Genomic DNA, 57671 nt, shown 5'->3' with positions numbered 1-57671 from the left:
AGCCTACAAACTTCCGATTTCACGATTGACTTCTACTTTGCTTAGGAACATTTAATAACTTAAATACCTCCTAAGCTGTTGCTCATATATATTGTGTATGGCGATTGAAGGGGAGAGGGGGAGAAGGGGAGAGGGGGAGAGAGGGAGAGGATTTGACAATTTTTGATTGTCATCAAAATATACAATTTAAATGCACAACAGATTATAGTTATTTCTCCTATAAGTGGCGAATTAAAAGGAGGCAGAGCCTCCAGATATGCGTTACTTTCGCTTTTCCTGGTAACAAGCAAAGCCGGAGATGCTGCCCTTCACGCTTGAATTCTGCTTTACTTAGCTGGTCTTGAATTTGCCGCCTTTGGCCGGATCTGACCAATCACAAGAAAAGCCTTTTGTTTCGGGGACAAACTGATTCCAAGGAATCGGTGGCACGGCTTCTGGCGTAGCATAAGCAATTTCAAACAAACCGTCTTCTCTCACCTTACCCAACCGCACAAATTTAGCAAGGTGATGGTTGTTTTCTAGGGTCACTTTGCCCTCCGGTGCGTCAAAAGTTTGACCCAAAGCTGCTGCCCGCACTTTGTCCAAATCGTCGGCTGTTCCTGCTTTTTCGACGGCTTGCTTCCACAGGTAAACCATGATGTAAGCTGCTTCCATCGGGTCGTTTGTCACTCTGTCATTGCCGTATTTTGCTTTGAATGCTGCGACAAACTTTGTATTTGCGGGTGTGTCCACAGTCATGAAGTAATTCCAGGCGGCGTAATGGTCTTTGAGATATTCTACGCCGATCGCCTTTACTTCTTCTTCTGCAATACTGACAGACATTGACGGATATTTGTCCGGGCCCAAACCTGCACCCTGCAACTGTTTGAAAAATGCCACATTGCTGTCGCCGTTGAGGGAATTGAAGATGACCCCGCCGTCGGGCAAAGCTGCCTTGATTTTAGTAATAATGGGCGTGACTTCTGTACCGCCAAGAGGTATGTAATCTTCGCCAACTAATTCTCCGCCTTTGGCTGCTAGCTGTGCTTTAATAATGGTGTTTGCGGTGCGGGGAAAAACGTAGTCAGACCCAACTAAGAAGAATTTTTTTCCTTTATTTTCTAGCAGCCAGTCAACTGCTGGTTCGATTTGTTGGTTTGGGGCTGCCCCGGTGTAAAAGATGTTTTTTGAGCACTCTTGACCCTCGTATTGTACGGGATACCAGAGCATATGATTTTTTTCTTCAAAGACTGGCAATACTGCTTTGCGGCTGGCGGATGTCCAGCAGCCGAAGACTGTGACAACTTTATCTTGGTCGATCAATTTTTTGGCTTTTTCGGCAAAAGTCGGCCAGTCTGAGTTGCCATCTTCTACTATTGCTTCGATTTGTTTTCCGAGGACACCGCCAGCTTTGTTGATTTCTTCGATCGCTAATTGTTCGGCATCAACCACGCTTTTTTCGCTGATGGACATTGTGCCGCTCAAGGAATGTAAAATTCCTACTTTGATCGTGTTTCCACCGCCTGCTGCTGGTGCAGTTCCTGTTGCTGTTGGAGAAGCGGCTGGGGTGGCTGTTGGAGTCGGAGTTCTACAAGCTTTGAGGAATAAACTTGTTGTGAGGGTAGCAGAACCGTATAAAAGAAATTTCCGCCGATCGAATCGCTTTGTCATTTTTCCTTGTTACTCTTAAATAGCTCAGTCAGATGATTGAGAATAACATATAGCGACTTGATATTAAGACTAGGTTGAGAATACTTTTGTATCTTTATATACAAAAGTTATTATTAATTTACAAAATGAAGGTTTGGTGAGGATTGATGGCAAATGTGGCAGAAACGGAGTTTAGACACTAAGATATGCACTTTGAGCGATCGGTCTGAAATTAACAACCGGGTTTCTTTAGAGAATTATCTTATTGATACTAGGAGTTAGACCGTAACTGAGTTTGTGGCACACTTGGATCGTGTCCGATCGATTACGATCACAAAAATGGTTCGTAGTGTGGACACCACAATGCAATAATGAGCGGACTGAAGTCCGCACTACGAAGCGAATTCATCTTGCTGCGGTTAATCGATCGCGCGTTCACAGGAAAATATCAAAGCAGATGACGATCGCCCTTTCTACAAATATAGCAACAGCCACATTGGGCGCGGACATAAATAACCTAATGAATACAGCCGATACCCGTCAAGCATAAATGGTTTGATTCCCCTACTCTGCAACTGCTTTCGGAGTCAACTGTCCACTGTCAACTAATTTATGGAGAATAGCGGACTCGAACCGCTGGCCTCTGCGGTGCGATCGCAGCGCTCTACCAACTGAGCTAATTCCCCTGATTGACTTTCAATTTAGCATTTTAAATGCTCGATTGCCGAATCTCAAAGGCTTGCAAATTGCATTTGCTTTCAATTTTACAAACCGTGACCAACATTAGCACGTAAGGGCTAAAAACGTCAAGAGTTTTCCGCCGCCGGCTCGGTGGGGGCGATCGAGCAAAGTTGGGCCACTCTGTCCAACTCTAAATCAGCAAAATAGTCCACCGTCCAATTAGCTTGGCGCTGGATCATGTGAAACGGGTAAGTGTGAGTCACGCCCGCTACCTGCATCCCCGCTTTTTTCGCCGATTCTATCCCCGCAAAAGTATCTTCTAGGGCCAAACACTCGATCGGTTGCAGGTTCAAACCGGGATATTTCTGGTTGAGAAGTTCCACCGCCAACAAATAGCAGTCGGGTTCTGGTTTGCTCGCCGTCAAGTCGTCACCTGCGACAATTAACTCAAAATTTGCAGCCAAACCGGCTCGCTCTAGCACTAATTCTATATCCGATCGCATGGCCCCGCTAACTACGGCCATTTTTAGTCCAGAAACGCGAATTTTGTCAATAAATTCTGCCAAACCGGTATAAATCGGCAATGTTTCCAAACTATTTATTTTTTCTTGATAAGCTTTGGCCTTGCCTAACAGCAAGCGATCGAGGTATGTTTCTGTGAGATATCGTCCTCGGCGCTGCAGCAGTTCGGTAATGCAAGCGCGATCGCTCTTTCCCAAACAAATTTCTCGAAACTCCCCGCGTTTGAGTTGCAGATTTTCATCTAGCATCAGGCGATCGATTAAGTTCTCGTGAATCGACTCGTCATTAATAATAACGCCATTAAAATCAAATAAAACTGCTTTTAGAGTCATTAGTTATTGGTTATTGGTTATTGGTTATTAGTTATTAGTTATTAGTTATTAGTTATTAGTTATTGGTTATTGGTTATTGGTTATTGGTTGTTGGTTGTTGGTTATTGGTTATTAGTTATTAGTTATATCGTTTCCGCTTGTATCGGACTGATTTAACCACAGAGAGCACAGAGTACACAGAGGGAGAGAATATATATCTGAATCATTCCGATGCTACCGGATTTGATATTATTGGTTATTAGTTATCAGTCATTAGTTATCAGTTATTAATCATCTTGCCCGAAGATCGAAGTCAAAGGGTAGTCATTAAGCTGTCGGACATTTAAATTGTATGTTCAGGGCGGGACACCCCACAAGACGGGGAATTGTTTTGTGACATATAATTTATATACAGCCACTGTTAACAGTTAACTGTCAACAGCCAACAGTTAACAGTTAACTGTCAACAGCCAACAGTCAATAAATCAAGCGGGTGCTGGAATGCCCGGTAAATCGCCATCAAAATCAGGAGCGCGATCGCCCAAATTCGACACCTGCGCCTGACGCACCGGCTCGAAATCTTCTCCCAGAAGAGGTTTCACGCCCTGCGTCACCTGATGCACCCACCAGTGTTCCTGAGTTTGCACCGCAGCAAATCCCGCCGCCCCCGCCCAAGCATCCATACTACCAGCCGCGTAAGACTTAATATAAGGCTCTTCAAAGATATCAGTCAGCCACTCTGTCTGTCGCAAAGTTTTTTGATTTCCGTCCAAAATTGCCACTTGTCCCCCAACCTTCAGCAGTCGGAAGCTTTCTCGCAAAATTGCGCGCGAGACAGCAGGCGGCGTTTCGTGAAACAGCAAGGAAGCTGCGACTAAATCGAAGCTGCTGTCAGCAAAACCCACGCTTTCAGCATTTCCGTGCAACCACTCGATATTCAAGCCGGCTTTTTGCGCCTTCATTTCGGCGACTACCAGCATATAAGGAGACAAGTCCAGGCCGACAACTTCCGCTTCGGGAAAGGCTTGTTTGAGCATCAGGGTTGTCGAACCGGTGCCACATCCCAAATCGATAATTCGGCGCGGTTTTACCCGCACAGCGTCAATTAAACCTTGTCTGACGACTGTTTCGTGGGGAGGCAAAACGTATTGCGTGATTGGATCGTAGGAAACGGCGGCACTGGGGTTGAGGTAGCCGCCTTTGATGCCGTGAAAGTTTTGGCTGCTGTAATATTTGGGATAAACTAGGTTGGTTTGTCGGTGGCGATCGCCCGCTTTTTCCCAGTCAGTACCTTCGTAGAGTCGTTTGATTGCTTCTTCGTCGATCGCCAGTCGGATCAGCGGCGATAAAAAGCGCTCGAAAATTGTATCCTTACCAACAGCCATAAAACTCCTTTCACAAAAACTCTTTTAATTTTAGCCAACAGCAGTAAAATTAGCATTAATTAAAGTTATTTGTCTCCTCGAACCTCTATCCATTACCTCCCCTACATTGCTCGTTGCCCAACTTCCCTTTTATTGCTTGCTTCCTGTCGCTTTTCATTAATCGGAATTTTTATTAAAAACTCCGTCCCGCCGCCTGCAGGTTTAGATATTTTGATGCTGCCGCCGTGTCCGTCTACAACAATTTTGTAGCTGATTGCTAACCCCAAACCAGTGCCTTGTCCCACCGGTTTGGTGGTAAAAAATGGGTTAAAAATTTGGTCTTTAACGCTGTCGGGAATGCCGGGGCCGTTGTCGGCGATCGCCACTTTCAGAAATTTTATGCTATGTTCGCGAACTACTCCTGTGGAAATAGTAATAATTTTATCCAGGCGATCGATCTCGTTCAAGGCATCGATCGCATTGCTCAGCAAGTTCATAAACACCTGATTTAGCTGAGACGGATAGCAGTCTACTAAAGGCACTTTTCCGTATCTCTTGACTATATAAATGCCATTTTTGATTTTGTTGGAAAGCAGCAGCAAGGTATTTTCCATGCCTTCGTGAATGTCCGCCTGCTTTTTGTCTGATTCATCGAGGCGAGAAAAGTTGCGTAAAGAAAGAACTATGCTGCGAATGCGATCGGTTCCTATTTTCATAGAATTTAATATATGCGGCAAATCTTCCTCGATAAAATCTAGCTCAATTTCTTCTGTAAAATGGGCGATTTCCGGGGTGACTTCTGGGAATGTTTGTTTGTACAAACTCACTAATTCTAATAAATCTTTAGTATATTTTGTGGTGTGAGGCAAATTAGCCGAAATGAAGTTAACCGGGTTGTTGATTTCGTGCGCTATCCCCGCTACCATTTGACCGAGGGATGACATTTTTTCGCTCTGCACTAAATGGGTTTGAGTCTTTTTCAGTTCGTGCAAGGCATTATTGAGCAGTTTTACTTGGTCTTGGGTTTGAGTGTAAAGGTGAGATTGAGTAATTGCGATCGCCAATTGATCTGCTACAGCTTTTAACAGTTGAATTTCTTCCGCACTCCAAAACCACTGAGCAGCGTGGCTGCACACTAAATAACCCTGTTGCTCGTTTTGAGTCGGGACTGGCACCGCTAAATAGCTATTAGCTTTCAGTTCGAGCGGTTGACTTGCGCCCCGAGTCCAAGTATCGGCACTAAAAATAATTGGATCGGATTGGTCGCTCCCTACTGACAAATTTTCCACCAAGTAAGGCTCAAAGTTTATCGCTTGTCTCGGACAATCAAATTGGGAAGATTCCCACAAAATTTGTAAAGTTTTGTTCTGCGGTTCGTACCAACCAAAAGCTGCTCGTTCTAGATGCAGCAAATTTACTATTTCTTCGACGGTACTTTGCACGATTTTGTCTAATTCTAGAGAAGTGCGAATGCGTCCAGCAATTCGGTTGAGCATGGCTTCTCGCTCGGCTCTGGCGCGATTGTTTTCCGAGGAATAAATTAGCCATATTGCTGCTAGCATTGCCGGGACTAGCAGTCCGACGACGACGGATGTTAGAAAATTTAATGCTTGCAGTTGGGATTCAATATTTTCGCGGGGAATTATTAAGGCCATCGACCAGTTCACTTCCTGGAGGGGAGCGTAGACGGCATACACCCATTTGTTATCTATTTTTACCAGTTCGATGTTCGTCTGGCGATCGATCATGTGCCGCGCAATTGTGGAGAGTGCGGAATCTTGTGACTGTAAAAAGCTTGGGGCGGACCGATCGCTATTGCCGATTAAGTTATTGTTGGGATGAACAATTGGCACTCCTTCGGAATTGAGCGCAAAAGCGTAACTCTCGGAACCGTACTGCAGGCTGTTAACAACATTTGCTACTCTGTCTAATTTAATGCTGCCCGATAGGACTCCAATTACTTGATTAGAAGCCTGTGGCAAAGCCCAAATAGGAACTGAAACGACGATGGTCGAAACTTGTGTACTGCGGCCGATCAGCGGGTCAGAAACATTGATTTGCCCGGCCATTGCTTTTGTAAAGTGTTGGCGGTCTTTGACATTCGTGCGGTTGCCTAGAGTGTTAATTAGTGAGCCGTTGGGTTGAATTAATGCCAGAATGAAATACTCTTTTAGCCTGTATATTTCTGATTGCAACCGGGGTTCGACTAATTCCCAATTGAGAGTGCGAATCTTTGGAGAGTAAGCGATGGTTTCTATTTCTGCTTTGCGGCTGCTGAGCCAGCGATCGATTTCATCGGTGCCTTTTTCTAATTTTAATAGTGCTATTTCCTTTAAATTATCGAGTATTAGTCCGCGCACAAAAAAATAGCTTACGCAAGTAGTTGTGCTAATGGTTAAAGCCGTGGTGCCTAGAATTAGCAGAGTCAGCAAATGGCGGCGCTGCCGTCTGTGTTGCCAAAGACTTTCTAGTTGCTGCCAGCGCGATTGAGCGCTGACGCCGATGTTTTGCCAAAAGTGGCGCAGTTTTGGGTTTTGGTGGGGCGGCGGCGCAGAAACGGGTCGGGCTTGATTTGCTGGTTTTTGCATCATCAAATGTTCTCGTCGAGAGTGAAATTGATCGAACTGCACGGTCATTCGGCAGAATTAATATCATGTCAACAGTCAGGACTTGATTCCTCCTAGGTTTGGCTGATGGGGATGTGGATTTCTGGCTGCGAATAATTTTTATTTCGATCGCAATATCGCATTCTATTTTGACATCAATTTTGTATTTTGACTTTGATTTTACTTTGTTGAGGTTAGTGCTTTACGATATATTTAATATCTATCTCGTTTGTATAACAAATTTTTTGTAAATAACACAGAGAAAATACGGAGTTTTTTAAACTAGCTATGTATTATAATTTACGAGCAAAACCGTATTGACAATTTAACCAATTTGTGCAGTGAGTTTAAGGAGAAATTTTTTCGTCTAAAGCTTTTTTTGCCAAGCGGGCTGCATAAACGGTGAGGGCGATCGTTGCTAGCAAACCAATGCCGTAAAGAGCCCACTCAGCAGCAGTGCGCGATCGCCCTTCGGCTCCGAGTGCCGCCAAACTCCCAGCGAGATAACCGATATAAACATACATCACAGTTCCGGGAATCATGCCGATCCAAGATGCAAAAAAATAGTCTCTGAAAGATACCTGCGTGACTCCAAAAGCATAGTTGAGCAAATTAAATGGGAAAATTGGCGAAAGTCGCGTCAGCAGCACAATTTTCCATCCTTCAGAAGCAACTGCGGAGTCGATCGCCTGAAATTTAGGATTTCCTTCTATCTGTTTGGAAACCCAATCGCGAGTTAAATACCTTCCTATTAAAAAAGCGAAAGTTGCGCCCAAAACCGAGCCGATGGAAACGCAAACCGTGCCGCCAACGACTCCGAACAAAACCCCAGAACCGAGAGTAAGCAAAGAACCGGGAATAAATAAAACCGTAGCGACAATGTAAATTAGAATAAAAGCTGCAGGGCCCCAAGGGCCCAGACTCGCGATCGCCGATAGCGCATTTTTTAGAATTGCTTGAAAGTTAAAAAACTGTGCCGCCACAATCAAAGCTACAGCTAAAGCAATCCCTAAAAACAGTTTCCACCTTTGGGATGGTGGCGGATTTTCTTCATCGGGCGATCGCAAATCATTCATTGATTAAAATCTCCATTCTCAATAATATGGGCATTGGGGCATTGGGGAATTGGGAATTGGGAATTGGGAATTGGGAATTGGCCAAACAGGGCATTGGGCATTGGCATTGGGCATTGGCCAAACAGGGCATTGGGCATTGGCATTGGCCAAACAGGGCATTGGGCATAGTTTCTTCCTTCTTCCGACGGACTTACATCCGTTACATCCATTACATCCCGTACATTGCTCGTTGCCGAACTTCCTTCTTCCTTCTTCCTTCTTAAGTCAAAGTGCCGCCGCAGCTAGAACCTGAACCAGCCGTACAACCGTAACAATAAGCAGCAGTTTGCACCTCTGGAATCACATCTAAACTGCCAGATTCCAGCAATTTAGCAACAGTTATCTGTTCCCCGCTGCGAGTTTTAGCCGGCAGATTTTCCATTTGGTTAAAATCGCAGTCGTAGACATTGCCCAAATAGTCGATCGACAACTCATTGCGGCACATTAAATGCTCCACAGTACCCGGATTAAAATTATCCTCCAAAAAACCCAGATAAGGCTTGTGAAGTTTCTTATGTTCCAAATGAAACTTAGTCCGTCCCACAGGCAAATTAGTAATCGCGAACAAGTGATTAAAACAAATTCCAAAATTTTCAGCTAAATAAACCTGATAATCTCGCTGTAACTTGCCTTGTTCCGCTGTTAGCGAGAACTTATCTGTTGTCGGCACTTGCGGATTGTACACCAAATCCAGAATCAAATTTGGGTTTTTCCCGTATCCCAACTGATTCAGCTTTTGCAGCGCCAGAATCGAACTGTCAAAAACACCGCTACCGCGCATTTTGTCAACATTGTCAGCTTGGTAGCAAGGAAGCGATGCAACTATTCTGAGTTGTTGCTGCGCGCAATATTCAGGAATATCCTCAAAACCTTTTTCAAAGTAAATCGTTAAATTAGAACGAACAATTACCTCTTTACCTGTTGCCCTTGCTGCTTCTGCTAGCGGTTTAAAACCGTAAAGCATTTCGGGAGCACCGCCAGTGAGGTCAACAGTTTGAATTTGAGGAAAACGGCGAATCATTTCAATTAATTGGTCGCAAATTTCCGGGGAAAGTTCTTCTGTTCGTTTCGGGCTAGCTTCTACGTGACAGTGAGTGCAAGCGAGGTTGCAGCGCTTTCCGAGATTAATTTGTAAAACTGTAATCTGCTTTTTAGTTAAAGCTGAGTTTAGTTTGTTTTTGAAAGGCGTGATTGCTGTCTGAATCATGTGCTAAATTTTTCGGTCTGTGCTCGCAACGGATTGAGAGGCGATCGGCCGGAACGCCTCTCATAATTTAGCACTAATTCTTTGGATGCGACAGCGACAGGTTAAAAATCAGTCCGTTGATAATCGATCGCAACCCGCAACCCAAGGGTGATATTTTCGACATTAATCTGGTTTGAGAGAGTTAACTAATTTTGCAACTCGTGCTTTAATTTCATCTCTAACGCGGTGAAAAGTTTCGATGGGTTGTCCGTCGGGATCGTCGAGTTGCCAATCTTCAAAAACTTCTCGCAATACCCACGCTTCGGGTAAATTCACGCCGCAGCCGCACAGAGAAATTACGGCGTCGTAGTCTTCTGCATTGAATTCGTTTAATGGGTTGGATGTTTGATCTGTGATGTCAATGCCGATTTCTGACATGACTTGAATTGCTGTCGGATGAACTCTGCTTGATTCTAAGCCGGAACTGCTGACAGCAATTTTGCCCTCTCCGATGGTTTTAGCGAATCCTTCTGCCATTTGCGATCTACAGGAATTTCTTTTGCAAACGAACATTACTTTTTTCATGATTTTTGTTGGTTGTGAGTTGTTAGTTGGTGGTTGTTAGTTAGATGTTTCAAGGGCGCGATTTGCTAGTGTGATCGCCTCTTTAGCTGCTTGTTCCTTGCGTTCGCTGTAGCGATCGGTCAAATAGTCCGTTTGCTCCCGCAACAGCAAGGTAAACTTGTACAGTTCCTCCATCACGTCGATCGCGCGATCGCGGAAAGGCGAATCCTTCATCGTCCCATCCTCGTTAAACTCCTGATAAGCCTTCGCAACCGAAGACTGATTGGGAATTGTAAACATCCGCATCCAGCGGCCCAAAATTCTCAAAGTATTGACAGCATTAAAAGACTGAGAACCGCCGCTGACTTGCATCACCGCCAAAGTTCGACCTTGGGTGGGTCTGACAGCCCCAATACTTAAAGGAATCCAGTCAATTTGATTTTTCATAATGCCGGTAATATTGCCGTGCATTTCTGGACTAGACCAGACTTTACCCTCCGACCACAAACTCAATTCGCGCAATTCCTGAACCTTGGGATGCGTATCGGGAACGCTACCGTAAATCGGCAATTCCCGAGGATGAAAAAACCTAACTTCGGCCCCGAAACCCTCAATAATTCTCGCCGATTCTTCCGCCAATAAACGGCTGTAAGAACGCTCTCTTAAAGAGCCGTAGAAAAACAAAATTCTCGGTTTGTGCGTAAAATTTGTCATGATACTGTTAATTAAAATCCCGAAATCCGTTAGACAGTTCTCGATAAACTGCGACTGCTAATTGCGCTCCCCAAATCGGAGCAACCCAGTAAACCCAATGGTGTTGCCAAATTCCGCCAACTAAAGCCGGGCCGAGCGATCGAGCCGGATTCATGCTCGCTCCGGTAATCGGCCCCATAAATGCAGCTTCTAAGCCTACAGTTAAGCCAATTGCTATCCCCGCAAAACCGATATGAGCGCGTCTATCTAATCCCGAACCGAGGATAACAAACATTAAGATAAAGGTCAGGACTGTTTCTAAAATTAGAGACTGCAACCAGTTGCCGTTTAGAGGAACTGTTGCACCGAGATTTGCTACTTTTCCTAGGGTAATTAGCAGCACTTGAGAAGCTGCGATCGCCCCCGCACACTGCGCCAAAACATAGGGCAAAACTTTGTATTTTGGGAAAAAACCGCTCGCCCAAAACCCTAAAGTTACGGCTGGGTTAAAGTGCGCGTCGCTGATATGCCCGATCGCGTAAATCATCGCAGCTACAACGGCACCAAACACAAAACTAACGCCCAAATGAGTTAAAGAACCACCGCTAATTTTGTTGACCATCACCGCGCCGGTGCCGGCAAAAACTATAATAAATGTACCGAGGCCTTCCGCAAGTGCTTCTCGCTTGCAATCTCGTTTTTCACCAGAAGCTAACTTCTTTACTATTGCACCCATCGCTATCAACTCATTGGTTTAAATACATTATATCAAAAAAAATTGATGCGTCTACCCTCTTGGTTCGATCGTTCGGAATGTGAGTCCGCATCAAGACAGGAATGAAGTCCTCACTACAAACCAATAGCGGTTACTTTGGGGGACATAATATTACTTATTAAGAAATATTGATCGGTCAACCCACCTCAGAACAAGGGCGGGCCAGCAGCATCTGACTGAAACGGCGATACTGGGCGAGGTACTCTTCCAGCACGAGAAACTGAGCTAAATTGAGACTGTAGTATATCCAGCGGCTTTCTTGGCGGCTGCGAACCAAACCGGCTTCTTTTAGGGTTTTGAGGTGAAAAGAGAGTTTAGATTGAGAGACTCCAAGCCGATCGCACAAATCGCAAACACATAACTCCTGTTCCCGCAACAACTCCAAAATCTGAATCCGCAGGGGGTCAGAAAGCGCGTGAAAGCCAGCCGAAACAAGTTTTTCGGAAATCTGCGGTTGAGAAGTGCCATCGGGCGCAATTTGAGAATTTTTCACCATCAATTGTAGAAGAAGTCATTAGTCATCAGTCATTAGTCATCAGTCATTAGTCATCAGTCATTAGTGCTGTCGCCTCCGAGCTTTCCGTCCAACGTCATCAGGAAGAAGGAAGAAAAGCAACGGTTTGGGGAATGCGAGAACCTCCTCACCATCGGGTACAGTTGCTATATTTTGCAAAAATCTATATAAAACATCATATTTTCTCAAACTTCATCCCCCAAAATAGGTGCATTTAGCACCGACAGAACATTCCCACTAAATATTAGATATAGTCCAGTAAATCAACAGCAATACTGGTAGGAGCGGGTTTCACTCACCATCTGCAATTCACACCGACAATATCTATAAACCCGCCCATCCTAGACGACAAAATTTGATCGCGGGCAATTCAACGGACATGATATTACTTCGGACTCTGTACTCGCGCCGGCACATCAGTCAATCCGGTCTTTTGCATCAACGAAATTACCCCTACAGATAGAATTCCCCCAATAACTACCCCGACAACTACCAGGATGAGAAAGCCTGTTTGCAGAGTTTTTTTAGTAGCTGGGTGGTACTGTCTGGGCAACTCTTGACCTTGCTCGTCAAGTTCTTGTTCCAAGGGATCTAGCGGATTCGATGGATTTGAGTTAAAAGGATTGGGTGCTTGATTCATGGCTGGCTTTGGTTAAAGGATGTCAACAACTATTTTAACTTGCGATTTGCCCGATCGCCTTAGATAATACATTCTGGTTTTACTCAAGACTCTATAAAATTTATTAAGATATCGATAATTTTAGCAACATTTTTGATAAGATATTCGTCTTTATCAATCTCGATCGCAATTCCTTCTAACTTAAAAAAATTTCCAGATACTCCCAGTTGTCAAAACTCCATAAATTGTCTGAATATCATGTTCGCGACGCTGGTTAAATATTTGTGCTGCAATGGTTCCCCCTGTGCACTCTCCTAAGCCGGATTGAATGTTGTCGTTTTTGGCTTCAACCAAGGCGATTACTGGGGATTCTATGACAAGCTGTTCTGGCGATCGGCTAATTAGAAAATCGCAATAACCGCTCAAACCCCTAGCAGCGTCTACATTGAATTCTCGACCTGAAAATAAACTCATCCGTTGCGATAGCCTTTTTTGATTTCAACTAATATTGGCGCGACAATTAGCTCTGAGCGAGCTTTCTCGGAATTAATTTCTAGCGCTAAAGGCAGATTGAATTGCAAAGTTTCTTGCAAAAAAGTGTTCAGTTCTATTTCGGGAATGTCGGCAAACAAGCCAACCGTTCTATTCAAGGTTATGCCAAAATTTGTCTTAATTTGTTCGACGCTAAATTGACTGTAGGGCATTTAACTCCCTCTCTCGAAAAATTAAGTGTTTTTAAGAAGATGAAATTACATCACTTGAGGCGCTAAAATTTTGAAGCAGGGGTATTTATATACTTGGCTGCTTGTCCAATGCTTTCTGTCAAAGATAATTACTATGACGTTACGCGAACTTCAAGACCGAGCACTGAGGTTGTCTGCCGAGGAGCGATGGCAGTTAATTAATGCTTTGATGCGATCGCTCCAGCCGAAACCCCGATCGAAGGTGAAGCCGAAGGGTTTAGCCGCGAGTTTAATTGGCATTGCGAAAACGGACGCGCCACCACCTACAGATGCCGAAGTAAAGGCAATGTTAGATGAGCGGTTAGTGCAAAAGTATCTCTGATGAAAGTTTTATTTGATACCAATGTTTTACTGGATGCAATGCTGGCCCGCGAACCTTTTGTAGCGGATGCTGCTTTTTTACTGAATGCAGTTGAATCGGGGCGAATTGAAGGGTTTATGTCGGCGACAACGGTTACGGATGTGCATTATTTGGTGGGACGACAAACCAAGAGTTCTGAAGCTGCGATAGCTGCTGTAACTCGACTGTTGGCATTAATGGAAATTTGTGCGGTGGATCGAGAGATTCTGGAGCAAGCGATCGGGCTGGGATTGCCTGATTTTGAAGATGCGGTGTAGATAGCGTGTGCGATCGAGTTAGAGTTAGAGGCGATCGTTACTCGGGATGTGAATGGATTCGCAGGGTCGTCGATTTCCGTTTTGTCGCCTCAAGAACTGAGAAATCGGTTTGACCTAGCAGAGGGCTGAATAAATTAGGCGATCGGTGTTTCATCGCCGCCTTAAAAGCGCCCAAATGAAACACTTACAACAAAAGTATCGGTATCTGTTATCCTTCTGCTTTCGACAAACGATCGAGAGAAATTGTTGCCGCTTGAGATACTTGAGAATTGCTGTCTTTTTCTAAGTATTTCAAAGCAGAGACACTTTTAACACTGGGCAAATTCCCCAAAGCTTCAGCCAGCCTCTGCCGGATCAGCCAATCTTCCGATTGAGTAAAATCGAGGATGCGATCGATCGCGCCAATGTCCTTAATTTCCCCCAAAGCCGAAATCGCCGCCTGCTGAATCACTACTTGCTCGCATTCGAGAGCTTTCAGCAGCACGTCGCGAGCTCGGGGATCTTTGAGATTTCCCAGAGAAACAGCAGCACTAAAGCGCACCAGCCATTCAGTATCTTCATAAAAAGCGCGCACCAAAGCCTCAAAAGCTCGGATATCTTCCAGATAGCCCAAAGCACCCGCAGCATCAGCCCGAATGCCGTAATCAGGTTCAGTTTCTAGTAATTTGACTAGAATGGGATAGCACTCAGGAGTCGGTTTGACTCCGAGAGCAAACACAGCCATCGATCGCACTTGCAAACTTCGATCGTTCAACACCTTTTTAATCAAAGGTACAGCCTCTGCTGCAGGGACGTTCCGCAAGTTAGCCAAAGCTACCATGCGATCGGCAGAATTTTCGCTTTCTAACTTGGCTGCAATTTGCTCTAAGCTTAAAGTTGTCATTATCGGTAAATCTTGTAGTAAAACTTTACATTCTGGTTATTTTGATTATAAGTGAGTCTCCGGTTAAAAGCAGGCAGTAAAAACCGCCCCCATTTGAAATTGTAAACCGATCGCACTATCGATCGAAAACTCGGATTAATGGAAATAATCAATTAGAAAGTCTATTATTAAAATCCCAAGCACAGGCTAGGTGTTTCTGGTGTTTCTGGTGTTTCTGTCATTCCCTAACGCTTTGCGGATATTTATACCAGTTTCCCCCAAAATGCAACTCGGTAGCCTGCGCTCCAAACCCTTATACAATCAATCATTTCCCATCCACAATCGAAAATGGTATTAGCCGCCCTCTGACAACCTGCCCCATCAATTATGTCCTTTTACCACCCACCCTTTTACTCCTCAGCATTAGAACAGGCGATCGACCGCTACCCGCTAACCGCCGTACCAGATACTTCCTTAGCAGCGGCGATCGCCCTGATGAGTCAGTTGGAAAATAGTTGTCCCCTAACCAAAACACCTTTACCCTCAGAACCGGGGGCGATGACCGAAGTCTCCCCGCCGGAACAGGTGCGGGCCTGCTGCGTGCTCGTGGTGCAAGACCAGCAGACTATTACCACAGACAACTTATCCAACAACCCCAGCCGCGGGCTGTTACTGGGGATATTAACTCCCGCCGACTTAGTGAGGCCCATCGCTTCTGGCAAAATAGACACTCAGAAAAAAGGAGCCTCGCAGAAAATACCAATTTCCGACATCATGTCTCCGGTGTCGGTTGTCCTCACAGCATCCGAGGATCAAGACGTGTTCGGCGCTTTATCCTTATTTCGCCAGCACAAAATTCGCTATTTGCCGATCGTCAATCAATTTCGCCACTTGGTAGGAGTGCTCACTAGGGAAAGAATTCGCCAAGTATTGCAGCCTTCAAACATTCTGAAATTGCGGCGGGTAGCAGAATTGATGACTACGCCAATTACAGCGCCCCACACCGCGTCGCTGCTGAGCATAGCCGAACTGATGTCAGAGCATCAAGTCAGTTGTGTAGTCATTACAAAAAACAAAGAATTGACAATGGAGAAACCCAAAGATGACTATACCTCCATTTTTCACTATTCCTTTCAGCAACCTCTGGGAATTATTACCGAATACGACATCGTGCAGGCACTGTTTCTCGAAGTAAATTTCGAGCAAACCCTAGCTCAAGAAGTCATGAGAACTCCCCTGCAATTTCTGCAACCTTCCGATTCCCTGTGGACGGCGCACAAACAAATGCAGCAGCAACAAGTGCAGCGGTTGGTGGTGTGCGGAGGGCGCGGAGAACTATTGGGAATTATTACCCAAACTAACTTGCTCCGAGTCCTCGATCCGACAGAAATGTACCGAGTTGTCAAACAGTTGCAGCAGTCGGTTTATCAACTGCAAGCAGAAAAATTGGAACTGCTGCAAAGCCGCAATGCCAAATTGGAACAGCAGGTGCGCGAACGGACTGCCAAACTCCACGAACAGGTGCAGCGCGATCGGCTGCTAACTCAAATTTCCTTGCGGATTCACCAATCCTTAAACCTCGAAGAAATTCTTAACGCCAGCGTCGATGAAGTCCGGCAAGTTCTGCACGCCGACAGAGTAGCCATAGTGCGTTTGGAGTCGAAGGATTTGGGCATTGTCGTGGCAGAATCCGTTGCCTCCAAGTGGTCTTCGATCTTGGGAGAAATCATGCCAGATACAATGTGGCATGAATCTGCATTCGCGATCGAACAGGAAATATACGCCGTCCCCGACATCGAGCAAGCTAATTTGAATGCCGAAACATCTGCACGCTTACAGCAAGCGCAAATCAAAGCTTATTTGATTGTACCAATTTTGCAAGACAGCAATTTGTGGGGCGTGATGTGCGTCCATCAGTGTTCTAAATCGCGGCAGTGGCAACCTTCGGAAGTGGATTTGCTGCTGCAACTGGCAACTCAAATTGCGATCGCCATTCAGCAAGCCCAACTCTACCAGCAAGTACAAAATCTCAACACCGACCTCGAACGCCAAGTCCAAGAACGCACCGCCCAATTGCAGCAAAAAGTGCAGGAGCTCCAGCATTTAAACGTTCTCAAAGATGAATTTCTCAGCACAGTTTCTCACGAATTACGCACGCCTTTAGCTAATATGAAAATGGCTATTCATATGCTGAAAGTTTCTCCCACACCAGACCGACGGCAGATTTATTTAGAAATTTTAGAAACCGAATGTACTAGAGAAACCGATTTGATTAATGCTTTGCTCGATTTGCAGCGCCTCGAAGCAGCAGCTTGCCCGATCGATCTCGAACCAGTAAACTTAGAAATCTGGCTACCTGCGATTATCGAGCCATTTTACACCCGCACCCAGAACCGCCACCAGCATTTGCGATTTGAGTGCGATTCTCACCTCCCCACCATCAGTTCCAACCGCGCTAGTTTGGGACGAATTTTAGCAGAAATCCTCAACAATGCCTGCAAATATACCGCCAATGACGGCGAAATCTCTCTCAGAGTTGAGTGCAAAAATGGATACTGGGAAGAGGTCGGAAGCGGAAAAAATTCTATCCCAGCAACTGATTTGAGTTCCTTCATCCAATTTAAACTCAGCAATCAATCGTCCATTTCTATACAAGAACTGCCCCGAATTTTTGATAAATTTTATCGAGTTCCCAACGCTGACCCCTGGAAACAAGGAGGTACAGGTTTGGGTTTAGCTTTGGTGCAAAAACTGGTCGAACAGTTGCAGGGAAAAATTGACGTAGAAAGCAGCAATGGCTGGACTAATTTTACCGTAACATTTCCTATTGACCCCGATGAAAATTAGTCCGCCACCAGTCGATTTAAGCTTTGAGATTTACTCCACAAATTAATCTGGAAAATTTAACCAGAGTCTGAAAATCTGTAAACGTTCACTTTTTCGGAGTTTAGTCCTCATATCATGTCCGGTAGATTAATAACAAAAACGGTTGGTTCGTAGTGCGGACTAATGTGATATCGGTCAATCGACCGGAGATGATATCATCAATTTCAAGACTAAACTCCAAACGCTCAAACAAATCTGATGATTGTCGTCCTTTTCCGAGATGATATCACTCTTTTTTCGGAGCTAGTTTGCGGATGCCAGACTCTACTGGTATAAAATTTAAATATTCATTTTTATCTTCCAGAGCTAATGATTTAGATGCTTGATACTTCTTACCTTTGGTGGGATTATTGGAAACTGTACCCAAGCAGGGTATGCCAAAATTTTCTAATTGACTGAAAACTTTTTTGACTACAGAAAACTTGGTCTTGCGAAGTGCTACAACCATTAGCATTCCATCTGTGCGCGCCGCTAAATAATTCGCATCTTTACTGTCAACCAGCGGTGGCGTATCGTAGATAACTAAGTCAAATGTTGCGTGAAGTTCATCCATTAAATACTGCATCCCCGATGAAGCAAGCCGTCTAGCAACACCAGGAATAGGAAGACCTGCAGTTAATACAAAAAGATTATCTTCTAGATGCGATCGCTGGATAATTTCATTTGGTTGGTTTTTACTGTCGTCGAGCAAGTTGCTCAATCCCTTTAGATTAGGCAGTTCCAAGAGGAAGTGCAAGCTGGGCGAATGCAAATCGGCATCTACTAACAGCACTCGCTGGCCCGCCAGCGCTGCAACGTGAGCTAAGTTTAAAGCAACGGTAGATTTGCCTTCACCAACTGTAGCCGAACCAACTGCCAAAGATCCAATAGTTCGATTTGAAGAAAGAAAGCGAATATTAGTATAAAGAGAGTCAAAAGCTTCTATAAATTCCGAAGCAACTTTTTTATCCCCCTCTTTCTTTTCAAGATAAGTATAGGAATTAGCAATAGAAGGCGGAAATTTTTTAGCATTTTTATCCCGAGGAACCACTCCCAATAAAGGCGCATCAAACGCATCTTTAACATCATCAGCAGAGTAGAAAATATTGCGGAACTTTTCAATCAGGATAGCCACGGCCACACCCAACACTAGCCCCCCAATAATTGCCATAAAAAATTTGTTGGCATTTTTCGAGGGTACGGGAATATATTTGCCAGTCTTAGGATCTTGCGGTATCCGGGGTTCAGAAATTACTTCCCAAGGTACTTGGCTTTGAGCTGCTTGGACGCGCAGAGTTTCTCGCTGAGTTAAAAGTTGATCGCGGGTGCGCGCTGCTATGTCTAATTGCTGTTGCAGTTCGTTGTAGCGACGAGCTATACTGGGAAATTCTCTTGCTTGTCGGCTTAAATCATTTTTTGTTTGGGTGATCGCCTGACTGCGAGCTTCTAAAACTTGAACTTGGTTAGCAGTATCAACCAATTGTTTGATCAAGCCTATGCGAATCGAATTTTGAAAATTCTGAACTTTAGCATTGGCTTCAGGGCCTACTAAATTTTGCCCCAAAATTCGCTCAGTTTGCTGGTTGAGTAAAGCTACTAAATTTGCCCGCTTGCGCTCTAAAGCTTCCACTATCGGGTTAGCAGATTTAAAACGAGCTGTTTCTACAGCAATCTGACCTTCTACTTCCTTAACCTTGGTCAGCAACTCTTTATATTGAGGTTCTTCGCTTAAAGCTGAAGCGGCAATAGCTTCATTTGGTGTAAAATCTAATTGCTTTTGCAAGTTAGCGTACAGCGTTTTCTGTTCCTGCAGCAGCCTTTGAGTTTCTAACTCTAAAGTTTCTACGGTGCGAACTTGCTCGATCAATTGCGCGCCTTGTTCTTTAGGATCTGTAATTTTTTGCTGCTGCTGTATCACCTGTAAATCCGACTTCAGGTCATTTACGCGCTTGCTAAGTCCCGGAAGCTGGTTTTCAATAAAATTAACACCTTCACCAATGCGACTCTTGCGTTCGTCAAGGCTGTACTTTAAATATTTCTTTTTAACTTGTTGTAAAACAAACTTAATTAATTCAGGTTCCTGGCCCAGGAAACGAACTTCCAAAATTTTAGTTTGCGTCAGCTCATTCTCTCCGACGCGCAAAACGACTAATCCTTTTTTCAGAAGTTCCTCGGTCATTTTTGGATCTTTTTTTTGGACTTGTTTCACAATAGCCGATAGCATCTGAGGACTCTGGAGAATTTGCAGTTGAGTTGCGTAGTCCAAACTAAAAAAATCTCGACTGGGCACTCCGCCACCCTCGCTGCGATTGGCTAGAGCAGCGGGGTCAGCAATTCTTGCCTCCGTTGTCACGGGTTCCACAAGCAGACTAAAATCGCCTTGATATGTTTTCTTGCTTTGCTTGATTTGAAAATAAATTCCACCGCCTGCTAGAGAGACAATCCCAAGGATGACTAGGGCTTTGCGCCCGAGAGTCCTAAACAACGGGTTGAGATTCAATCCTTTTTGAGGCTGCGCGCCTAACTCTTCTCCCTCGTCAACGGAAAATTGCTGCACCTGTCTGCTCTGGTTGCTAATGGGTACGAGATGAGCGTCCTGTTCTTTTTCCATGTTGACCTCTTTCATATTTTTTTGGTAAAATCAGCTTTGTTGTGCGACCCTTCTGGTTGATACTTTCACCATTGACTTCAGGATATCACAGGAGATTATTGGTTGGTCGGTTCTAGTTCCTGCTAATAATTCTCACTACTTTCACATCATATACAAAAATAACTAAATTCCTATGTTTTGCCTGCTGCAAAAGTTTTTTTACTAATTGCTTGAGAGTTGTATCCGACTGTATTGTTGTCTGCTGTGTTGTGCTTATCTTCTGGGTTTCTGGGTGGCTGTACCCACTTTTTAGGATGTCGCTGAGATCGCCTCTAGCGCGATAACTTTACCAAAATTTTACAATTTGCCCTCACACCTCAGCAGCCGATCGCGCTGCTATTGCCTTCTCCTCTATTCTGCCACTTTTCTGTCAGGCATCAACTGTAGCATCTGTTAAATTATACGCTAATTGACCGACTAAAAAGTTGGCCATTTTGCAGATAGATATAATTAGCAGCCTTCAGCAGATTTTTTGAACTGTAACTAATCGAATCAATTTCCGAAAAAAATCTGTCTTTTATTTTAATAATAAACTTTTTGACGAGCTGGATGACTGCTTAAATCGCTCGACTTATTTGTCGGCATAATTATATCACATACTACTCTCAATAGTGCCGTACATACATAAAAATTAATAACTGGCAAGTTCAAAGTCGATCGACATCTCGAAAAGCTCAAACTTGTGGGTGTTTGTATCGGGGCAAAGCGCGATCGAGAATGTGATGTTTTTGCTTAGAAAAATTAGGTTATAGGGCAATACCGTTTACTTAAGTCGGCTCTCCTGATTTTGTGGTGATAAACAAACCGCATATCCTTACTCCGAGGGCATCACAGAATCGCGAACAGTTGTGCTTGATACCATATACACCATAAACCCAGGAGATCCCTTAAGTCAACGTAGGGTGCGTCGCCCTGAACAACTCTCGCCCTGGAGCGCCAGATTAAACGAGCGACGCACCCTACAACTTATAACTGCTTCCCAGGCTCTGCGAAAAGAACCCATATTTAGAGTATCTGCCTCCGCACAAGATTAGGGAGGCAGAGCCTGGTAACGAGTAGAAAACTCCAATTAGTCAGAGCAAAGAAAGAGTTCGCAATTGATGGGAAGATTGCTATAGATATCGCCCAGATTAGCTGTTGGTAGTTGTTACTTTTTGAGTTTACTCATTGCACTTAGCTGAATCTGTGCTTAGCGATCCTGTACTTTTTTTTCTCTAAGCTGCAACAAAATTGCTGCATGAACTTCGCGGGTAATCGGATAAAAATATGTGAGAATCATGCCGCAAATTAAAGCAATTGTGGGCAGGGGACCGATCGCAACTCGAATCGCAAACAGCGCAGAATCCGGCTGTATTGGAGCAGCCTGTCCCTGAACTGTGGCCAGAAATCCAGCTTGTTCTAATGCTTGTCCTACAAACCACAAGCCCAATGCCAAACCAATTTTTTGCAGCAACACCATAAACGAATAGAACACGCCTTCACGTCTTTCTCCTGTTTGGAGTTCGTCGAGTTCAATCACATCCGGTATCATCGACCAAGGTATGAGATAAGCAGTGGAAACTCCAACCCCGGCCATCACTGCTAACAAATACATCTGGACTACTTGTCCCGGTTGCAGGAAAAACAGTCCGGCTTGTGCGATAATCCACAAACTCATGCCCATAAAATAAACAGCTTTTTTGCCGTATCGCTCGCTGACTTTACTCCAAACAAATAACATGGCGAGTGCGGTGCCTTGAACGGCGATCGCAGTTTGGGTAAAAGTTGCAGCCGGCAGTTTCATCCAGTTGATGACAAAATAGGGCAAAATAGAAGCAGTTAATTGCACGCCCAGCCAAGAACAGAGATAAATTCCAATTACGTATAAAAAAGGACGATTGTTAAATGCAATCCGCAACTGTTCTTTCAGCGGCAAGGAAGTTGAACTGTCCTCTACTGGATGTTCTTGCAATTGAGATAAAACGTGTTTGCGGGTTCCCAAAAAGCACCAGTACAAAGGCAACACTGAAATCACTGCACAAAGTGCGCCTAATACTAAGTATTTTTGGATGTCATCTTTAACTATTGCAAAGATAATTTGCGCTATAATTAGCGACAAAATGCTGCCGCCGATCGAGAAAGAAAACCGAAAACTGTTAAGGCTAGTGCGTTCGTTGTAGTCTTGGGTTAATTCTGGAGTGAGGGCGGTGTAAGGCAGGTTGACGGCGGTGTAGGCGGTGTTAAACAAAATGCCGATCGCCACATAGTACCAAAACAGTATCGTAGGATCTTTGCTGGGAACAATCCACTGCAAAAAGAAGAAGATGCCGAAAGGAATTGCGCCGTAAACTATCCAAGGATAGCGGCGGCCCCACCGATGAGATGTGCGATCGCTCAAAACCCCCACAATCGGGTCATTTATGGCATCCCAAACCTTGCCGATTAACAAAATATTGCTAGCAGTACCCGCAGCCAAACCTGCTACGTTAGTAAAGAAAAACAGCAGGAAAAATACCAGAACATTCGCCGTAATTGCGGGCCCTAGGTCGCCGGCACCGTATGCTAATTTTGTTGAGAAACTGAGTTTTTTTGTTTCAGGGTTGTTGGCTGCTGCTTCAGGCGGGGAAGTGTTGCTCATAAACTTTTGTTTCGGGATTTTTGGGCAGTCGCAGTCTTTGCAGTAGGAGTATAACTCACGCTATGCCGCAATACTAAGTTTTTTTGGGCGATCGGGATGATTCTGAATAATGCGTAATTGGTAGTTGATCGACAAATGCTTCCCAAGTATAATCGCTGATTCGTCAATATCTTTTGCATCGAGCAAGTAAAGCATTTTTGCTATGTTGCAAATAGCGTTTATTTGTATTGGCGATGTTGTGCCCAGTTCGCTGACACCCACACCGCACTATTGGAGGCAGATGCCGGAACGGAACAGCTACAGCATTTTTTGTGATTTTTTGTTCGCTGTTTGCCGTTTTGTTGCGAAATGTTTTGGTTGTTACATGAGTTGTTAATCCGATAATATGTATGCTCTTACTACCACATTGGGGTAACATACTCCCTTGATAATGGAACCGCGAAGACGCAAAGAACGCGAATAGAAGAGGAAAGAGAAGAGTCAGAAGATCGAGGGGATGGCAAACTCGGATGTGGTATTAAATCCTCAACCCGGTTTGTAGGCTGAATCAGAGTTTTAGCGATCGACCTACAAAAAAACTGGGTTCGGTCAGGCAAGGGGGCGCAATTTTTGTGCTACAAATTTTGTTGAATCGTGTCGCAACATTCAGCAACTGTTGCTTTTTTTTCCATTGTTTTAACTAGGGCTTCGTAAGCAGATTTATGGTTTTCGAGTAGGTTTTTTGCTCGCAGGGAAGCTAAGTTTTGTTTGAGTTGAATTTCGGAATTGGGACGGCGCAGTTGTGTGAGGATGGCGCGGATTTTTGTGCGGTCTTCTACGCCGCCTTGTGCGCTGCCATAAACTATTTTTTCGGCTACTATTCCGGCCATCCACACTGTACAATATTGGTCTAAAATTTGGGATGAAAGAGTGCCGCTTTGGAGTTGAGATGCTAGTTGTTCGTCTTCAAATCGGACTCCGCCTTGGGCTGTTTGACCTTGTTTGAATGCTTCAAGAGCGCTGAGGGCGTAGCTGCTTACGGGAATTCCTAACAGGTGGGCGACTAGGAAGTGCCCGGCTTCGTGGTGGAGGATGCGATCGCGCTTTTGTTTGGAACTTCCCCCAAGCAAATCTACTAAAATTGTACCGCCTTGACCTTGCCACTGGAAAGTGTCGAGGGTGGCTAGCCCTAATAGGCAAAAAGTGGCGATCGCAGGTACGGCTTCTGGCAAGTTGAATAAAGGGCCCAATATTATGGAAACGGTGATGGCGAAGATCGAAATAGCGATAATATTCAAAGAAGTGTCTTTCATAATTGGGAATTGGTAATGGGGAATTGGTAATGGGTAATTTGTAATAGGAAATTGGCCAAACAGGGCATCGGCCAAACAGGGCATCGGCCAAACAGGGCATCGGCCAAACAGGGCATCGGTTGAATTATTTTTTTTCCTTCTTTCTTCAGAAAGGCGAAAAGTTACATCAGCCCGATCGCTTACCGGCCGGGACTTCCGAAAAAAACATACCATCTTCTAGTTTGACTGAAAATTGCCGATCGTCCGCCACCTCTATTAAAAAGATATTAAAATAAATCAAAGTAAAGTAAAAGTGTTAGTGGAATCCTTCATGTCAGTTTTGGCAGCGATCGCAGTTTTAGGTATCTTGATTGTCGTTCACGAACTCGGCCACTTCTTGGCGGCGAGACTTCAACACATTCACGTCAACCGCTTCTCTATCGGTTTCGGCCCCATCCTCTGGAAGTACCAAGGCCCGGAAACTGAATACGCCCTCCGCGCCTTTCCCCTGGGAGGTTTTGTCGGTTTCCCGGATGACGATCCAGAAAGCAATATCCCCCCCAATGACCCGAATTTGCTGCGAAATCGCCCCGTACTCGATCGGGCGATCGTGATTAGCGCCGGGGTGATTGCCAACTTGATTTTTGCTTACTTCCTGCTGGTGGTGCAATTGACCACTGTCGGCGCAGCATCCATGAACTACCTACCGGGAGTTAAAGTCCCGGAAGTCGCAGCAGAAGTAAGTTCGGCCGCCTTCCAAGCGGGAATTCGATCGGGCGACATTGTTCTGTCCGTTGACGGCAAGGAATTGGGCGCTTCCCGCGAAGCAATCAAATCTCTAGTCTCAGCAATCCAAGATCATCCCAACCAACCCCTAGCGTTAGAAATTCAGCGTGCAGAACAAAAATTTCTGGTGACAGTCACTCCCGAAAAGTCCCCCGACGGTAAAGGCCGCATTGGCGTACAGCTAACTTCTAACGGAACTGTGGTGCGGGATCGGGCGGGAATTCTAGATGCCTTTAGCATGGCGGCTACTGAATTTGAGCGGATTGTAGTGCTGACTGTGGAAGGTTTCGGGCAGTTAGTTACCAATTTCGGTCAAACCGCAAAACAGTTGTCCGGGCCCGTGGCAATTGTGGCGGCCGGTGCAGGGATTGCGCGATCGGATGCAGCGAATTTGTTTCAGTTTGCCGTGTTAATTAGCATCAATTTGGCTGTGATTAATATCTTGCCTTTACCTGCTTTGGATGGCGGTCAGCTAGCTTTTTTGTTAATAGAAGGACTGCGGGGCAAGCCTTTGCCAAACCGCATTCAGGAAAATGTGATGCAGACTGGTTTGATGCTGTTGCTAGGTTTGGGAATTTTCTTGATTGTTCGCGATACTGCTAATTTGGCAGGCATCGATTTGATGCGAAATCTTCGACAGCAGTAGTCATTGGTCGTCAGTCATCAATCATTAGTCAGCAGTCATTAGTCATTACAACGCTGATGACTGTTGAATAATATAAAACAACCAGTAAATTAGGGGAAAACAGCAATGATTAAACAACTGCAATCTCCCGAAAAATCTCAGATTATCTACCCAGATGATAACGGCGAACCAATGTCTGACAATACCGAACAGTTTAGATTAATCGTGTGGATTAAAGAAAATTTAGAACTGTTATTTGCGAGCGTGGTTGATGTTTTTGTAGCGGGAAACTTACTGTGGTATCCAGTAGAAGGAAATAACAAAATTTCTCAAGCGCCAGATGTGATGGTAGCCTTCGGAAGACCGAAAGGTTATCGAGGCTCCTACCAGCAGTGGAACGAAGATCACATTGTGCCGCAAGTCGCCTTTGAAATTTGGTCGCCGGGAAATCGCCTGAGTCCGATGCTGCAAAAATTGAGATTTTATGAACAATACGGCGTAGAAGAATATTATTTGTACGATCCAGCAAATCTGGATTTAACTATATGGGAGCGTCGAGAGGAACGATTAGAACCAATCGAAGAAGTGAACGGCTGGGTAAGTCCCAGAATGGGAGTGCGGTTTCAGCTATCAGAAACTGAACTACAAATATTCAGGCCTGATGGCACACCCTTTGTGAGTTTTGTGGAACTCGCTCAACTTCGAGAGCAAGCAGAATCAAGGGCCGAACAAGAACGGCAAAGGGCCGAACAGGCAGAAACTATGCTGGAACAAGAACGATCGCGCTCGCAAGCTCTAGAAGCGAGACTCCGAGACATGGGAATCGACCTCAATCAGTTGTAAATGACTAATATTAACTTCGATCGATTAACCGCAATCAGTAAGATTTGTAGTTCGTCCTAGTGTCCGCACTACAAACCGTTTTTGATATGAATAACAAATAACAACTAACAAACAACAACTAACGAATAACGAATAACAACTAACAAATAACAAATAACAAATGACTAAAAAGTTAAGTTTAAAACAACGATCGCTCGAAATTTTGATTCGCCTCAAACGCCTGTATCCAGAAGCTCCTTGCACTCTCAACTACGAAACTCCGGTGCAGTTGTTGGTGGCGACGATTCTCTCGGCTCAGTGTACGGATGAGCGAGTAAACCTGGTAACGCCCGCCTTGTTTGAGCGTTTCCCCGATGCGGAGGCTTTGGGAAATGCTGATTTAGATGAATTGGAGCGTCTGGTGCGATCGACTGGTTTTTACCGAAATAAGTCTAAAAATATTAAAGCTGCTTGTTGGGCGATCGTCAACAAATTCAACAATCAAGTACCGCAGCAAATGGAACTGCTGCTAGAATTGCCCGGAGTTGCCCGCAAAACAGCTAATGTCGTTCTCGCTCACGCTTTTGGTATTCATATGGGCGTGACAGTAGACACCCACGTCAAGCGTTTGAGTCAACGATTGGGATTGACCGAACATACCGATCCGATTCGGATCGAGCGGGATTTGATGCTATTGTTGCCGCAGCCGGATTGGGAAAATTGGTCGATTCGGTTAGTTTATCACGGTCGGGCGGTTTGTAATGCAAGAAAGCCGATTTGCAATATTTGCGAACTTGCAGATTTGTGCCCTTCTGCTAATAGTTAGATGTTGCACTATTTTCAGGAACAAGCAAGATGCCTGTGGTTAAAAATATTGTCAACAAAAAAAGTAATTTAAATAAAAGCGATCCGAAATGACCAAAATATAGTAAAATAGTTGATCGTGATTTATCTAAGGATATAAACTGAGTTATGGCTAAAAAGAGCATGATCGAGCGCGAAAGAAAGCGCCAAGCACTCGTAGACAAGTACGCTGACAAGCGCGCTGATCTGAAAGACCAGTTCGACCAAGCTGCGAATCAGATGGACAAAATGGCGATTCACCGGGAACTTCAACAGCTACCCCGCAGCAGTTCGCGGACTCGCTTGCGGAACCGTTGCTGGGCAACAGGACGGCCCAGAGGTTACTATCGCGACTTCGGACTGTCTCGCAACGTGATGCGAGAAATGGCTCACGAAGGTCTTTTGCCCGGTGTTGTGAAGTCTAGCTGGTAGCAGAAAGAAGGAAGTTCGGCAACGGATTTCGTATTTCGTAACGGATTTAATGGATAGAAGAAAGAAGGGTTTAGTTATCGTCGCGAGAGAGGGAAGAAATAAGAAGGAATGAAGAAAAACTTATGAATAATCGGCAAGATTATATTTTAGGGTTAATTTTTGTTTCAGACTTTCTTCCTTCTTCCTTCTTCCTTCTTCCTTCTTCCTTCTTCTTTCTGACTGACATCCGTTACATCCGTTACAAAATCCGTTGCCGAACCTTCTTCCTTCACTGGCCACAGCATTTATCGATGCCGAGACTTTCGAGTAACAAGTCGCTGACGGCATTGGCGATCGCAAATTCGCCGTAAAAGCTTTTAGAAAAATCATAGGCCTGCATTTCGGTGACGATCGCAATTACGAGGCTGCCCACGTCGTTTTCGCCTTCCATACGCTGGCGGACATAGATTTGGGCAGCTCTTTTAGCTATTTGCTGGTTGGCAGCTTCTGGGATAAACTCGGAGTCTAGCCATGCGAGCAGCGTTTGTTGGAGCCACTGACCTTCTTGCTCTGGGTTTTGGGCGGGCGGTAAGGTAATAGGTTCGATGGTTTCAGACATAATTATTCCTAATTGCTAATGTTGACTTTGAAAAGTTAGCGGACAAATGACAACTGATAAATATATGCAATATGATATACCGTCAATTATACAGGGATACGCGCAAGGCTACTTCTTGATGGCAAATGACGGCGAGGAGAGTTTGGGGTGGTATTCGAGCCGTCAGCGGGCGCTGATACCGCTAGATGAAAGATTTACCTATCCGCGATCGCTGAGCCGCGCTATAAATCAAAATCGGTTTTCAGTGGCTGTAAATCGCGATTTTGGGGCGGTGGTTGAGGGTTGTGCCGATCGCGAAACTACCTGGATTTCTAAGGAACTCAAGCAGATTTACTGGGGTTTGTATGAAGCCGGTTGGGCTTACAGCTTCGAGACTTGGTGCGGCGACGAATTGGCGGGTGGTATTCTGGGATTGTCGATCGGCGGTGCGTTTATTGGGGAATCGATGTTTTACCGAATTTCCGAGGGTTCTAAGGTGGCGATGGTAAAGTTGGTGGAGAGATTGCGCGATCGATCTTATCTACTTTTTGACGCTCAAATGAACAATCCCCACTTGGAAAGATTCGGCGCTTATACTGTTAAGGAAAAACTGTACAACACTCTTTTGCAAGCAGCTTTAAAACGCCGCTGCTCGCTATTGTAAATATTCTCCTTTGGCAAATAGCACTGCGGCATTCTAACCCGATATACCTACTTTGAAAAATAGTAGAATCAAGCATATATACTTCTCGGAGACACCACAATGCAAGTCACAACCGAAGAAATCATTTATCCATCCAGCGACGGTCAACCAATGGCAGAAAGTACAATTCAATATAAATTAATTGTCACCATCAAAGAAGGTTGCGAGTCGCTGTTTCAAGACGATCCCAACGTGTTTGTAGCAGCCGATTTACTCTGGTATCCGGTTGAGAGAAGAAATGACATTTCTCAAGCACCAGATACAATGGTAATATTTGGTAGACCAAAGGGCGATCGCCGTTCCTACCTACAATTTGGCGAAGATAATATCCCTCCCCAAGTCGTCTTTGAGATTCGCTCCCACAACGACAGCAATACAAAAATGCACAAAAAACTTTCATTTTACAATCGCTATGGAGTTGAGGAATATTACCTTTACGACCCCGAAATCAATGAGTTGGAAGGTTGGCAAAGAATTGAAGGAAGCTTAGAACCAATTGAACCGATGGAAGGATGGATAAGTCCGAGACTGGGAGTGCGGTTTGAGTTGCCAGAATCAGGGTTAGAAATTTATAAACCTGATGGAGAAAAGTTTCTTTCCCCTTCCGAAATGAATGCAGAGCGACTACTAGAGCGAGAGCGTGCCGAAGAAGCCTCGCAGCGTGCCGAACGTTTAGCCACCAAACTGCGCGAATTGAACATCGACCCAGATAGCATCTAAGCCCAAACAATGAATAGAAACCCGGTTTTTCAAACAAATCGGGTTGCTGCGGATTACAGTTATTTATTCTTTTAGGACTTACCCATCAAGACCAAAGAAACCGGGTTTTTTGCGGTTTTGCTGACTGTAACAAAGTATTATCGTAAAAACCCGGTTTCTGACCGCCCGTGCGTAAGTCTTATTCTTTTAACGGCGAATCAGAAATTTGGTCGATCGCCCCCAGCTCAAATTACATATACTACAATATATAATACAGAGATTGGAGCCAAAATGCTTGGAGCTCAAAAAAATCCTAATCGCAGCCCCTTGAATGTGCCAAAATATTCAAGCAAACATTACTAAATCCTACAGGGAGAAATTGTTGTGGAGTCCAGATACAATCCCCAATCCATAGAAGAAAAATGGCAGCAGATATGGGCTGAGCAAAACTTAGACCAAATGCCAGAAGATACCGAAAAGCCTAAATTTTATGCCTTATCCATGTTCCCCTACCCGTCGGGAAACCTGCACATGGGCCACGTCCGCAACTACACAATCATCGATGTAATTGCCAGACTCAAGCGAATGCAAGGCTATCGCGTACTCAATCCGATGGGATGGGACGCTTTTGGTTTGCCGGCAGAAAATGCAGCCATCGAACGCGGAATTCCCCCCGCAAAATGGACTTATGAAAATATTGCCCAAATGAAAGGCTTATTTCAGCGGCTGGGCATTTCCTTTGATTGGACAAAAGAAGTTACAACCTGTTCTCCCGATTATTATCGGTGGACTCAGTGGCTGTTCTTACAATTTTTAGAAGCAGGATTAGCTTATCAAAAAGAAGCAGCAGTTAATTGGGATCCCATCGACCAAACAGTCTTAGCCAACGAACAAGTAGACAACGAAGGTCGTTCTTGGCGTTCCGGCGCGAAAGTCGAGCGCAAATTATTGCGGCAGTGGTTCCTCAAAATTACCGATTACGCCGAACAGTTATTAAACGACTTAGACAAATTGCCAGATTGGCCCGAAAGAGTCAAATTAATGCAAGCCAACTGGATTGGTAAATCAGTCGGCGCTTACTTGGAATTTCCGATTGTGGGAATGGATGAAAAAATCGCCGTTTTCACCACTCGCCCCGATACAGTTTATGGCGTTAGTTACCTTGTTTTAGCGCCAGAACATCCGTTAACCGCGCGCGTGACCACCGAAGACCAAAAAGCTGCTGCAGACACCTTCATCAAAGAAGTTGCACTGCAAAGCGAGATCGATCGCACCGCCGAAGACAAACCAAAGCGCGGCATCCCCACAGGCGGCAAAGCAATCAACCCTTTCAGCGGCGAAGAAATCCCGATTTGGATTGCCGATTACGTACTGTACGAATACGGCACCGGCGCAGTGATGGGAGTACCAGCCCACGACACGCGAGATTTTAAATTTGCCACTGAATATCAACTGCCAATTAAAATAGTAATTGTGGATGATGATGAAACTCCGCTGAGCGAAGCTTACACCGAACCAGGAATTATGATTAATTCTGAAAGCTTCAACGGCATGGATTCAATTAAAGGTAAATCCGCAATTATTGAAGCTGCCGAAAGTTCTGGTTGTGGCAAAGCGCGAGTGCAATATCGCTTGAGAGATTGGCTAATTTCTCGACAGCGTTATTGGGGTGCTCCGATTCCAGTAATTCACTGTCCCAACTGCGGAACAGTCCCCGTCCCGCAATCGGATTTACCCGTATTGTTGCCGGAAAATGTAGAATTTACTGGCAAAGGTTCGCCCTTGGCAAAAATGGTAGAATGGGTAAACGTTGCGTGTCCGAGTTGCGGCACTCCAGCGCATCGGGAAACGGATACGATGGATACTTTTATGGATTCATCGTGGTATTTTTTGCGCTATCCCGATGCTCAAAATCAAGAGCAAGTCTTTGATTCTGCGAAGACGAATGATTGGATGCCAGTTGACCAATATGTCGGCGGTATCGAACACGCAATCCTGCATTTGCTGTATTCGCGGTTCTTTACGAAGGTTTTGCGCGATCGGGGTTTGATCGATTGCGACGAACCATTTAAACGCTTGTTAACTCAAGGCATGGTGCAAGCAAAAGCCTACAAAAATCCTGTGACTGGCAAATACGTTGCTGCGTCAGATGTAGACCCCGAAAATGCCAAAGATCCGCAAACTGGCGAAGCTTTAGAAGTCTTTTATGAGAAGATGTCAAAATCAAAATACAACGGCGTTGACCCCTTGGAAGTTATGGGGAAATACGGGGTAGATACGGCGCGAATGTTTATTTTATTCAAAGCGCCGCCAGAGAAGGATTTGGAGTGGGACGACGCAGATGTGGAAGGGCAATTCCGCTTTTTAAATCGCGTTTGGCGCTTGGTGACAGAGTTTGCTTCACTGCCCCCAGCCTCCCCTGCTCAAGAGGGAGAGAAAGATGTGTTGAGCAAAGCTGAGAAGGATTTGCGGCGGGCAATTCACACTGCAATTAAGGAAGTGAGCGAAGATTTGGAGGGCGATTATCAGTTCAATACTGCTGTTTCGGAAATGATGAAATTGAACAATGCGCTGGCTGATTATAAATGTAAAAATTCGCCTGTTTATGCAGAGGGAATTAATACTTTAATTTTGCTGTTAGCGCCTTTTTCGCCGCACATTGCTGATGAACTGTGGCATTTGATTGGTAACAGCGAATCGGTGCATACGCAAACTTGGCCGACTGTCGATCCATCTGCTTTAATTACCGATGAAATTACGCTAGTAATTCAAGTTATGGGGAAAACTCGCGGCACAATTCAAGTGCCTTCTGGTGCTGATAAAGCTGCTTTGGAAAATTACGCCCGCGAGTCGGAATTGGCGAAGCGTCACCTGGAAGGTAAGGAGATTAAAAAGGTGATTGTAGTTCCTGGAAAGTTGGTAAATTTCGTGGTAGCTTGATTGTAACTGCTGATAGGTGTCGTACACTTATAGGCTCTATACAAGCATAAGCTAATTCTCAAAATCAAAATTGTTGGCGGAGGGCTATTGTTGACTATCTGAGTAGACAAGTTGCCCCCGTCTAACTAACTTTAAGGGGATTTTAGGATTATTAAGTGCGTCATTTCTGACTCTCAACTTTTCTTCCCATTCTTGAAATTTAGGTTCTAGAAGTTCAGGTGTGAGTTTGTAAATTTGTTTGAGAGTTATCCCTTCATATAATCCAATATACCAAGCTCCAACTTTACGATATTTTTCAAGTATAATTTCATTCAAATGATGGTGAGTAGTGACCCCACCGCTTCTATTAAGAGCAATATTTATTGTTTTAAGTTCGTATTCTTTTCCTTCAGCATCAATAGCATCGTTTCCTTCACGTCCAGGCGATATCCGCAGCCCTAAAAGGATTAATAACTGTAAAGTCTTTCCCCCGTTATCTTGAAAAATATCCGCAATACCATATTCACTAGCCAGATTTTGCAATTCTTGGATGCTTTTCATAGCATTTTCTAGCCGTTTAGCATCTGAAATGCGTTCTGCATCCGTGGTAACAGCCTCTTCAACAGGCTCCACAACTGACGGAGAAACTGGTGCAGCTATTAGGGTGCCAATAATATCTGTACTCTCGCCGCTTTGGCTAAAACTGATTAAATAAGTAGCGGGTACATCGAGTGCTTCAGCGAGAGCGAAAATAACTTCAAAGGAGGGCGATCTTTCGCCGCGTTCCAATAAGCTGATATAGTCAGTAGTCTTGTCTATGAGTTCTGCTAGCTCCTCCTGTGTCATCCTTTTTTCTCTGCGTAACTGACTTACCTTTGCCGCAAATTGTTGTCTGGCTTCTTTGTAATTCATACCCCTCACAATTGGTAAAAACGAACTGAAAGTTCGCTTTTTGAATGGTACGAAGAATTTCTACACAAAACAACGCACTGAAAGTACGGATCCACTAAAACTGACAGTACGGATTCTAATATAATGAGAGCAGGCTGTGTCTGTTGTACCTTAAACTAATCTAAATTACACATGAGTAACATTTGGCCCGCCCCAGTTTACACCACGAAATACGGTCAATCTTATTTGGGAGATTCTCTTCATCTCCTGAATAGTCTTGCTAGCAATTCTGTAGATTTGGTGATTACATCCCCTCCTTTTGCATTGCAACGCAAAAAGAGTTATGGAAATGAAGATCAAGATTTATATGTTGATTGGCTGCTGAGCTTTGCTCCTGAAATTAAAAGAGTTCTCAAGGATACTGGAAGTTTTGTTATAGACCTTGGAGGTGCTTATCAAAAAGGAATACCTGTACGCTCGCTGTACAATTACCGCGTCCTGATTAGGTTATGTGACGAATATGAATTTAAACTTGCTCAAGAATTTTTCTGGTTTAATCCTTCCAAACTTCCATCTCCTATAGAGTGGGTGAATAAAAAGAAAATCCGGGCTAAAGATTCAGTGAATACTGTTTGGTGGCTTTCCAAAACTAATCAGCCTCAAGCGAATATTACTAAAGTCAAAGTAGAGTATTCTGAGAGAATGAAAAAACTTTTAAAAAATGCTGATGAATTTTACACCCCCAAAGAACGTCCTTCCGGTCACAATATTAGCGATCGATTTGCCAAAGATAACGGAGGTGCTATTCCATCTAATTTGCTAGAAATTTCTAATTCGGAAAGTAATTCTCAATACTTGCGTTGGTGCAAAGAGTTTAATGTTAAGGCGCATCCGGCACGTTTTCCCCAAAAATTACCGTCATTTTTTATAAATTTTCTTACTGAAGCGGGAGACTTGGTAGTAGATATTTTTTCGGGTTCTAATACTACGGGTTATGCAGCAGAACAATTATCAAGAAACTGGATAAGCTTTGAAAAAGAAAAACAATATGTTGCTGCATCAATATTTAGATTTTTGCCTCAAGAATCTTTTGGTGAAGCGGATACAATATACAACCAATTGTTAAATGAGGAAGCATCAGGAGTGATTTTACCTCAAAATAGGCTCCTTTTTGAAGTTAATAATTATTGTTGTTAATTTGGCTAAATAGTCAAATTCTTATTCAGATATAAAACAGTTTCTTGAAATCGCTTCTACACAAAAAAATTCCAGCAGACGCGGACTGCAAGAGATGATTTTAATTGTTGGTTTCAAAAAGCAATTGTACGATCGCCCTACAGTCTAATTCTAATACTGATTGAGCGCTGCCGCCGTTAACGGCAATCTCTAGCCAACCGTCAGAACCAGTTATGGCAATTAAATCCCCTGGCTTGCTGTCGCTGTAAGTTTTACCGCTGGGGATGCGAATTGGATCGCAAGTATTGCTAATTATCACTGACCAATTGTTAGATACAATGCAATTATTGGGGATATTAGTAATTAAATTGCCGAAGCGATCGACATATTGAACGCAACCTACCGCACCTGTGGCTGTAACGGCGCAATTTGGTATCTGTAGCTGTACTAAACTTGCAGGGTCGATCGCATCCCCCAACTCTTCCAGCGGCACCCCGTTCGCCAAATGAGCCCCCGCTGCTGCGAAAATATCGCGACCGTGAAACGTGCTGCTGGGTTCGGATGTACGCCAGTATTGCGAATTCGTCAACTCCACAGCGGCGATCCTCTTCGTTGGCGCAGCCCCCGTAGGGGCGGGCTTCGCTAACGCGCTTTCCCGACTCAACACCCCGCTAAACAATCCGTTATCGGGCCCGACAAGAAAACAATTAGCACATTTAACCGCAACCCCCAGTCTCTTGCTTCCCACACCCGGATCGACTACAGCAATATGTACGGTTTCCGCTGGAAAATAAGCAAAAGCAGTCATCAAACAAAACCTCCCGGCTGCAATATTTTGAGAGGGTATTTGATGCGTAATGTCAATGACTTTGAGTTGCGGGTTAATTTGGGCGATCGTACCTTTCATCACTCCCACATAAACATCGCTCAATCCAAAATCCGTCAGTAGAGTTATAATTCTATTTTTAGACATATATCCAAAGGTAAGAATATGGTAGCGCAGTGGGAAAACTTTCTGCAAAACTTAGGAGAATGGCACGGTTCCTTCACCCAGTTATCAACGCGAGGAGAGGTACTTCAAGATATTCCCAGCATTATTTCTCTCGAAGGACTCAACGACAACAAAACAGTGCGGTTAAAACTGCGCCGCTTCTCGCCAAATTCTAGCGGTGTCGGCGAACCGGAAGTCAGCGAACTTGTTCGAGAATATCAAAGTTTGGGACGAGATATCCTGTTTTTTGAGAATGGAAATTTTTGTCAGGGTACTATTCAATTAGCGCCTTATTCTGAGTCTGGTGCAGAGTTTGGTTTTATCTACAATTATCGCAGGTTGCGCTTCGTTCAACTCTACAATATTGACGGCAATTTATCCAAACTTACCTTAATTCGCGAAAAGCAGCTCGATAAAAATATCCCCGAACGTCCGCCTTTAACTGTTGATGCTTTGCTGGGAGAATGGCAGGGCGAGGCCGTGACAATGTATCCAGATTATCGTCATCCTGATTCCTATTCTACCAATTTACAATTGGATTTGCAAAATGGCGATCGGCTCGTGCAGAAAATCACTTTTGGCAACAATGCTAATGTTATCAGTTCTAGCGGCAGCATTGACGGTTCTGCGATCGATTTTAACGAAGGTGCAACGCCAGTGCAAGTTTTGCTGCTTCCAGATGGCGGTTCTTGCACTTGTCCGGTGAAAGTTGAATTCAGAAAACCTATATTTTTTGAGGCCGGTTGGTTGGTAGAACCTGACTTGCGATTTCGGATGATTCGCAGTTACAATGACAAAGGTGAATGGGTCAGTTTGACTTTAGTTACTGAACGCAAAGTTAGTCATTAGTCAGTAGTCATTAGTCATCAGTTAGTAGGGGCGGGTTTAGCGCGTAATCCTCGCATCCGGTATGCAATCTCCGAACAAAACCCGCCCCGCTTTACGACAAACAAAAGTTGATATAGCAGCGAATGTTATTCGCCGGACTTTGTTTCCTGGGTTTGCGATTGAATCACCGCACTCCAATCATCATTGTTAACTGCAGCTTCCAGATGTTCGTGTCGTTCGCCGTCAATTTTGGCTGCTGTTTCTAACTCTTTGGTAAGAGTAGAATCTGCCATTGCTTTGCGTAATTTTAGCTTCTTTTCCTCATAAGCTGTTTGTTCCTCAGCAGACATAGCAGCGCGCGCTGCTTGACCTACCGTACTCGCCCACATTTCGCTCTCTGCGCCGTTTCCCGGCGGAATAGTGCCTAGTTCTGCGATCCAAGCATCCCGCAAACTTTCCATTTCTTCCCGTTTGGGGAATTTGAAAGTTTGGACGCGCACAAAAGCACAATTTTCTGCTCCGTTTTGCGCGATGTGACCGTTGATTGAAAGCAGGATATTTCGCGAATAACCGATATACTGAGTGTTGCGCGCACTGTCCGTGACAGCGTAAACTCCGGCGACTTTTGCGTTAGTTGCTAGGCTTCGCCAGGTATCGATCGACATTACTTGCGTGCCGTCATTTTCTACTTCAGAAACAGTGGCCGCTGCGCTGTGTTCTGAGTCGGAACTGTATAAAAAGTTGTGCAGTCCTTCATGGGCAACAGGTACGTTTTGATGTTCAATTGCTACGTCTCGATCGGCATTCACTTGATTAGATTCCATAAAACGCAATTCCTCAAAAAGTGGCAATTTTACTAATTAAATCTCTGGATTTATAAGCTGTTGCGACATTTAAATATAATTTAAAAAAAATCAACAAATATTCTGGGTGGGCTTTTAGCAGCGCCCCGAATATGCAATTTAAATGCCCAACAGCTTACTTATTTAACTTACTGCAATTTGTTGCAATTCTTCGTCAGTTAATTTAACTTCGATCGCCTTGACGGAGTCCTCAATGCTCGATAATTTTGTCGCAGCGGGAATCGGAACAACGCAGGGCGATTGTGCCATCAACCAAGCTAATACTATACAGTACACTGAAACATTTTTTTCGGCTGCTAAAGAGGCGATCGCGGGCATATCTTGCAAGCTGGTGACGCGGCGGCTTCCCCCCAAAGGACTCCAGGGGAAAAATGTCAAGTTTTCGGCTTCGCAATATTCCAGTACGCCATCAGATTCCGGCTGTCTGTGCCACGGATTGTACTGATTCTGTACCGAGACAATTTCTACTACATCCCGGGCGCGTTTGATCTGCTCTACAGAAAAATTGGAAACTCCGATAAATCGAATCATTCCTGCTTCTACTGCTTCCTTTGCAGGTGCTAGGGCTGCTTCGATTGTATAGGCTGGATCGGGCGAGTGATACTGCCAAAGGTCGATCGGGTGATTGCCGCCCAAAGCTTCAAAACTTTCGCGAATTGTCTTACGTAAATGGTGGGGATTCCCGTTGCGCGTCCAGGCACCTTGAGGCCTCATCAAGCCGCCTTTCGTGGCGACAGTAACCGCCCGAATATCTCCGGTGTACTCTTGCAAAGCTTTGGCAATCAGGTGCTCGTTGTGGTGTTTGTCGGATTGATCTTCGCAATAGGAATCAGCAGTGTCAATCAGGGTGACGCCCAAATCGAGGGCGCGGTGAATTACCGCAATTGCTTGCGATTCTGGCGGCCTGCCGCTTAACGACAACGGCATACCTCCCAGACCGATCGCACTGATGTTAAAATTACTGTTTCCCAGTTTTTTTCTTTTCATTCGTTTGCCCTCGTTTGCGTGGTTGATTGAGAGTTGAGATTTCAAGCATATTTTGAAATTTTACTGTTTTTTTTAGAATATAAGTAGATAGAGGTAAAAATATTTTCTCCGTCGGCTGTACTGTATTTAAACTGTATATGTTCGCTGTATATTTTAATTGGCTCTTTTCCCAGGTTGAATTTTCTCTCCCTCTCCACCTCAAACATAACAGAAAATTTATGGTCGCGCAGCAGCTTACCTATTTACCTAGCTCGAAGCGCTAGTGTAAAAGCGGAGTGCAAATTGCCAGAAGTAGCGCGAAAACAATAACAGCCCGATCGCCAAAATTCCCGCCCCTGCGATCCAAACAATTTCACCTCTGCCCAGCATGGTTTCTGCCGGCACAGTCGTCAAGAAAGCAACCGGAACTATAAAAGTGAAGAAAAATCGATAAGCTGCGGGATAAGCTGCCATTGGAAATCTACCCGCTTCTAACAATCCTTTGAGCACCGAGGTAACGTTGTAAATTTTGACAAACCAAATGCTAGTTGCACCTAACATAAACCAGATACTGTAAAGACTAATAGCTCCGAACAACAGCGGTATTGCTGTTAAAAAATAGTTGCCGATTGCTACTTCCAATTTGTTAGTAGCATATAGCAATAATAGCGCGCCGAAGATTAAATCGGGAACTCCCCAAGGGGAGACTGTGTTTGCAGACAGCCAAAATTGCGAATTGATGGGTTTGAGGAGTACGAAATCGAGAGTACCTTGCTGCACTCGATCGACAATACGGTTGAGGTTAGGGGCGAGAAAGGTTGACGAAAACCCTTGCAAAACCGTAAAAATCCCGAGTACAACCAAAGCTTCTTCCCATGAATAGCCCGAAAAACTGTAGCCAGTACGGTAGAACAAAAACAGTCCGAACCAACTGCCAGCCAGGTTTCCGAGGCTGCTAAGGGCTGCCAGGACAAAGTTGATCCGGTATTCGAGCTCCGCTGCGATCGCCGCAGCCCAGAACAATTTCAGTACCTGCAAATATCGTCCCATGTTTGTCGCCATTTTTTGTCCTTCAAATACTTAAATTCTCTCCTATAGCAATCCTAAATGATTTTCTGTAGGGAGACGGCAGTGCCGTGTTCCTACTCAAAACAAGATGGAGGCAGAGCCGACTGATCTGCGTTACTTTCGCAGAGCCTGGTAACGAGTAAATCCTGCATCAAAGCACTCAAAACAAGATGCAAAACAAGATGGAGGCTGGTGATGAGCGTGCCGATTCGTCGGAAAGTGCAATTGATTGTACAAAGAGACGATCGCGACGTTCAGAGCAGTTGTTATTTTGATATATTTAGACATCTCCCCTCGGTTTGCAACAGGCTTTTCCAGCTTGTTCTTCAGTGTCTTTGTTTGGTATGTCTAATATATCTTCAGAGTGTTGACAAATTTTATTAAATGTGTATTACAGATTAAAAGTTCTATCAAACTAACTATTTACCCGATCGCGCTTGAGTCAGCTATAGTTGTATAATCCAAAATATAATATCAACTTGATATAAATGCTTGAATTATCAGCCCTTGGTCTGCTACAGCGGGAACCGTTGCACGGCTATCGGCTAAAGCAAAAACTAGAGCTGTTCATGAGCAGTTGCATCAGCGTTAACTACGGAGCGATTTACCCGCTGCTCAAGCGTTTGGAACAGCGAGGCCAGATTGCGACAATTGCCGAAGAAGCCGGAGATGCGGGCTGTCCGCGCAAAATTTACGCCATTACAGACAAAGGGCGCGAACTCTGGCGAAAAAAAATGGTCGATCACCCTCAAGAAAGTTGGGTAAACAGTGGTTCCCGTTTCCAAATCAAATTTTTCTTTTTTGGCGACTTAGAACCTGCAGAACGCCTGAAATTGTTGGAACACCGCTTGCGAGTCTGTTACATCCGACAAGACTACATCGAAAGTCTCAAAAGCGAATATCCACTCACCGACGAGTATCAACTCGCCTCTGGCGATCGCTGCAACTCAGTGCTGTCCTTAGAAATACAGTGGTTAACCGAGCAACTAGCTAAGGAGAAAAGCGATCGCGCGACTCTCCAACCCCATCAAAAAAACACTTGGGAGATTCCATCTCGCTTGAGAGGGACGCTAGGAAGCAAAGATTCCGCCAAAGTCTAAGTAAGTCAAATGTTAAAAAAAAATCTAAGTGGTGCTCCATGAGTTATTCTAAATCCCCAGAATCCGTCGTTGAATCTAAATCTCTAGAATCCGCCGTTGAAGTTGAAAACCCAAAAACTGGTACACCAGAACTTCATCTAACCGATGCAGACAACTATCAACCCGAAGATTTTCCCGCCGTTGCCGATCGCCCGCGCCCAGCCAAACCGCGCTCGCGCTGGCTGCTAATCGCCGCCATCGCGATCGTCACAGGTGGCTGCGGCTGGTACCTGTGGCAGTCGAGTCACAGTCGCCCGCCGGAACAAGCAGCAGCAGGTAAACCCAAAGGCATACCAGTCAAAATTGCAGCCCTTGAAACCAGCTCGATCCAAGATACCTCCGAATTTGTCAGCAGCCTAGAGGCAAAACGCTCAGTACAAATCAAACCCCAAACCGAAGGGCTAGTCACGGAGATTTTTGTCAAATCTGGAGACTCGATCGAAAAAGGACAAGCCATCGCCCGGATCAAAAGCGACAGCGCTCAAGCTCAGTTAAGACAATCCCAAGCCAATCTCAGCGCCGCCGAATCGAATTTAGCCGAACTCCAAGCAGGTGCCAGGCCAGAAGAAATCGCCCAAGCCCAAGCCCAAGTCGCCCAAGCTCAAGCCAACCTAGCCCAACTGCGATCGGGCAGTCGGCCCGAAGAAATTGGTCAAGCCCAAGCCCTCGTCTCCCAAGCCGAAGCCAACCTAGCCGATGCCCAAACAGGTAGCCTCCTAGAAGACATCGCCCAAGCAAAAGCCCAAGTAGAAGCAAGCACAGCCGAAGCTAAGCTGGCGGCCCAGCAACTTGTCAGATATCAAACATTAGCCAAAGAAGGCGCAACATCCGCCAATACCCTTCAAGAATACATTCAAAAAGAAAGCACCGCCAAAGCCAATCTCCGAGAAGCTCAAAGGCGGTTGCAGCAGCGACAAAAAAACCGAGAAGCCGAAATCGATCGGCGCACAGCAGCCTTGCAACAGCAGCGGGAAGCTTTGCGGCAATCGCAAAACGGTGCGCGCCCCGAAGAAATAGTCAAAGCCGAAGCAGAAGTCGCCCAAGCCAAAGCCAAATTAGCTCAGTTAGCCAACGGCACCCGCCAAGAACAGGTCGATCGAGCCGAAGCGCAAGTGGCCCAAGCAGCCGCTCAAGTGCGCGGTTTTGAAGTACAACTCCAAGAAACTGCTGTCATCGCGCCCTTCGCCGGAGTCATCGGCGACATACCAGTCAAAGTCGGCGACTACTTAAAAACAGGTGATGCGATCGCCATCTTAACAGAGAACCAACTGCTAGACTTGCGGTTATCAATTCCTTTAGAACGGATGCCCCAATTACGCCTCGGGTTGCCAGTAGAAATGCTCGACACTCAAGGAAAGGCGATCGCCAAAGGTCAAATCAGTTTTATCTCCCCCAACGTCAGCGCCAACTCCCAAACAATCTTAGCTAAAGCCACCTTTCCCAACCCCACTGGCGAACTACTAAACCTCCAATTTGTCAAAGCCAGAGTCATCTGGGATCAGAAGCCAGGAATTTTAGTTCCAGTCACAGCAGTCACTCGCTTGGGCGGGGAAACTTTTGTCTTCACAGCTCAAAAGCCAGAACAGTCAAAACCTGGAATGCCACCTTTAGTAGCGCGACAAAAACCCGTGAAACTGGGAACCATCGAAGGCAATAATTATCAAGTTATCGAAGGCTTGCAAGCCGGAGAAAAAGTTATTGTCGCAGGCATTCTCAACTTGACAGACGGCGCTCCGATCGTGATTCAAGAACCAGGAGAAGCGGAAGGAAAAAAACCACCAGTAGGAGGAAAAAATTAATCCCGGTTCGTAGTGCAGGCGCTGACTGACGCAACATCTAATCAGACTTACAGCAGATTCCAGGTAAGTGAGTTACAAAAAAATTATCTGTAGGGGCGATGCCCCCGTGCTCGCCCTCCGGCTCCCGCTCCGGCTTTTTTGTACTTCATAAACCTGAAATCTTCTGTAAGTCCGCACTACCAACTAATTAAATATATTCGCAGCTTATACAAAAATTCAGGAAATAAACCAACCTTTTTTGGGAGAGCAATAATTTTGATAAATAGTATCAAATCTGAATCAAGATTTAGAGTATTTTCCCAATTAACAGGATTGAATAGAGGATGAATAAAATTAATCACCTTCATCCTTAAATATCTAAATCCCAATTGCAATTACCAATTACCGATTACCCATTACAAAAATAATGTTTGCAGATTTCTTTATTAAACGACCCGTCTTTGCCAGTGTCTGCGCCTTAGTGATCATTCTAGTAGGCGCAATTAGCATTCCCACGCTGCCGATCGAACGCTTCCCCGACATTAGCCCCACCCAAATCACCGTCACAGCCAACTATAGCGGGGCTAGTGCCGAAATTGTCGAAAATGCAGTTACAAACATCCTAGAGAGGCAGATAAACGGCGTTGAAGGACTAAAATATCTAACTTCTAGCAGCAGTAACGATGGCACCAGTAGCATCACAGCCACCTTTGACTCCTCGCGCAACAAAGATATTGCCGCAGTCGATGTTCAAAATCGAGTTGCAGTCGCCCAACCGCAACTACCAGATGCCGTACAGCGCACGGGAGTGAGAGTTACAAAACAATCTAGCAGTCTCTTGCTGGCGATCGGCTTATTTACAGAAGATAAAGAATACGACACCATATTTTTAAGCAATTACGCCGACTTGTATTTAGCAGACGCGCTAAAGCGAGTAAAAGGCGTTGGCGACGTGCGAATTTTTGGAGAACGCCGCTATGCAATGCGCCTGTGGATAGACCCCAATAAATTAGCCGCCCGCAGTTTGACAATGCAAGATATCACCAGGGCACTTAACGAACAAAACATACAAGTTGGCGCCGGGAGAGTTGGCCAAGAACCAGCTCCAGAGGGGCAAATGTATCAAATTGATTTACGGGCAAAAAGCCGCCTCCAAGAACCCGCAGAATTTGAAAACATTGTCTTAAAAACAGAGGCCAATGGCACAGTTGTTAAATTAAAAGACGTTGGTAGAGCCGAATTAGGAGCCGAAAATTACAACTCTTTTCTGAGATTTAGAGGCAATGATGCCGTAGGTTTAGGGATTTACCAACTGCCGGGAAGTAATGCTTTGAATGTTGCCAATGCAGTCAAAGCAGAAATGGAAAGACTAGCTGTTGGTTTCCCTCCCGGCTTGATACATAGAGTAGCGCTGGACACGACTTTATTTGTCCAAGAGTCGATGGCAGAAGTCATAAAAACGCTATTTGAAGCAATTCTGCTAGTGGTGATAGTAATTTTTGTTTTCTTGCAAGACTGGCGGACTACTATTATTCCCACGATCACAATTCCAATTTCTTTGATTGGAACTTTTGCTTTTATCAAAATTTTTGGATTTACGATTAACAGCTTATCTCTGTTTGGTCTAACACTAGCGACGGGGTTGGTGGTTGACGACGCTATTATTGTAGTAGAAAATATCGACCGTTTGATTCGCCAAGGTATGAGTGCCCGCCAAGCAGCTTTCGAGTCAATGCGGGAGCTTTTTAGCGCTGTGATTGCGACTTCCTTAGTGTTGATGGCAGTGTTTATACCAGTGGCATTTTTCCCCGGAACTACCGGAGCACTTTACAAACAATTTGCGCTGACAATTGCTTTTTCTGTACTGCTTTCTACCTTTATGGCTATTACCCTCACGCCCTCGCTGGCAGCTATATTGCTGCGGCGGGGGCAGAAGTATGGTGGGCCGCTGGGTTGGGTGTTCGAGCGTTTTAATAGAATGCTCGATTGGATGCAGCGGCAATATCGGGAATCCTTAATATTTCTCACAAGATTTAAAACTGCTGTCACCCTCGTATTCATCGCTTCTCTGGGATTAACCGCTTGGCTTTATCTATCAGTACCGACAGCATTTATTCCAGAGGAAGACCAGGGATATTTTCTGACAATTATTCAAGGGCCACAAGGTGTTTCGCTGCAATATACTCGGCAAGTGATGGATGAAGTTGAGCAAGAAATTCTTAAACTTCCTGAAGTTGTCGGGACTTTTTCCGTGGGTGGCTTCGGTTTTAGCGGTAGCACATCTAACCAAGGTATTATTTTTACTACGCTTAAACCCTGGAGCGAACGTCACGGAGAAAGTCAAACTGTACAAGCAATTATTGGCAGCTTGCAGGGTAAGCTTATGGCGATTCCCGAAGCTAGAATTTTCCCGGTGAATCCGCCGGCAATTCAAGGTTTAGGTCAATTTGGAGGCTTCCAATTTCAATTGCAAGACCGCAAAGGTAACAGCGGTTTAGATGCGATGGTTCAGACGATGGGTGGAATTTTGAAGCAGGCAAATCAGACACCGGGATTGCAGGCGGTATTTAGTACGTTTGCTGCGAATACGCCTCAGTTAATTGTGGAGGTTGACCGCAATCGAGCTAAGGCTTTGGATATTTCTCTCAATGATATTTTCAGTACGCTACAAACGGCTCTGGGTTCGCAGTACGTGAACGATTTCAATCTGGAGCAGCGCAATTATCGGGTGTACGTTCAGGCGGATAAACAGTTTCGCAGTAACCCTGAAGATATCGGTAAATTGTACGTCCGCTCTGGAAAGAATGAAATGATTTCTTTGAGCAATTTGGTGAAGCTAACTCCGGTGGTGGGAGCACAAACTGTTAATCACTACAATTTATATAGGTCAATTGAAATTACGGGTTCTCCGGCTCCGGGAGCGAGTTCGGGACAGGCGATTAAATCGATGGAAAAGGTCGCGGCTCAAGTTTTACCAGCAGGTTTTGCCTACGAATGGTCTGGCACTTCTTTAGAAGAAATTGAGTCGGGGGGTCAAGCTCCAATTATTTTTGGTTTGGGGCTGATTTTTGTGTTCTTGGTTTTGGCGGCTCAGTATGAGAATTATGTCGATCCTTTCATTATTTTGCTGTCGGTGCCTCTGGCGATTTTAGGTGCGCTTTTGGCTCAGTCGTTGCGGGGTTTGGCGAATGATGTTTATTGCCAGATTGGTTTGGTGATGTTGATTGGATTGGCCAGTAAAAATGCGATTTTAATCGTGGAGTTTGCTAATCAGTTGCGGGAGCGGGGGTATTCAGTTACTAAGGCAGCGGTTGAAGCGGCTCAAGAGCGTTTGCGACCGATTTTGATGACTTCTCTGTCTTTTATCTTGGGTATTGCTCCTCTGATCAACCCAGAGGGTGCGGGGGCTGCTAGCCGCCGATCGCTAGGGAATGCGATCGCGGGGGGGATGGTTGTTTCTACTTTCTTGAGTTTGTTTATAGTGCCGGTTCTGTATGTGGTGGTTGTCTCGGCTCGCGATCGCTTTAGGAAGCCCTCTCGCCCGGAAAATCCCCCCGACGATGACATAAATGTGGATGGAAAAACGACTGTCCACGATGAGGTGGAACGCGATCGGGTATCGCCATTGTAGTTTTAGAGGGATGGGTTTTTACTCATCCTGATTCTGAAAGTGAGTAATTCCTTGGTCGATCAAACCCTGCGTTACTCTTATCTTTTGGGAGATTTCAGAGTTTTTCAGCAAGCCCTAATTATAGAATGTCATCGCGAGCGTAACGGATTGAGATTGGTTCGCGCGGACGATCGCAATGACCGTTAGGTAATTAGTCATTGCAGGTATCTTTTCGCCGATCGCCCTCCACCGTGCAATAATAAAATGACTTGCACCCAAACTCTATCACAAGGGTAAACACTGACAAATTTACCGCTACATATAGCGTCTCAACTGTCAAGCTATGCAAGTTTCAAAATCAAACCGGCTGTTGCACTACACAAATTTTTCCTAATGGCTGAAGTCCCCCAAACACCCTCAGAACTTGCCGAAGCCCTCAACGGCTTTACCGATATCAACTTTCAATTGCCAGATCCCGAAGACGAACAAATACCCGACTTCGACTTTGAGAATCAGGTTGACACAGCATGGAAAGTGTGCGATCGCTTCGACTTGCAAACCGACATCTGGCGCGGACAAATTCTCCGAACAGTTAGAGACAGAGAAAAAAAAGGCGGCGAAGGACGTGGCACTGGCTTTTTGAACTGGCTCAAAGAACGAGAAATTGGCAAAAGTCAAGCCTATTCTTTGATAGAATTAGCTAATAGCGCCGATACTCTAATCCAGCAAGGAGATTTAGACCCAAATTCGATTAGAAACTTCAGCAAAAGAGCCTTTATAGAAACCGCCAAAGCATCTCCCGAAGTGCAGCAAATGGTAACAGATGCAGCCGCAAGCGGCGATCGCATTACCCGTCGCGAAGTCAAACAACTGTCCGACGAATGGATGGCCATGAACTCAGAATTATTGCCAGAAGAAGTCAAAGAAAAAGCATCTAGCGGTTCCCTTCCTTCCCGCTATCTCGCACCCTTAGTCAAAGAAATGGAGAAACTATCTCCCTCTCACCAAAGCGAAATTCAAAAAGAAATAACAGAAAATCCCGACGTAGATACAGTAAAACAGCTAACTTCCGATGCCAAGAATTTATCAAAATATCTCGACGCAGCCGCCCAAGTACAAGCTCTCAACCAGTCTCATTTAGACATGGAAATGGCTTTAGAAGAATCTTTGCGAGTTGGATGTTTGGGAACCACCGCCGACGTAGTAAAACAAGCAGCACAGCTAGAACAAACAGTAGTCAAACTCTATACAATTTGGAAGCGTTTAGGGAGTTTAGCAGATAGATTGTATGTAGACACAGGAGCAAGCACACCCAATTTGCGCTTACTGTTAGGATGCTTGGACAGTCTTTCGGGAGAAAAGATTGAGGTGGATTTCGGAGACGGAGAACGCTCTATTCGCTTACAAATTTTCAGCGAATAGCTAAACGTTGAACTAGGTTTGTAGTCAGGAATTTAGTTTTTCCTTATTAATGCGAACTAAAGTCCTGACTGCGAACCAAATCGGGAGCATCTCAGTTTTGCAAAAAGCATTTTTTTTATTGTAGTACCACTCGCGAGCGGGGATGCTCGCACTATCAATGAAAAACTGAGATACTCCCACCAAATCTGCGTTAATTTATGCTTATTTCCGCTTGAAATTTCTGATTTTTTTCCAAAGATAGCGCGGACTCAAATAACGCCGATATTTAGTAACTACTTCTTTCCCCAAAATTACCACGCTCAGCCAAAAGCAAACTTCTGCCCCAACAGCTAGAATGATATTAATTGTAGTTTTTTCGGCGAGGCTCAGTGGCATAAACGGCACAATAAACAAGATTGCCACCCAGGGCACGAAAGATGCAATAAATAAAAACCAGCCCAGCTTTTGCATAGATTCACTTTGTCCGCAATGACATATTTTTTGGTAGCAAGCACTTCAATCATTGTTGAGTTTGAATCACAACAGAGGACTTATGTTCTCACTAATAACTTATATTTTGCTCCAAACCCAAAATCAATTCTTAATTCCCGTCGCCGCAATCCCGCGAATAAACTGCCGCTGACCGGTCAAAAATAGCAACACCACCGGCACAGTCCCAATTACTACCGCCGCCATCAACAACTGCCAACTGCTAGTAAACTGTTCCTGAAACTCCGCCAAAACCAACTGCACAGTCCGCAATTCCGGCCGCGTCGTAAACACCAACGGCTTAAACAAATCGTTCCACTCCCCGATAAACGTAAACAAAAACAGCGTCACCAAAGCAGGGCGGGCCAAAGGTAACATCACCCGCCACAACACCTGCCAGCGGTTAGCCCCATCCAGCATTGCCGCTTCTTCCAATTCCACCGGAATTGTCATAAAATACTGGCGCAGCAGAAAAATCCCGAAACCGTTAGCCGCCGTCGGCAAAATCAGCGCCCCGTAAGTATTCAGCAGGTGGCCCCACTTCAAAACCATGAAAATGGGAATTACCAAAAGCTGAAACGGAATCACCAGTGTTGCCAAAACCACCAAAACTAGAGCCTGCCGCCCCCGAAACTTCAACCTGGCCAAAGCATAACCGGCCAAAGCAGAAGTCACTACCTGAAAAGCGGTAACTGCGATCGCCACTAGAGTAGAATTAACAAATGCCAACAAAAAATTCCCCCTGCGCCAAGCCTCCTGATAGTTCGCCAAAGTCAAGCCTGTGGCCTTGACACCGACACCAGATGGTGACAGCGAAACCAAAAAAACAGCAGCCAGCGGCAGCAGCACCAGCGCAGCCCCCGCCAACAACAAAATAAAGCTCAGCACTTTCAGCGCTTGAGACCAGCCCAACGATTTACCCATAAACTTGCGAATTAACCTAAAATAATAAGCTTGTGAGGCTCTCAAACCAGATCGCCTCCCAGATTCCCACACAATCGTAAATTTTTAGTCGAAAATAGGTAAAGTGTAGTGCACGCGACCCCAAAATTTTAAGGGGTTTCCAAACATCCTACAAGGTTATATAAGGAGAAAACGTATCCATGCCACAGCTTGAGGCCAGCCCAACAATAGACTTTCAAACCGAAACTTACAAAGACGCTTACAGCCGTATCAACGCCATTGTGATTGAAGGCGAACAAGAAGCTCACGACAATTACCTGACACTGGCCGAACTGTTGGCTGACAAAAAAAGCGAATTAATTGGCTTGTCCAAGATGGAAAACCGCCACATGAAAGGCTTCCAAGCTTGCGGTCGCAATCTCAAGGTCACGCCCGATATGGCATTTGCCAAGCAATTCTTTTCTGATTTGCACAGAAACTTCCAAACAGCCGCGGCTGAGGGTCAGATTGTAACTTGCTTGCTGATTCAATCGCTAATTATCGAGTGTTTTGCGATCGCAGCCTACAACATATACATCCCCGTCGCCGATGACTTTGCACGCAAAATCACCGAAGGAGTCGTCAAAGAAGAATACAGCCACCTCAACTTTGGGGAAGTCTGGCTGCAAGCTCACTTCGAGGAATCCAAAGCCGAACTCGAAGCCGCCAACCGTCAAAACCTGCCCATCATCTGGAAGCTGCTAAACGCTGTCGCAGACGATGCCCGCGTCTTGGGAATGGAAAAAGACGCTTTAATCGAAGACTTTATGATTGCCTACGGCGAAGCCCTAGGCAACATTGGTTTTAACAACCGCGACATCATGCGGATGTCAGCACAAGGCCTCGCAGCCTAGTTAATTGGGAAATAAGGAATGGGAAAAAACTTGAAAATTAAAAATGATATCCCTCATTTTTAATGGAAAAATTGATATTTTTCTTCTTTCTTCTTCCTTCTTCCTTCTTCCTAATGACGGCAGAACTGATGGGTAATCGGTAATCAATGATGGGTAATCGGGAATTCTATCCGTTACATCCGTTAAATCCGCTACACAATCGGCTGCCGAACTTCCTTCTTCTTCAATCTTCCTTCATTTGACAACTTAATGTTTGGTCTAATCGGTCACTTAACCAGCTTAGAACACGCCCAATCAGTAGCTAACGAGCTGGGCTATCCAGAATATGCCGATCAAGGTCTCGATTTTTGGTGCAGCGCACCGCCCCAAATAGTTGACAATATCACTGTCACTAGCATTACCGGGCAAAAAATAGAAGGCCGCTATGTGGAGTCCTGTTTTCTGCCGGAAATGCTAGCCACGCGCCGGATTAAAGCAGCCACTCGCAAAATTCTTAATGCGATGGCACACGCTCAAAAAAACGGGATTAATATCACTGCATTAGGCGGATTTTCTTCGATAATTTTTGAGACTTTCAACTTGCAGCAAATTAAGCAAATTCGCAATCTCAAGTTGGAATTCGAGCGCTTCACCACTGGTAACACCCACACGGCTTACATCCTGTGCCGCCAAGTAGAAGAAGCTGCCCCAAAATTGGGGATTGAACTTTCAAAAGCTACTGTAGCGGTTTGTGGGGCTACAGGTGATATTGGCAGTGCGGTGTGTCGCTGGCTCAATGTTAAAACAAATGTAGCAGAATTGTTGCTAATTGCCCGCGACAAAGAACGCTTGCAAGATTTGCAATCGGAATTGGGGCGAGGCAAAATCATGAAGTTGGAAGAAGCCCTGCCGCAAGCGGATATTGTAGTGTGGGTCGCCAGTATGCCAAAGGGAGTAGAAATTGACCCGAAAACTTTGAAGCAACCCTGTTTATTGATTGACGGTGGCTATCCGAAAAATTTGGCAACTCAGGTTCAGCATCCCGAAGTTTTTGTGCTCAATGGCGGGATTGTGGAGCATTCCCTCGATATTGAGTGGAAAATCATGAAGATTGTCAATATGGATGTGCCGGGCCGACAGTTGTTTGCCTGTTTTGCCGAATCCATGCTGCTGGAATTTGAAAAATTGTATACCAATTTTTCTTGGGGACGGAATCAAATTACAGTGGAAAAGATGGAGCAAATTGGCGAGATGTCCGTTAAACACGGTTTCCGACCTTTGATGTCATTCTGATGTGATTTGTTGCGGTTATTGGTTATTGAGGAAAGTTTTTCTGAGAATAACCAGTAACTTTTTTTGATACAGCTAACAGTTCATTAACAACGGATATATAGCAGTTAGAGCGAAAGATGAGGTGTTGACCGATCGATCTCTCATCGAGAGTGAGAACTGCTATATGTCACCTCGGAAGTTCTCCCCGCAGTTTTTGAGAGTCATGACTGCGATCGTGTTTTTGCTAAGTTCATCAGGAATGTCCAAAGCTTCGGACAGTTGACGCAAAAAATCCTGTTCTTGAGCGGTGAAAATTCCATCTACCAAAACCAAATCTGTAGCGCAAAAGCTGTTTCTCGAAGCTGAGGATTTAAGGCATTTTTAGCAGCAGCAAATACCTCAGCCAGACTGTACTGGCTGCTCAATTTCAGGACTTTCTTAAAAAGTTTTTGGAAGTGTTGGTGAGAGTAAGATCTAAACAAGCGAATGTGATTGGCTGCGAGAGTTTGTCTTTCTTCTTCTGAGATTTTACCGTCGGCGACAACAGCTAATACAGACAGAGCTGTTAAAGCTTCCGAAGCGGTGAGTTCGATCGCACTGGTATCGCTTTTTGCACTGTGCAACAATTCAACAGAATTTAGTTTTTTGTTGCTGTGGCGGGCATAGGGGCGTGGGTAGTGGCGCCAGTAAACTCAGGGATCTAACAAAAACAGTGTAGCAAAAAACGAGGCTGGAGCCTCTGGCTTTTAACTCTTGTCAACGAGCCAAACATAATTAAAAATTAAAAACTTCCCAAGAACACTCTTTTTCAGCAACACCTGACAGGGTAGGATCGGGAAACAGTCGATCGACTAAACCTTAAAACCCTATAGAAATTATCAGCGTGCCAAACTCAGACCGCAAACCACTACTCCTAGATTTTGAAAAGCCGCTGGCCGAACTCGAAGCCCGAATTCACCAGATTCGGCAACTCGCCGAAGAAAACAGCGTCGATGTCACCGACGAAATTCGCAAACTCGAAGCTCGTTCCACCCAACTGCGGCAAGAAATTTTCAGCAGCTTGTCCCCCATGCAGCGGCTGCAACTGGCCCGTCACCCGCGCCGCCCCAGTACCCTCGATTACATTCAGGCAATTAGCGACGAGTGGATCGAGCTGCACGGCGATCGGCGCGGCGGAGACGACCCGGCCCTAGTCGGCGGAATTGCCCGCATAGACGGGTGTCCTACAGTCATCATCGGCCATCAAAAAGGGCGCGACACCAAGGACAATATCGCCCGTAACTTCGGGATGGCAGCGCCGGGAGGCTACCGCAAAGCCCTGCGGTTGATGGAACACGCCGATCGCTTCTCCATGCCAATTTTCACATTTATCGACACTCCCGGAGCTTGGGCGGGCTTAGAAGCTGAACAGCTAGGACAAGGAGAGGCGATCGCCTGCAACCTCCGAGAAATGTTTCGCCTCGACGTTCCGATTATATGTACCGTCATCGGCGAAGGAGGTTCCGGCGGTGCATTAGGTATCGGTGTTGGCGAGCGGCTGTTGATGATGGAACATTCTGTTTATACCGTCGCCACCCCGGAAGCTTGCGCCGCCATCCTCTGGAAAGACTCTGGCAAAGCCAACTTAGCAGCAGAAGCCCTAAAAATCACTTCCTGGGACTTAAAAAACCTCGGCGTTCTCGATCAGATAGTACCCGAACCGATTGGTGGCGCTCACTCGAATCCCCTAAAAGCTGCGTCAGCGCTCAAACAAGCTTTGTTGGAAAACTTAGCAGAACTGGCACAGCTTACTGGCAAGCAGCGGCGGGATCTCAGGTATCAAAAGTTTCGTGATATCGGTGTATTCAATGAAATTGCTGCTTGAGCCGATCGATTCAGATTTATAAGACACAAACAATAATTCTTGTGGAGCAGGCTCAAAGAGCCTGCTCTTTACAGGCTTTTAGAAGATTCATCTATTAGTCATGAGTTTAAAATTTCTTAACTTCCAGCGAGTAATATCATCTCCGGTCGATTATCACCATAACAAAAATGGATCGCGCGTGCTCTGAGTCAATCCACCGGACACGAGATCAAAACTCACTACGATCTGCAAATCTGTCAGCAGTGTTATAATTTTTCAGGTGACACCGGCTTAACAGTTCTTAATGTCGATCTCATAATTAACTGTTATCACCCGCAGCCGACATTTGTCTGATTTGCCGAAGAAGGCTGTAACGCTCGAAAGAGATTTGCCGAGGGAAAGTATCAGGAAATTTAATGAACGATCGAACAACAAAGCAGGCTCTGATTACCGGAGCCAGCAGCGGTATTGGCAAAGCGACGGCCCTGGCGTTCGCCGCCGAGGGCATCAATCTGGCCTTAGTTAGCCGAGAGTCAGAAAAATTAGAAGCCGTTGCCGCAGCGGCCAGAGAAGTCGGAGTGAAAGCAGAAGCTTATCCCTTAGACTTGGCAAAAATTGAACAAGTGCAAAGCGGCATCAGCGCGATCGCATCTCAATTCGGGCCCGTAGATATCCTGGTCAACAGCGCTGGCATGGGCTACACCGGCTCCTTGACGGAAACCTCCCTAGCCGACTGGCAGAGCGTTCTCGACCTCAATCTGACTAGCGTTTGGCAGTGCATTCTCGGAGTTGTGCCGTCCATGCGCGATCGCGGATCGGGAATCATCATCAACGTTTCCTCGATCGCCGGCAGCCAAACTTTCCCCAACTGGGGGCCCTACTCCGTCAGCAAATTCGGTCTCATGGCTTTGTCCAAGACTTTAGCCGCCGAAGAACGGGATCGGGGAATTCGCGTCACAGTCGTATGTCCCGGTTCTGTCAACACTCCCATGTGGGACACAAACACCGTGCAAGCGAACTTCGATCGCACTGCCATGCTAACCCCTGAAATCGTCGCGCAATCAATTCTGCACGCAGTTCAGTTGCCGGCAAGTGCAGTAATTGAAGAAATCACGATCATGTCCAACGCAGGAGTTTTGTGAACTTGAGATTTTAGACTGCTGAATTGCGATCGAATTCAACAATCTTTGAATCGATAGCTTGATGCCAATCGAAAATCGATAGCTTGATTCCAATCAAAAATCGAAAATCGATAGCTTTATCCCAATCGAAAATCGAAAATCCAAAATAGCTCGTTCCTCACACGAAATTATTATGACAATTGCATCGAACAACGGTTCAAATACCTCGAACTCAATCTCGACAGACAGCATGAAACCTTCACAAACCGCAGACAACAACGCCCCGCGCATCACGACTAGACCCGATCGCAATTCTTCCAACGGTCAAGAGTCTAACATACCCGTATCCTCAGAAGTAGGTATGAATGAAATGATGGAGTCCGTTCGGACGATGCTGCTGGGAATAGGAGAAGACCCCGAACGGGAAGGATTGCTCAAAACCCCCAAGCGGGTAGCAGAAGCAATGCAGTTTCTCACCAGCGGCTACAGCCAATCCCTCGAAGAACTCCTCAACGGCGCTATCTTTGACGAAGGTCATAACGAAATGGTACTGGTGCGAGACATCAGCGTATTCAGTATGTGCGAACACCATATGCTGCCATTTATGGGCCGAGTTCACATCGCTTACATTCCCAACCAAAAAGTAGTGGGACTGAGCAAATTAGCCAGAATTGCCGAGATGTACAGCCGTCGCTTGCAGGTGCAGGAACGTTTGACGCGCCAAATTGCCGAAGCAGTTCAGACAATATTGGAACCGCAGGGAGTCGCTGTAGTAATGGAAGCCAGCCATATGTGCATGACAATGCGGGGCGTACAAAAACCCGGTGCTTGGACGGTTACGAGTGCCATGTTGGGCGTGTTTCAAGATGAACAAAAAACTCGCGAAGAATTCTTGAATTTGATCCGCCACCAACCAGCATTCTTTTAGTCATTAGTCATTAGTCATTAGTCATTAGTCATTAGTCATTAGCCAATCACTTTTTTCCTGGTGGCTGTAATCAAACATGGGGCCCAGAAACCGGTTTTTTTTACGATATACTTCGTTACGCACCGTAAATTGGGTAAAAAACCCGGTTTCTTTGTCGGAGTGCATCCAAGACCGATCTAAAATCTAAAATCAGTAGGTTGGGTTGAGGGACGAAACCCAACATCATCTATCAACCAAGGCTATAGCGCGTCTAAATGATTTGTACAAAAATTGTAGGAGTCAGCCCCCGTGCCTACCCCGGATGATTCGGGGTAGGCATTCTTGGCACTACCCCAACAAGAATTACACAAATGATTTAGGCTCGCTATAGTGACAGCCAACAGTCAGCAGACAACAACCAGAGTAAAGGCTGTGGAAGCAATTCCACAATCTAAAATCTAAAATCTAAAATCTAAAATCGGATGACGATCGCCCGTTCTACCAATAAAATAGACGAGTGACCTATGGCTTTTGACTAAATGAATCCTATTAAATTCGGAACCGATGGCTGGCGCGGCATTATAGCCGACGATTTTACCTTCGATCGCGTAGCATTAGTAGCTCCCCTAGCAGCACAAGTTCTCGCACAAACCAGTGGCAATAATGCCAGCAGCGGTACCGTAATTGTCGGTTACGACCGCCGTTTTTTGGCGGAAGATTTTGCCCAAAACGCGGCTGAGGCAGTCCAAAACGCCGGATTTGACGTGCTGCTGAGCGAATCCTACGCTCCCACTCCGGCTTTCAGTTTAGCAGCCAAACAATTAAATGCTTTAGGTGCGATCGTCCTGACAGCCAGCCACAATCCGGGAGCATATTTAGGATTAAAAGTCAAGGGCGGATTTGGAGGTTCAGTTTCGCCGGAAGTGACGCAACAGATAGAAGCAAAACTCGAAACTCCGGCCGCACTTTCAGCAACTCCCGGAAAATTGGAGAATTTCAATCCTTGGCCGGCTTACTGCAAAACCTTGCGGGAAATGGTGGATATTGAGGCGATTAAAGATGCGATCGCATCCGGGAAAATTACAGTATTTGTAGATGCAATGCACGGCGCTGCAGCAGGAGGATTATCTCAAATATTAGAAGAAACAGTGCAAGAAATCAACAGCGATCGCGATCCGCTGTTTGGCGGCGGCGCACCAGAACCATTACCGCGCTACCTGTCGAAATTGTTCCGCGTGATGCGTACCCATCAGCGCCAAAATTCCGGTTTGTCGGTTGGATTTGTATTTGATGGAGATAGCGATCGAATTGCAGCCGTTGACTCTAGCGGCAACTTTCTCAGTTCGCAAATCCTAGTTCCCATATTAATCGAACACCTAGCTTCACGGCGCGGGTTAACCGGAGAAGTCATCAAAACCGTCAGCGGTTCCGACATCATTCCCAAAATTGCCGAACTTTACGGCTTACCATTATTTGAAACGCCGATCGGTTACAAGTATATAGCCGATCGAATGTTAACCACCAAAGTCCTAGTAGGCGGCGAAGAATCAGGAGGAATCGGCTACGGAACCCACATACCCGAAAGAGACGCTTTGCTGTCAGCCCTGTACTTATTAGAAGCAGTCGTCAAATCCGGGGAAGACTTAAGCGAAATTTATAGCCGACTGCAAAAAGAAACAGAGTTTACCTCAGCCTACGACAGAATTGACCTGCACCTAGCAAACATGGAAGAAAGAGCGCGCTTGCTGGATTTGCTGCAAAACCAACCATTAACAGAAATCGCCGGCAAAACAGTAGTAGAATGCAACAAAGTAGACGGATACAAATTCCGCTTAGCTGACGGAAGCTGGCTGTTAATTCGGTTTAGCGGCACAGAACCGGTGTTGCGTTTGTATTCAGAAGCAGCCACATTGAAAGAAGTGATGCAAAACTTAAATTGGGCGAAAGCTTGGGCGCAGAATTAATCGGATGAAAACAACCGCAGATGAACGCAAATGGATTGATATTAAACCTCTCCTTCTCTGCGTTCTCTGCGGCCTCTGCGGTAAAAAAAATCCTCAAAATTGGGAACTCTCTCTTCCTTTGCATCTTCGCGGTTCGTAAAAAATCCATCCGTAAATTTTAACAGAAATAATGACTAATAATAAATTGCTAGTTGTAGCTACGGGCAATCCGGGTAAACTCAAAGAAATGCAGCTTTATCTTCAGGATTTGGGGTGGGAATTGCGCCTGAAACCGGAAGAATTGGAAATTGAGGAAACTGGGGAAACATTTATTGCTAATGCTTGTTTAAAAGCTTCTGAAATAGCCAAAGCTACAGGTGAATGGTCGATCGCCGATGATTCTGGTTTAATGGTAGATGCACTCGACGGTAAACCTGGGATTTATTCCGCGCGCTACGGTTCAAGCGATGCTGACAGAATATCTCGGCTGCTGAAAGAATTGGGAAACGAAGCAAACCGGGAAGCACAATTTGTTTGCGCGATCGCGATCGCTTGTCCCGACGGTACAATTGCCCTGCAAGTAGAAGGAATTTGCCCAGGTGAAATCCTGCACAGTCCTCGCGGTACCGGAGGTTTCGGATATGACCCGATTTTCTACGTGCGGGCACAGCAGCAGACTTTTGCAGAAATGACAACGGATATCAAGCGATCGCACTCCCACCGCGGCAAAGCATTCGAGGCTCTAATACCACAAATGGAGTCATTAGTCATTAGTCATTAGTTATTAGTCATTAGTTATTAGTTATTGGTTATTTGTGATTAATACCAATTATCCAATGCCCTGCGCGGGCCAATGCCCAATGCCCAATGCCCAATGCCCAATGCCCCATTCCCCAGTATCCTAGATTGCCTCCAGGTTCTTTTCTCCAGTCCGAATTCGGATAATTTGTTCTACCGGAGAGATGAAAATCTTGCCGTCGCCAATCTCGCCCGTGCGGG

Annotated in this window: 52 protein-coding genes and 1 tRNA gene (1 of these 53 cut by a window edge); 24 read left to right on the top strand and 29 right to left on the bottom strand. The window is 45.3% G+C overall.

The window, feature by feature from the left end:
- Window positions 1-330 precede the first annotated feature (330 nt).
- Window positions 331-1650 (bottom strand): urea ABC transporter substrate-binding protein, encoded by a 1320-nt coding sequence (urtA, locus tag QUA01_RS04675; protein ID WP_194071000.1) that lies wholly within the window; start codon window positions 1648-1650, stop codon window positions 331-333.
- A gap of 328 nt (window positions 1651-1978) precedes the next feature.
- On the opposite strand from urtA, the gene QUA01_RS04670 reads away from it, so the two are divergent.
- Window positions 1979-2179: a hypothetical protein gene (locus QUA01_RS04670; RefSeq protein ID WP_194071001.1), complete on the top strand. Its 201-nt coding sequence runs from the start codon at window positions 1979-1981 to the stop codon at window positions 2177-2179.
- Between the two features lie 63 nt (window positions 2180-2242).
- On the opposite strand, the gene QUA01_RS04665 is transcribed toward QUA01_RS04670, so the two are convergent.
- The 13 genes from QUA01_RS04665 to QUA01_RS04605 form a co-directional block, all read right to left on the bottom strand.
- A tRNA-Ala gene (locus QUA01_RS04665) sits at window positions 2243-2315 on the bottom strand.
- Window positions 2316-2435: 120 nt separating this feature from the next.
- Complete coding sequence (locus QUA01_RS04660; protein ID WP_194008652.1) at window positions 2436-3164, bottom strand: HAD family hydrolase; 729 nt, start codon at window positions 3162-3164, stop codon at window positions 2436-2438.
- 464 nt (window positions 3165-3628) lie between these two features.
- Window positions 3629-4528: a class I SAM-dependent methyltransferase gene (locus QUA01_RS04655; protein ID WP_194071002.1), complete on the bottom strand. Its 900-nt coding sequence runs from the start codon at window positions 4526-4528 to the stop codon at window positions 3629-3631.
- A gap of 101 nt (window positions 4529-4629) precedes the next feature.
- Window positions 4630-7098, bottom strand: coding sequence for an ATP-binding protein (locus QUA01_RS04650; protein ID WP_333087181.1), 2469 nt, complete (start codon window positions 7096-7098; stop codon window positions 4630-4632).
- Window positions 7099-7460: 362 nt separating this feature from the next.
- Window positions 7461-8189 carry a TVP38/TMEM64 family protein gene (locus QUA01_RS04645; RefSeq protein ID WP_333087179.1) on the bottom strand — a complete coding sequence of 243 codons (729 nt, stop codon included), beginning with the start codon at window positions 8187-8189 and terminating at the stop codon, window positions 7461-7463.
- 259 nt (window positions 8190-8448) lie between these two features.
- Window positions 8449-9435, bottom strand: a complete 987-nt coding sequence (arsS, locus tag QUA01_RS04640; protein ID WP_333087178.1) for an arsenosugar biosynthesis radical SAM (seleno)protein ArsS — start codon at window positions 9433-9435, stop codon at window positions 8449-8451.
- Between the two features lie 162 nt (window positions 9436-9597).
- On the bottom strand, window positions 9598-9999 hold the full coding sequence (arsC, locus tag QUA01_RS04635; RefSeq protein ID WP_333087177.1) for an arsenate reductase, glutathione/glutaredoxin type: 402 nt from the start codon (window positions 9997-9999) through the stop codon (window positions 9598-9600).
- A 36-nt stretch (window positions 10000-10035) separates the two neighbouring features.
- On the bottom strand, window positions 10036-10692 hold the full coding sequence (arsH, locus tag QUA01_RS04630; RefSeq protein ID WP_333087176.1) for an arsenical resistance protein ArsH: 657 nt from the start codon (window positions 10690-10692) through the stop codon (window positions 10036-10038).
- 7 nt (window positions 10693-10699) lie between these two features.
- Entirely contained in the window at window positions 10700-11407 is a 708-nt protein-coding gene (locus QUA01_RS04625) for an MIP/aquaporin family protein (RefSeq protein ID WP_333087174.1), read from the bottom strand.
- A gap of 175 nt (window positions 11408-11582) precedes the next feature.
- Complete coding sequence (locus QUA01_RS04620; protein ID WP_333087173.1) at window positions 11583-11942, bottom strand: ArsR/SmtB family transcription factor; 360 nt, start codon at window positions 11940-11942, stop codon at window positions 11583-11585.
- Window positions 11943-12345: 403 nt separating this feature from the next.
- The gene (locus QUA01_RS04615; RefSeq protein WP_333087172.1) at window positions 12346-12600 is read right to left on the bottom strand and encodes a hypothetical protein; all 255 of its coding nucleotides are present in this window, start codon (window positions 12598-12600) and stop codon (window positions 12346-12348) included.
- A gap of 180 nt (window positions 12601-12780) precedes the next feature.
- Entirely contained in the window at window positions 12781-13053 is a 273-nt protein-coding gene (locus QUA01_RS04610) for a hypothetical protein (protein WP_333087171.1), read from the bottom strand.
- On the bottom strand, window positions 13050-13283 hold the full coding sequence (locus QUA01_RS04605; RefSeq protein ID WP_333087170.1) for a hypothetical protein: 234 nt from the start codon (window positions 13281-13283) through the stop codon (window positions 13050-13052). Before QUA01_RS04605 ends, QUA01_RS04610 begins: the two co-directional genes overlap by 4 nt.
- A 133-nt stretch (window positions 13284-13416) precedes the next feature.
- On the opposite strand from QUA01_RS04605, the gene QUA01_RS04600 reads away from it, so the two are divergent.
- Both QUA01_RS04600 and QUA01_RS04595 read left to right on the top strand, forming a co-directional pair.
- Window positions 13417-13644 carry a hypothetical protein gene (locus QUA01_RS04600; RefSeq protein ID WP_194067282.1) on the top strand — a complete coding sequence of 76 codons (228 nt, stop codon included), beginning with the start codon at window positions 13417-13419 and terminating at the stop codon, window positions 13642-13644.
- Window positions 13644-13940, top strand: a complete 297-nt coding sequence (locus QUA01_RS04595) for a PIN domain-containing protein (protein ID WP_333087168.1) — start codon at window positions 13644-13646, stop codon at window positions 13938-13940. Before QUA01_RS04600 ends, QUA01_RS04595 begins: the two co-directional genes overlap by 1 nt.
- 208 nt (window positions 13941-14148) lie before the next feature.
- Here QUA01_RS04595 and QUA01_RS04590 read toward each other — a convergent pair whose 3' ends face one another.
- Window positions 14149-14823 (bottom strand): HEAT repeat domain-containing protein, encoded by a 675-nt coding sequence (locus QUA01_RS04590; protein ID WP_194008661.1) that lies wholly within the window; start codon window positions 14821-14823, stop codon window positions 14149-14151.
- Between the two features lie 366 nt (window positions 14824-15189).
- Between QUA01_RS04590 and QUA01_RS04585 the strand changes: the two genes are divergently transcribed.
- Complete coding sequence (locus QUA01_RS04585) at window positions 15190-17649, top strand: CBS domain-containing protein (RefSeq protein WP_333087166.1); 2460 nt, start codon at window positions 15190-15192, stop codon at window positions 17647-17649.
- A 265-nt stretch (window positions 17650-17914) separates the two neighbouring features.
- Here the strand turns inward: QUA01_RS04585 and QUA01_RS04580 are convergent, their stop codons facing one another.
- From QUA01_RS04580 to QUA01_RS04570, 3 genes are all read right to left on the bottom strand, one after another.
- Entirely contained in the window at window positions 17915-20293 is a 2379-nt protein-coding gene (locus QUA01_RS04580; protein ID WP_333087165.1) for a GumC family protein, read from the bottom strand.
- 1213 nt (window positions 20294-21506) lie between these two features.
- The gene (locus QUA01_RS04575) at window positions 21507-22934 is read right to left on the bottom strand and encodes an MFS transporter (protein WP_333087164.1); all 1428 of its coding nucleotides are present in this window, start codon (window positions 22932-22934) and stop codon (window positions 21507-21509) included.
- Window positions 22935-23548: 614 nt separating this feature from the next.
- On the bottom strand, window positions 23549-24226 hold the full coding sequence (locus QUA01_RS04570; protein ID WP_333087163.1) for an ATP-dependent Zn protease: 678 nt from the start codon (window positions 24224-24226) through the stop codon (window positions 23549-23551).
- Between the two features lie 310 nt (window positions 24227-24536).
- Here QUA01_RS04570 and rseP point away from each other — a divergent pair, with 310 nt between their 5' ends.
- The 4 genes from rseP (at window position 24537) to rpsN (ending at window position 27713) form a co-directional block, all read left to right on the top strand.
- The gene (gene rseP, locus QUA01_RS04565) at window positions 24537-25637 is read left to right on the top strand and encodes an RIP metalloprotease RseP (protein ID WP_333087162.1); all 1101 of its coding nucleotides are present in this window, start codon (window positions 24537-24539) and stop codon (window positions 25635-25637) included.
- 105 nt (window positions 25638-25742) lie between these two features.
- Window positions 25743-26459 (top strand): Uma2 family endonuclease, encoded by a 717-nt coding sequence (locus QUA01_RS04560; RefSeq protein WP_333087160.1) that lies wholly within the window; start codon window positions 25743-25745, stop codon window positions 26457-26459.
- A 160-nt stretch (window positions 26460-26619) separates the two neighbouring features.
- A complete protein-coding gene (gene nth, locus QUA01_RS04555; RefSeq protein WP_333087159.1) occupies window positions 26620-27264 on the top strand; it encodes an endonuclease III in 645 nt (214 codons plus the stop codon).
- A gap of 146 nt (window positions 27265-27410) precedes the next feature.
- On the top strand, window positions 27411-27713 hold the full coding sequence (gene rpsN, locus QUA01_RS04550; RefSeq protein WP_333087158.1) for a 30S ribosomal protein S14: 303 nt from the start codon (window positions 27411-27413) through the stop codon (window positions 27711-27713).
- Between the two features lie 268 nt (window positions 27714-27981).
- On the opposite strand, the gene QUA01_RS04545 is transcribed toward rpsN, so the two are convergent.
- Window positions 27982-28311 carry a hypothetical protein gene (locus QUA01_RS04545; protein WP_194008669.1) on the bottom strand — a complete coding sequence of 110 codons (330 nt, stop codon included), beginning with the start codon at window positions 28309-28311 and terminating at the stop codon, window positions 27982-27984.
- A gap of 46 nt (window positions 28312-28357) precedes the next feature.
- On the opposite strand from QUA01_RS04545, the gene aat reads away from it, so the two are divergent.
- The 3 genes from aat (at window position 28358) to leuS (ending at window position 32632) form a co-directional block, all read left to right on the top strand.
- The gene (gene aat, locus QUA01_RS04540) at window positions 28358-28954 is read left to right on the top strand and encodes a leucyl/phenylalanyl-tRNA--protein transferase (RefSeq protein ID WP_442921509.1); all 597 of its coding nucleotides are present in this window, start codon (window positions 28358-28360) and stop codon (window positions 28952-28954) included.
- A 99-nt stretch (window positions 28955-29053) separates the two neighbouring features.
- On the top strand, window positions 29054-29713 hold the full coding sequence (locus QUA01_RS04535; RefSeq protein WP_333087157.1) for a Uma2 family endonuclease: 660 nt from the start codon (window positions 29054-29056) through the stop codon (window positions 29711-29713).
- A 363-nt stretch (window positions 29714-30076) separates the two neighbouring features.
- On the top strand, window positions 30077-32632 hold the full coding sequence (gene leuS / locus QUA01_RS04530) for a leucine--tRNA ligase (protein ID WP_333087156.1): 2556 nt from the start codon (window positions 30077-30079) through the stop codon (window positions 32630-32632).
- An 84-nt stretch (window positions 32633-32716) separates the two neighbouring features.
- On the opposite strand, the gene QUA01_RS04525 is transcribed toward leuS, so the two are convergent.
- On the bottom strand, window positions 32717-33523 hold the full coding sequence (locus QUA01_RS04525; protein WP_333087155.1) for a helix-turn-helix domain-containing protein: 807 nt from the start codon (window positions 33521-33523) through the stop codon (window positions 32717-32719).
- Between the two features lie 171 nt (window positions 33524-33694).
- Here QUA01_RS04525 and QUA01_RS04520 point away from each other — a divergent pair, with 171 nt between their 5' ends.
- Complete coding sequence (locus QUA01_RS04520; RefSeq protein WP_333087154.1) at window positions 33695-34699, top strand: DNA-methyltransferase; 1005 nt, start codon at window positions 33695-33697, stop codon at window positions 34697-34699.
- 100 nt (window positions 34700-34799) lie between these two features.
- On the opposite strand, the gene QUA01_RS04515 is transcribed toward QUA01_RS04520, so the two are convergent.
- Window positions 34800-35651: an SAM hydrolase/SAM-dependent halogenase family protein gene (locus QUA01_RS04515; RefSeq protein ID WP_333087153.1), complete on the bottom strand. Its 852-nt coding sequence runs from the start codon at window positions 35649-35651 to the stop codon at window positions 34800-34802.
- A gap of 18 nt (window positions 35652-35669) precedes the next feature.
- On the opposite strand from QUA01_RS04515, the gene QUA01_RS04510 reads away from it, so the two are divergent.
- On the top strand, window positions 35670-36518 hold the full coding sequence (locus QUA01_RS04510) for a DUF3598 family protein (protein WP_333087152.1): 849 nt from the start codon (window positions 35670-35672) through the stop codon (window positions 36516-36518).
- Window positions 36519-36643: 125 nt separating this feature from the next.
- Here QUA01_RS04510 and QUA01_RS04505 read toward each other — a convergent pair whose 3' ends face one another.
- From QUA01_RS04505 to QUA01_RS04495, 3 genes are all read right to left on the bottom strand, one after another.
- Window positions 36644-37321 (bottom strand): GIY-YIG nuclease family protein, encoded by a 678-nt coding sequence (locus QUA01_RS04505; protein WP_333087150.1) that lies wholly within the window; start codon window positions 37319-37321, stop codon window positions 36644-36646.
- A 162-nt stretch (window positions 37322-37483) separates the two neighbouring features.
- The gene (locus tag QUA01_RS04500) at window positions 37484-38347 is read right to left on the bottom strand and encodes an aldo/keto reductase (RefSeq protein ID WP_333087148.1); all 864 of its coding nucleotides are present in this window, start codon (window positions 38345-38347) and stop codon (window positions 37484-37486) included.
- Window positions 38348-38593: 246 nt separating this feature from the next.
- Entirely contained in the window at window positions 38594-39388 is a 795-nt protein-coding gene (locus QUA01_RS04495; RefSeq protein WP_442921510.1) for an ABC transporter permease, read from the bottom strand.
- Window positions 39389-39882: 494 nt separating this feature from the next.
- Here QUA01_RS04495 and QUA01_RS04490 point away from each other — a divergent pair, with 494 nt between their 5' ends.
- The 4 genes from QUA01_RS04490 to QUA01_RS04475 all read left to right on the top strand — a co-directional run bounded on the left by QUA01_RS04490 (window position 39883) and on the right by QUA01_RS04475 (window position 47343).
- Window positions 39883-40494 carry a PadR family transcriptional regulator gene (locus QUA01_RS04490; RefSeq protein ID WP_333087146.1) on the top strand — a complete coding sequence of 204 codons (612 nt, stop codon included), beginning with the start codon at window positions 39883-39885 and terminating at the stop codon, window positions 40492-40494.
- Between the two features lie 38 nt (window positions 40495-40532).
- Window positions 40533-42332 (top strand): efflux RND transporter periplasmic adaptor subunit, encoded by a 1800-nt coding sequence (locus QUA01_RS04485; protein WP_333087145.1) that lies wholly within the window; start codon window positions 40533-40535, stop codon window positions 42330-42332.
- Between the two features lie 406 nt (window positions 42333-42738).
- Window positions 42739-45942 carry an efflux RND transporter permease subunit gene (locus QUA01_RS04480; RefSeq protein ID WP_333087144.1) on the top strand — a complete coding sequence of 1068 codons (3204 nt, stop codon included), beginning with the start codon at window positions 42739-42741 and terminating at the stop codon, window positions 45940-45942.
- 372 nt (window positions 45943-46314) lie between these two features.
- A complete protein-coding gene (locus QUA01_RS04475) occupies window positions 46315-47343 on the top strand; it encodes a hypothetical protein (protein WP_194008679.1) in 1029 nt (342 codons plus the stop codon).
- 201 nt (window positions 47344-47544) lie between these two features.
- On the opposite strand, the gene QUA01_RS04470 is transcribed toward QUA01_RS04475, so the two are convergent.
- Both QUA01_RS04470 and QUA01_RS04465 read right to left on the bottom strand, forming a co-directional pair.
- Window positions 47545-47793: a transporter suffix domain-containing protein gene (locus QUA01_RS04470; RefSeq protein WP_194067302.1), complete on the bottom strand. Its 249-nt coding sequence runs from the start codon at window positions 47791-47793 to the stop codon at window positions 47545-47547.
- A 123-nt stretch (window positions 47794-47916) separates the two neighbouring features.
- A complete protein-coding gene (locus QUA01_RS04465) occupies window positions 47917-48735 on the bottom strand; it encodes a carbohydrate ABC transporter permease (RefSeq protein WP_333087142.1) in 819 nt (272 codons plus the stop codon).
- Between the two features lie 179 nt (window positions 48736-48914).
- Here QUA01_RS04465 and QUA01_RS04460 point away from each other — a divergent pair, with 179 nt between their 5' ends.
- Both QUA01_RS04460 and QUA01_RS04455 read left to right on the top strand, forming a co-directional pair.
- Window positions 48915-49607, top strand: a complete 693-nt coding sequence (locus tag QUA01_RS04460) for an aldehyde oxygenase (deformylating) (RefSeq protein WP_194008682.1) — start codon at window positions 48915-48917, stop codon at window positions 49605-49607.
- 249 nt (window positions 49608-49856) lie between these two features.
- Window positions 49857-50879: a long-chain acyl-[acyl-carrier-protein] reductase gene (locus QUA01_RS04455; RefSeq protein ID WP_194067304.1), complete on the top strand. Its 1023-nt coding sequence runs from the start codon at window positions 49857-49859 to the stop codon at window positions 50877-50879.
- A gap of 159 nt (window positions 50880-51038) precedes the next feature.
- On the opposite strand, the gene QUA01_RS04450 is transcribed toward QUA01_RS04455, so the two are convergent.
- Together QUA01_RS04450 and QUA01_RS04445 are read right to left on the bottom strand one after the other, a co-directional pair.
- Window positions 51039-51185, bottom strand: coding sequence for a hypothetical protein (locus QUA01_RS04450; protein WP_228049943.1), 147 nt, complete (start codon window positions 51183-51185; stop codon window positions 51039-51041).
- Entirely contained in the window at window positions 51179-51481 is a 303-nt protein-coding gene (locus QUA01_RS04445; protein ID WP_333087141.1) for a tellurite resistance TerB family protein, read from the bottom strand. The genes QUA01_RS04450 and QUA01_RS04445 overlap by 7 nt, the downstream gene beginning before the upstream one ends.
- A 260-nt stretch (window positions 51482-51741) precedes the next feature.
- On the opposite strand from QUA01_RS04445, the gene accA reads away from it, so the two are divergent.
- From accA to rdgB, 5 genes are all read left to right on the top strand, one after another.
- Window positions 51742-52722 (top strand): acetyl-CoA carboxylase carboxyl transferase subunit alpha, encoded by a 981-nt coding sequence (gene accA, locus QUA01_RS04440; RefSeq protein WP_333087140.1) that lies wholly within the window; start codon window positions 51742-51744, stop codon window positions 52720-52722.
- A 395-nt stretch (window positions 52723-53117) separates the two neighbouring features.
- Window positions 53118-53843: an SDR family oxidoreductase gene (locus QUA01_RS04435; protein ID WP_333087139.1), complete on the top strand. Its 726-nt coding sequence runs from the start codon at window positions 53118-53120 to the stop codon at window positions 53841-53843.
- A 172-nt stretch (window positions 53844-54015) separates the two neighbouring features.
- Complete coding sequence (folE, locus tag QUA01_RS04430) at window positions 54016-54750, top strand: GTP cyclohydrolase I FolE (protein ID WP_333087138.1); 735 nt, start codon at window positions 54016-54018, stop codon at window positions 54748-54750.
- Window positions 54751-55268: 518 nt separating this feature from the next.
- Complete coding sequence (locus tag QUA01_RS04425) at window positions 55269-56693, top strand: phosphoglucomutase/phosphomannomutase family protein (RefSeq protein ID WP_333087136.1); 1425 nt, start codon at window positions 55269-55271, stop codon at window positions 56691-56693.
- A 169-nt stretch (window positions 56694-56862) separates the two neighbouring features.
- Window positions 56863-57453, top strand: coding sequence for an RdgB/HAM1 family non-canonical purine NTP pyrophosphatase (gene rdgB / locus QUA01_RS04420; protein ID WP_333087135.1), 591 nt, complete (start codon window positions 56863-56865; stop codon window positions 57451-57453).
- A 120-nt stretch (window positions 57454-57573) separates the two neighbouring features.
- On the opposite strand, the gene QUA01_RS04415 is transcribed toward rdgB, so the two are convergent.
- Window positions 57574-57671, bottom strand: the 3' portion of a protein-coding gene (locus tag QUA01_RS04415) for a P-II family nitrogen regulator (RefSeq protein WP_006633346.1). It continues 241 nt past the right edge of the window; only the last 98 of its 339 coding nucleotides appear in the window; its start codon lies beyond the right edge, outside the window; the stop codon is at window positions 57574-57576.

Source organism: Microcoleus sp. S36a_B3 (assembly GCF_036700745.1).
In the GTDB taxonomy this organism is placed as follows: domain Bacteria; phylum Cyanobacteriota; class Cyanobacteriia; order Cyanobacteriales; family Microcoleaceae; genus Microcoleus.
Note: the sequence above shows the minus strand (reverse complement) of the source record. Positions and strands in the feature narration are given on the sequence as shown.

Bases quoted from the DNA above. Each gene is read 5' to 3' on its own strand.
- urtA (WP_194071000.1), bottom strand. From the start codon at position 1,650: ATGACAAAGCGATTCGATCGGCGGAAATTTCTTTTATACGGTTCTGCT.
- QUA01_RS04660 (WP_194008652.1), bottom strand. From the start codon at position 3,164: ATGACTCTAAAAGCAGTTTTATTTGATTTTAATGGCGTTATTATTAAT.
- QUA01_RS04655 (WP_194071002.1), bottom strand. From the start codon at position 4,528: ATGGCTGTTGGTAAGGATACAATTTTCGAGCGCTTTTTATCGCCGCTG.
- QUA01_RS04650 (WP_333087181.1), bottom strand. From the start codon at position 7,098: ATGATGCAAAAACCAGCAAATCAAGCCCGACCCGTTTCTGCGCCGCCG.
- QUA01_RS04645 (WP_333087179.1), bottom strand. From the start codon at position 8,189: ATGAATGATTTGCGATCGCCCGATGAAGAAAATCCGCCACCATCCCAA.
- arsS (WP_333087178.1), bottom strand. From the start codon at position 9,435: ATGATTCAGACAGCAATCACGCCTTTCAAAAACAAACTAAACTCAGCT.
- arsC (WP_333087177.1), bottom strand. From the start codon at position 9,999: ATGAAAAAAGTAATGTTCGTTTGCAAAAGAAATTCCTGTAGATCGCAA.
- arsH (WP_333087176.1), bottom strand. From the start codon at position 10,692: ATGACAAATTTTACGCACAAACCGAGAATTTTGTTTTTCTACGGCTCT.
- QUA01_RS04625 (WP_333087174.1), bottom strand. From the start codon at position 11,407: ATGGGTGCAATAGTAAAGAAGTTAGCTTCTGGTGAAAAACGAGATTGC.
- QUA01_RS04620 (WP_333087173.1), bottom strand. From the start codon at position 11,942: ATGGTGAAAAATTCTCAAATTGCGCCCGATGGCACTTCTCAACCGCAG.
- QUA01_RS04615 (WP_333087172.1), bottom strand. From the start codon at position 12,600: ATGAATCAAGCACCCAATCCTTTTAACTCAAATCCATCGAATCCGCTA.
- QUA01_RS04610 (WP_333087171.1), bottom strand. From the start codon at position 13,053: ATGAGTTTATTTTCAGGTCGAGAATTCAATGTAGACGCTGCTAGGGGT.
- QUA01_RS04605 (WP_333087170.1), bottom strand. From the start codon at position 13,283: ATGCCCTACAGTCAATTTAGCGTCGAACAAATTAAGACAAATTTTGGC.
- QUA01_RS04600 (WP_194067282.1), top strand. From the start codon at position 13,417: ATGACGTTACGCGAACTTCAAGACCGAGCACTGAGGTTGTCTGCCGAG.
- QUA01_RS04595 (WP_333087168.1), top strand. From the start codon at position 13,644: ATGAAAGTTTTATTTGATACCAATGTTTTACTGGATGCAATGCTGGCC.
- QUA01_RS04590 (WP_194008661.1), bottom strand. From the start codon at position 14,823: ATGACAACTTTAAGCTTAGAGCAAATTGCAGCCAAGTTAGAAAGCGAA.
- QUA01_RS04585 (WP_333087166.1), top strand. From the start codon at position 15,190: ATGTCCTTTTACCACCCACCCTTTTACTCCTCAGCATTAGAACAGGCG.
- QUA01_RS04580 (WP_333087165.1), bottom strand. From the start codon at position 20,293: ATGAAAGAGGTCAACATGGAAAAAGAACAGGACGCTCATCTCGTACCC.
- QUA01_RS04575 (WP_333087164.1), bottom strand. From the start codon at position 22,934: ATGAGCAACACTTCCCCGCCTGAAGCAGCAGCCAACAACCCTGAAACA.
- QUA01_RS04570 (WP_333087163.1), bottom strand. From the start codon at position 24,226: ATGAAAGACACTTCTTTGAATATTATCGCTATTTCGATCTTCGCCATC.
- rseP (WP_333087162.1), top strand. From the start codon at position 24,537: ATGTCAGTTTTGGCAGCGATCGCAGTTTTAGGTATCTTGATTGTCGTT.
- QUA01_RS04560 (WP_333087160.1), top strand. From the start codon at position 25,743: ATGATTAAACAACTGCAATCTCCCGAAAAATCTCAGATTATCTACCCA.
- nth (WP_333087159.1), top strand. From the start codon at position 26,620: ATGACTAAAAAGTTAAGTTTAAAACAACGATCGCTCGAAATTTTGATT.
- rpsN (WP_333087158.1), top strand. From the start codon at position 27,411: ATGGCTAAAAAGAGCATGATCGAGCGCGAAAGAAAGCGCCAAGCACTC.
- QUA01_RS04545 (WP_194008669.1), bottom strand. From the start codon at position 28,311: ATGTCTGAAACCATCGAACCTATTACCTTACCGCCCGCCCAAAACCCA.
- aat (WP_442921509.1), top strand. From the start codon at position 28,358: ATGACAACTGATAAATATATGCAATATGATATACCGTCAATTATACAG.
- QUA01_RS04535 (WP_333087157.1), top strand. From the start codon at position 29,054: ATGCAAGTCACAACCGAAGAAATCATTTATCCATCCAGCGACGGTCAA.
- QUA01_RS04525 (WP_333087155.1), bottom strand. From the start codon at position 33,523: ATGAATTACAAAGAAGCCAGACAACAATTTGCGGCAAAGGTAAGTCAG.
- QUA01_RS04520 (WP_333087154.1), top strand. From the start codon at position 33,695: ATGAGTAACATTTGGCCCGCCCCAGTTTACACCACGAAATACGGTCAA.
- QUA01_RS04515 (WP_333087153.1), bottom strand. From the start codon at position 35,651: ATGTCTAAAAATAGAATTATAACTCTACTGACGGATTTTGGATTGAGC.
- QUA01_RS04510 (WP_333087152.1), top strand. From the start codon at position 35,670: ATGGTAGCGCAGTGGGAAAACTTTCTGCAAAACTTAGGAGAATGGCAC.
- QUA01_RS04505 (WP_333087150.1), bottom strand. From the start codon at position 37,321: ATGGAATCTAATCAAGTGAATGCCGATCGAGACGTAGCAATTGAACAT.
- QUA01_RS04500 (WP_333087148.1), bottom strand. From the start codon at position 38,347: ATGAAAAGAAAAAAACTGGGAAACAGTAATTTTAACATCAGTGCGATC.
- QUA01_RS04495 (WP_442921510.1), bottom strand. From the start codon at position 39,388: ATGGCGACAAACATGGGACGATATTTGCAGGTACTGAAATTGTTCTGG.
- QUA01_RS04490 (WP_333087146.1), top strand. From the start codon at position 39,883: ATGCTTGAATTATCAGCCCTTGGTCTGCTACAGCGGGAACCGTTGCAC.
- QUA01_RS04485 (WP_333087145.1), top strand. From the start codon at position 40,533: ATGAGTTATTCTAAATCCCCAGAATCCGTCGTTGAATCTAAATCTCTA.
- QUA01_RS04480 (WP_333087144.1), top strand. From the start codon at position 42,739: ATGTTTGCAGATTTCTTTATTAAACGACCCGTCTTTGCCAGTGTCTGC.
- QUA01_RS04475 (WP_194008679.1), top strand. From the start codon at position 46,315: ATGGCTGAAGTCCCCCAAACACCCTCAGAACTTGCCGAAGCCCTCAAC.
- QUA01_RS04470 (WP_194067302.1), bottom strand. From the start codon at position 47,793: ATGCAAAAGCTGGGCTGGTTTTTATTTATTGCATCTTTCGTGCCCTGG.
- QUA01_RS04465 (WP_333087142.1), bottom strand. From the start codon at position 48,735: ATGGGTAAATCGTTGGGCTGGTCTCAAGCGCTGAAAGTGCTGAGCTTT.
- QUA01_RS04460 (WP_194008682.1), top strand. From the start codon at position 48,915: ATGCCACAGCTTGAGGCCAGCCCAACAATAGACTTTCAAACCGAAACT.
- QUA01_RS04455 (WP_194067304.1), top strand. From the start codon at position 49,857: ATGTTTGGTCTAATCGGTCACTTAACCAGCTTAGAACACGCCCAATCA.
- QUA01_RS04435 (WP_333087139.1), top strand. From the start codon at position 53,118: ATGAACGATCGAACAACAAAGCAGGCTCTGATTACCGGAGCCAGCAGC.
- folE (WP_333087138.1), top strand. From the start codon at position 54,016: ATGACAATTGCATCGAACAACGGTTCAAATACCTCGAACTCAATCTCG.
- QUA01_RS04425 (WP_333087136.1), top strand. From the start codon at position 55,269: ATGAATCCTATTAAATTCGGAACCGATGGCTGGCGCGGCATTATAGCC.
- rdgB (WP_333087135.1), top strand. From the start codon at position 56,863: ATGACTAATAATAAATTGCTAGTTGTAGCTACGGGCAATCCGGGTAAA.